Source organism: Arthrobacter sp. NPDC058192 (assembly GCF_042883665.1).
Taxonomy (GTDB): domain Bacteria; phylum Actinomycetota; class Actinomycetes; order Actinomycetales; family Micrococcaceae; genus Arthrobacter.
On the sequence record NZ_JBHVVJ010000002.1, the window covers coordinates 283,097 to 337,835 of the forward strand.

At 63.0% G+C, this 54,739-nt stretch carries 43 protein-coding genes and 4 pseudogenes (1 of these 47 only partly in view); 20 read left to right on the plus strand and 27 right to left on the minus strand.

Features of this window, described 5'->3' with window-relative positions:
- From ACFVVK_RS03435 to ACFVVK_RS03445, 3 genes are all read right to left on the minus strand, one after another.
- A protein-coding gene (locus ACFVVK_RS03435; protein WP_390263471.1) for a hypothetical protein crosses the window boundary here: on the minus strand, positions 1-301 show its 5' portion. Its footprint begins 98 nt before the window's first position; 301 of the gene's 399 nt are visible here — the first part of the coding sequence; its start codon is at positions 299-301; the stop codon falls past the left edge of the window.
- 116 nt (positions 302-417) lie between these two features.
- Positions 418-810 carry a hypothetical protein gene (locus ACFVVK_RS03440; protein ID WP_390263474.1) on the minus strand — a complete coding sequence of 131 codons (393 nt, stop codon included), beginning with the start codon at positions 808-810 and terminating at the stop codon, positions 418-420.
- An 837-nt stretch (positions 811-1,647) separates the two neighbouring features.
- On the minus strand, positions 1,648-1,938 hold the full coding sequence (locus ACFVVK_RS03445) for a hypothetical protein (protein ID WP_390263477.1): 291 nt from the start codon (positions 1,936-1,938) through the stop codon (positions 1,648-1,650).
- A 36-nt stretch (positions 1,939-1,974) separates the two neighbouring features.
- Here ACFVVK_RS03445 and ACFVVK_RS03450 point away from each other — a divergent pair, with 36 nt between their 5' ends.
- Together ACFVVK_RS03450 and ACFVVK_RS03455 are read left to right on the plus strand one after the other, a co-directional pair.
- Positions 1,975-2,097 (plus strand): hypothetical protein, encoded by a 123-nt coding sequence (locus tag ACFVVK_RS03450; RefSeq protein ID WP_390263480.1) that lies wholly within the window; start codon positions 1,975-1,977, stop codon positions 2,095-2,097.
- A gap of 293 nt (positions 2,098-2,390) precedes the next feature.
- The gene (locus ACFVVK_RS03455; RefSeq protein ID WP_390263483.1) at positions 2,391-2,540 is read left to right on the plus strand and encodes a hypothetical protein; all 150 of its coding nucleotides are present in this window, start codon (positions 2,391-2,393) and stop codon (positions 2,538-2,540) included.
- A gap of 60 nt (positions 2,541-2,600) precedes the next feature.
- Here the strand turns inward: ACFVVK_RS03455 and ACFVVK_RS03460 are convergent, their stop codons facing one another.
- Entirely contained in the window at positions 2,601-2,780 is a 180-nt protein-coding gene (locus ACFVVK_RS03460) for a hypothetical protein (RefSeq protein WP_390263486.1), read from the minus strand.
- Positions 2,781-3,005: 225 nt separating this feature from the next.
- Here ACFVVK_RS03460 and ACFVVK_RS03465 point away from each other — a divergent pair.
- A pseudogene (locus ACFVVK_RS03465) lies at positions 3,006-3,487 on the plus strand (helix-turn-helix domain-containing protein); the annotation flags it as partial.
- A gap of 229 nt (positions 3,488-3,716) precedes the next feature.
- Here ACFVVK_RS03465 and ACFVVK_RS03470 read toward each other — a convergent pair.
- The 3 genes from ACFVVK_RS03470 to ACFVVK_RS03480 form a co-directional block, all read right to left on the minus strand.
- Complete coding sequence (locus tag ACFVVK_RS03470; protein WP_390263489.1) at positions 3,717-3,872, minus strand: hypothetical protein; 156 nt, start codon at positions 3,870-3,872, stop codon at positions 3,717-3,719.
- Between the two features lie 379 nt (positions 3,873-4,251).
- A complete protein-coding gene (locus tag ACFVVK_RS03475) occupies positions 4,252-5,616 on the minus strand; it encodes a hypothetical protein (protein ID WP_390263491.1) in 1,365 nt (454 codons plus the stop codon).
- Positions 5,613-6,365 (minus strand): hypothetical protein, encoded by a 753-nt coding sequence (locus tag ACFVVK_RS03480; protein WP_390263494.1) that lies wholly within the window; start codon positions 6,363-6,365, stop codon positions 5,613-5,615. Before ACFVVK_RS03480 ends, ACFVVK_RS03475 begins: the two co-directional genes overlap by 4 nt.
- A gap of 1,004 nt (positions 6,366-7,369) precedes the next feature.
- Here ACFVVK_RS03480 and ACFVVK_RS03485 point away from each other — a divergent pair.
- Positions 7,370-7,627: a hypothetical protein gene (locus ACFVVK_RS03485; RefSeq protein ID WP_390263497.1), complete on the plus strand. Its 258-nt coding sequence runs from the start codon at positions 7,370-7,372 to the stop codon at positions 7,625-7,627.
- Between the two features lie 1,999 nt (positions 7,628-9,626).
- Here ACFVVK_RS03485 and ACFVVK_RS03490 read toward each other — a convergent pair.
- The 5 genes from ACFVVK_RS03490 to ACFVVK_RS03510 form a co-directional block, all read right to left on the minus strand.
- On the minus strand, positions 9,627-10,487 hold the full coding sequence (locus ACFVVK_RS03490) for an amino acid ABC transporter permease (protein ID WP_390263500.1): 861 nt from the start codon (positions 10,485-10,487) through the stop codon (positions 9,627-9,629).
- The gene (locus ACFVVK_RS03495; protein WP_390263503.1) at positions 10,484-11,128 is read right to left on the minus strand and encodes an amino acid ABC transporter permease; all 645 of its coding nucleotides are present in this window, start codon (positions 11,126-11,128) and stop codon (positions 10,484-10,486) included. Before ACFVVK_RS03495 ends, ACFVVK_RS03490 begins: the two co-directional genes overlap by 4 nt.
- A 9-nt stretch (positions 11,129-11,137) precedes the next feature.
- Entirely contained in the window at positions 11,138-12,004 is an 867-nt protein-coding gene (locus ACFVVK_RS03500; RefSeq protein WP_390263505.1) for a glutamate ABC transporter substrate-binding protein, read from the minus strand.
- Between the two features lie 59 nt (positions 12,005-12,063).
- Positions 12,064-12,828 (minus strand): amino acid ABC transporter ATP-binding protein, encoded by a 765-nt coding sequence (locus tag ACFVVK_RS03505; RefSeq protein WP_390263508.1) that lies wholly within the window; start codon positions 12,826-12,828, stop codon positions 12,064-12,066.
- A gap of 77 nt (positions 12,829-12,905) precedes the next feature.
- A complete protein-coding gene (locus tag ACFVVK_RS03510) occupies positions 12,906-13,883 on the minus strand; it encodes a Bug family tripartite tricarboxylate transporter substrate binding protein (protein WP_390263609.1) in 978 nt (325 codons plus the stop codon).
- Between the two features lie 104 nt (positions 13,884-13,987).
- Here ACFVVK_RS03510 and ACFVVK_RS03515 point away from each other — a divergent pair, with 104 nt between their 5' ends.
- Both ACFVVK_RS03515 and ACFVVK_RS03520 read left to right on the plus strand, forming a co-directional pair.
- The gene (locus tag ACFVVK_RS03515) at positions 13,988-15,601 is read left to right on the plus strand and encodes an ATP-binding protein (protein WP_390263511.1); all 1,614 of its coding nucleotides are present in this window, start codon (positions 13,988-13,990) and stop codon (positions 15,599-15,601) included.
- Positions 15,598-16,272 (plus strand): response regulator, encoded by a 675-nt coding sequence (locus ACFVVK_RS03520; RefSeq protein WP_390263513.1) that lies wholly within the window; start codon positions 15,598-15,600, stop codon positions 16,270-16,272. Before ACFVVK_RS03515 ends, ACFVVK_RS03520 begins: the two co-directional genes overlap by 4 nt.
- Positions 16,273-16,934: 662 nt before the next feature.
- Here ACFVVK_RS03520 and ACFVVK_RS03525 read toward each other — a convergent pair.
- Positions 16,935-18,197 carry an MFS transporter gene (locus tag ACFVVK_RS03525; RefSeq protein WP_390263516.1) on the minus strand — a complete coding sequence of 421 codons (1,263 nt, stop codon included), beginning with the start codon at positions 18,195-18,197 and terminating at the stop codon, positions 16,935-16,937.
- Complete coding sequence (locus ACFVVK_RS03530; RefSeq protein ID WP_390263519.1) at positions 18,194-18,652, minus strand: MarR family winged helix-turn-helix transcriptional regulator; 459 nt, start codon at positions 18,650-18,652, stop codon at positions 18,194-18,196. The genes ACFVVK_RS03525 and ACFVVK_RS03530 overlap by 4 nt, the downstream gene beginning before the upstream one ends.
- Before the next feature lie 1,374 nt (positions 18,653-20,026).
- Here ACFVVK_RS03530 and ACFVVK_RS03535 point away from each other — a divergent pair.
- Positions 20,027-20,161, plus strand: a complete 135-nt coding sequence (locus tag ACFVVK_RS03535) for a hypothetical protein (protein ID WP_390263521.1) — start codon at positions 20,027-20,029, stop codon at positions 20,159-20,161.
- Positions 20,162-20,167: 6 nt separating this feature from the next.
- Here ACFVVK_RS03535 and ACFVVK_RS03540 read toward each other — a convergent pair whose 3' ends face one another.
- Entirely contained in the window at positions 20,168-21,169 is a 1,002-nt protein-coding gene (locus ACFVVK_RS03540; protein WP_390263524.1) for a hypothetical protein, read from the minus strand.
- A gap of 3,030 nt (positions 21,170-24,199) precedes the next feature.
- Complete coding sequence (locus ACFVVK_RS03545; RefSeq protein ID WP_390263526.1) at positions 24,200-25,612, minus strand: MFS transporter; 1,413 nt, start codon at positions 25,610-25,612, stop codon at positions 24,200-24,202.
- Between the two features lie 510 nt (positions 25,613-26,122).
- Here ACFVVK_RS03545 and ACFVVK_RS03550 point away from each other — a divergent pair.
- A pseudogene (locus ACFVVK_RS03550) lies at positions 26,123-26,491 on the plus strand (LysR substrate-binding domain-containing protein); the annotation flags it as partial.
- 150 nt (positions 26,492-26,641) lie between these two features.
- Here the strand turns inward: ACFVVK_RS03550 and trxA are convergent.
- The 6 genes from trxA to dnaK are packed head-to-tail and all read right to left on the minus strand — an operon-like array spanning position 26,642 to position 33,397.
- A complete protein-coding gene (gene trxA, locus ACFVVK_RS03555; protein ID WP_390263529.1) occupies positions 26,642-27,070 on the minus strand; it encodes a thioredoxin in 429 nt (142 codons plus the stop codon).
- Positions 27,067-29,703, minus strand: a complete 2,637-nt coding sequence (gene clpB / locus ACFVVK_RS03560; protein WP_390263532.1) for an ATP-dependent chaperone ClpB — start codon at positions 29,701-29,703, stop codon at positions 27,067-27,069. The genes trxA and clpB overlap by 4 nt, the downstream gene beginning before the upstream one ends.
- On the minus strand, positions 29,700-30,014 hold the full coding sequence (locus ACFVVK_RS03565) for a chaperone modulator CbpM (RefSeq protein WP_390263535.1): 315 nt from the start codon (positions 30,012-30,014) through the stop codon (positions 29,700-29,702). Before ACFVVK_RS03565 ends, clpB begins: the two co-directional genes overlap by 4 nt.
- Positions 30,011-30,952 (minus strand): DnaJ C-terminal domain-containing protein, encoded by a 942-nt coding sequence (locus ACFVVK_RS03570; RefSeq protein WP_390263538.1) that lies wholly within the window; start codon positions 30,950-30,952, stop codon positions 30,011-30,013. Before ACFVVK_RS03570 ends, ACFVVK_RS03565 begins: the two co-directional genes overlap by 4 nt.
- The gene (locus tag ACFVVK_RS03575) at positions 30,945-31,490 is read right to left on the minus strand and encodes a nucleotide exchange factor GrpE (protein ID WP_390263540.1); all 546 of its coding nucleotides are present in this window, start codon (positions 31,488-31,490) and stop codon (positions 30,945-30,947) included. The genes ACFVVK_RS03570 and ACFVVK_RS03575 overlap by 8 nt, the downstream gene beginning before the upstream one ends.
- An 8-nt stretch (positions 31,491-31,498) precedes the next feature.
- Positions 31,499-33,397, minus strand: coding sequence for a molecular chaperone DnaK (gene dnaK, locus ACFVVK_RS03580; RefSeq protein WP_390263543.1), 1,899 nt, complete (start codon positions 33,395-33,397; stop codon positions 31,499-31,501).
- Positions 33,398-34,113: 716 nt separating this feature from the next.
- On the opposite strand from dnaK, the gene ACFVVK_RS03585 reads away from it, so the two are divergent.
- The 6 genes from ACFVVK_RS03585 to ACFVVK_RS03610 all read left to right on the plus strand — a co-directional run bounded on the left by ACFVVK_RS03585 (position 34,114) and on the right by ACFVVK_RS03610 (position 41,022).
- Positions 34,114-35,010: a S1C family serine protease gene (locus tag ACFVVK_RS03585; protein ID WP_390263546.1), complete on the plus strand. Its 897-nt coding sequence runs from the start codon at positions 34,114-34,116 to the stop codon at positions 35,008-35,010.
- A gap of 66 nt (positions 35,011-35,076) precedes the next feature.
- Entirely contained in the window at positions 35,077-35,649 is a 573-nt protein-coding gene (locus ACFVVK_RS03590) for an HdeD family acid-resistance protein (protein WP_390263549.1), read from the plus strand.
- A 181-nt stretch (positions 35,650-35,830) separates the two neighbouring features.
- Entirely contained in the window at positions 35,831-36,094 is a 264-nt protein-coding gene (locus ACFVVK_RS03595; protein WP_390263552.1) for a UBP-type zinc finger domain-containing protein, read from the plus strand.
- Positions 36,095-36,142: 48 nt separating this feature from the next.
- Entirely contained in the window at positions 36,143-37,846 is a 1,704-nt protein-coding gene (locus ACFVVK_RS03600) for an FAD-dependent oxidoreductase (RefSeq protein WP_390263555.1), read from the plus strand.
- Positions 37,847-38,571: 725 nt separating this feature from the next.
- Positions 38,572-39,822: a PucR family transcriptional regulator gene (locus tag ACFVVK_RS03605; protein WP_390263558.1), complete on the plus strand. Its 1,251-nt coding sequence runs from the start codon at positions 38,572-38,574 to the stop codon at positions 39,820-39,822.
- Between the two features lie 90 nt (positions 39,823-39,912).
- Positions 39,913-41,022 (plus strand): hypothetical protein, encoded by a 1,110-nt coding sequence (locus ACFVVK_RS03610; RefSeq protein ID WP_390263560.1) that lies wholly within the window; start codon positions 39,913-39,915, stop codon positions 41,020-41,022.
- Positions 41,023-41,081: 59 nt separating this feature from the next.
- Here the strand turns inward: ACFVVK_RS03610 and ACFVVK_RS03615 are convergent, their stop codons facing one another.
- Positions 41,082-42,254, minus strand: coding sequence for a low temperature requirement protein A (locus tag ACFVVK_RS03615; RefSeq protein WP_390263563.1), 1,173 nt, complete (start codon positions 42,252-42,254; stop codon positions 41,082-41,084).
- A 305-nt stretch (positions 42,255-42,559) separates the two neighbouring features.
- Between ACFVVK_RS03615 and ACFVVK_RS03620 the strand changes: the two genes are divergently transcribed.
- The 3 genes from ACFVVK_RS03620 (at position 42,560) to ACFVVK_RS03630 (ending at position 47,206) form a co-directional block, all read left to right on the plus strand.
- Positions 42,560-45,142 carry an ATP-dependent Clp protease ATP-binding subunit gene (locus ACFVVK_RS03620; protein WP_390263566.1) on the plus strand — a complete coding sequence of 861 codons (2,583 nt, stop codon included), beginning with the start codon at positions 42,560-42,562 and terminating at the stop codon, positions 45,140-45,142.
- 256 nt (positions 45,143-45,398) lie between these two features.
- Positions 45,399-46,421: an LLM class flavin-dependent oxidoreductase gene (locus tag ACFVVK_RS03625; protein WP_390263611.1), complete on the plus strand. Its 1,023-nt coding sequence runs from the start codon at positions 45,399-45,401 to the stop codon at positions 46,419-46,421.
- A gap of 92 nt (positions 46,422-46,513) precedes the next feature.
- On the plus strand, positions 46,514-47,206 hold the full coding sequence (locus tag ACFVVK_RS03630; RefSeq protein WP_390263569.1) for a hypothetical protein: 693 nt from the start codon (positions 46,514-46,516) through the stop codon (positions 47,204-47,206).
- A gap of 528 nt (positions 47,207-47,734) precedes the next feature.
- Here the strand turns inward: ACFVVK_RS03630 and ACFVVK_RS03635 are convergent.
- The 3 genes and pseudogenes from ACFVVK_RS03635 to ACFVVK_RS03645 form a co-directional block, all read right to left on the minus strand.
- Positions 47,735-47,953 carry a hypothetical protein gene (locus ACFVVK_RS03635; protein WP_390263572.1) on the minus strand — a complete coding sequence of 73 codons (219 nt, stop codon included), beginning with the start codon at positions 47,951-47,953 and terminating at the stop codon, positions 47,735-47,737.
- Positions 47,954-48,213: 260 nt separating this feature from the next.
- Positions 48,214-48,846 (minus strand): flavin reductase family protein, encoded by a 633-nt coding sequence (locus tag ACFVVK_RS03640; protein WP_390263574.1) that lies wholly within the window; start codon positions 48,844-48,846, stop codon positions 48,214-48,216.
- A gap of 107 nt (positions 48,847-48,953) precedes the next feature.
- Positions 48,954-49,442: pseudogene (locus tag ACFVVK_RS03645) on the minus strand (aldehyde dehydrogenase family protein); the annotation flags it as partial.
- A 496-nt stretch (positions 49,443-49,938) separates the two neighbouring features.
- On the opposite strand from ACFVVK_RS03645, the gene ACFVVK_RS03650 reads away from it, so the two are divergent.
- From ACFVVK_RS03650 to ACFVVK_RS03660, 3 genes are all read left to right on the plus strand, one after another.
- Positions 49,939-51,087, plus strand: coding sequence for a glutathione-independent formaldehyde dehydrogenase (locus ACFVVK_RS03650; protein ID WP_390263576.1), 1,149 nt, complete (start codon positions 49,939-49,941; stop codon positions 51,085-51,087).
- A gap of 61 nt (positions 51,088-51,148) precedes the next feature.
- Complete coding sequence (locus ACFVVK_RS03655; protein WP_390263579.1) at positions 51,149-52,297, plus strand: zinc-dependent alcohol dehydrogenase; 1,149 nt, start codon at positions 51,149-51,151, stop codon at positions 52,295-52,297.
- Between the two features lie 13 nt (positions 52,298-52,310).
- Positions 52,311-52,895: a hypothetical protein gene (locus tag ACFVVK_RS03660; protein ID WP_390263581.1), complete on the plus strand. Its 585-nt coding sequence runs from the start codon at positions 52,311-52,313 to the stop codon at positions 52,893-52,895.
- Between the two features lie 1,658 nt (positions 52,896-54,553).
- Here the strand turns inward: ACFVVK_RS03660 and ACFVVK_RS03665 are convergent.
- Positions 54,554-54,739 (minus strand): annotated as a pseudogene (locus tag ACFVVK_RS03665) (sugar phosphate isomerase/epimerase); the annotation flags it as partial.

Genomic DNA, 54,739 nt, shown 5'->3' on the forward strand with positions numbered 1-54,739 from the left:
CGACGTACTTGTTGCCAATGAATGTATGTACGATCAGGGACTTCGGGTGATCAGCGTCCACAATTCCGGTAAAAACGAAGTCATACATGGTAAGAACCCTGCCACAACCCTTACATTCCGCTCTTTCGAGATAGTACTCGTCCCCCGCCAGGGCACCCTCTTTAAGGTCTAGAAGACGTTCCATCTTCGAAATGTCCTCAGAATCCGACTTTGTAAACTCAGCCTTGAGTTCTGAAGTACTGGGACTCAGCTTCTCAAACTCGGCGGCGGTGAGTGATGTCACTTGGTTGTAGTCGAACATTTTGTGTTCACCTTCTCCTGGATTTCCGCATTGCGCAGCTTCGCCAAGTCAACAGGGCGGGCATTATCCCCGCGTTACTCCAGCCTGACGTTTGGCGCTGCGTTCCATCGCTACATTTATTGAGTACAGCCGTACCGCTCCATACGGTATGACAACTTGGGATTAATAGTCGCGCAGTTCGAACATCTAACTGGCCGCGGTTCATTCACGACGTACTTGTTGCCAATGAATGTATGTACGATCAGGGACTTCGGGTGATCAGCGTCCACAATCCCGGTAAAAACGAAGTCGTACATGGCAAGAATTCTGCCACAACCCTTACATTCCGCTCTTTCGAGATAGTATTCGGCACCCGCCAGGGCACCCTCTTTAAGGTCTAGAAGACGTTCCATCTTCGATATGTCGTCAGAATCCGACTTTGTAAACTCAGCCTTGAGTTCTGAAGTACTGGGACTCAGCTTCTCAAACTCGGCGGCGGTGAGTGAGGTCACTCGGTTGTAGTCGAACATTTGCGTTCACCTTCTCTGGACTTCCACGTTGAGCAGCTTCACCAAGTCAACAGGGCGGGCGTTATCCGCGCGTTACTCACAGTGTTATTCCGCCCTGAGATTGACCTGGCATTCGTTATGGCTGCCACGGCCGGCGGCGGTGAGTTTCGTCGTCGTACTGTCCCGTACATCGCAGGGAGGGACTTGGGGCCGGTTTCCGACAGTCCATATCCTTTCGACGGGCGTCGCCCCGGCCGCCCCAGTAGATTTTTGCCCGGGCAGAAGCCGGCATGCTGCGCAAGTACGTTGATGCACTTGACGCGCGAGTGTCCGCAGCAAGGGACGTAGAGTTGGTCTACGGCGGCCTGGCCTGGCTAACATGGGCCCGCGACTACATCGACGCCAAGGACCCCTGCTCCGCCCCGTCGAGGTTCCCGTCCTGGCAGACTACCGAGATGAAGACCTTGTGCCCTTTCTCGACGGCTAGAGCCCACATAGACCGCAAGGGATGAGGTAGATGCGTCATCGCTTTGAGTACGCGACGCTGCACAGAGACCATCGCGTCCATCGCGGAAGGCCTCAAGATGGTTGAGATGCTCCTCATCAAGGACCACAGCCGCATGAAGCTCGACGCAACGACGCTTTTCTGAGAGCACCAGGCAGCAGCCCGGGTTGCTGTCCATCTCCCCCGGCGAGAAGCGGAGCACCGTCTCGGAGGATTTCTGGTAGAGCGATGACCACGGCTTTGAGCGGTATGGCCACATCCCAAGACCTCGGTATTCGAAAAGAGCTGTGTGCAATGAAGAGAGCCGTTCCGGACCCGAATACCTCCAGAGCAAAAAGGGAAGTCCATACACTTCAGGCCGCAGAGTCCACCCACCGGGCATCACGCCGGAATGAACTCACCTGAGCCTTTTCGGCCTCGAAGGTTTCACTACCGCCCAAGGTGCCATCTCCTACCGCGACGCACAGGACCGGGCCGACAGCATCCACGTCAATGGCGAGGAGAAGGCCCTCACACTGCTCAAAAGGGCAGAACTGTCCGGAGACAGCATCCTCACGAAGGCGCTCATCAACCGGGCGCTGGAAGCCGGCTGGGTCAACGTCGCCAACAACTACATCGAAGCCAACCTCTACCAGGGCCAGCACCTCGAAGAACTCTGGGCCTTGCAGGAACCGGCACCAGTGAGTGCTGCCTCCCTCCAGGCCCAGATCGTTGAGGAAGCCACGTTCGAGGTCCCCAAACCTGACGAAATCAGCGCCTACGCATCAGATGCGCCCATTGAGGCCATCGCCGTCTCGGTCTAATTGATGGGCTACTGACTCGTCGGCAGCGCCTGCGGTACCGACGTAGCTGCGGCTTGGGTTAGCTCGGGTTCTTGGCTCGCGTGTCTGAAGGTCAAGTCGTACCTGCCCCCAGGAAGTTCTATCGGGAACTCAGATAATTCGCGAAGCTCAGACTTACTATTCTTGTCTCCACCTTGGTAGGTCACGTGCAGCCTCATAACCACAACGGTAGAACAACCGCTCAATATCTAAGAAAGGCCGAGCCCGCTCATGGCGGGCTTTTTTATACCTAGAAACAAGCAGAAGGAATCATTTTGGCTATTGAAACGACCCCGCTCGGCTTCCGGAAACCTGACGTGAACGAACCTGTCAGCGGCGGCTCGACGAGCCTGACCGCTCCGGCGGCCGGGTATCAGATGGAACCGTCCGCGTCGAAAACGTGGGCAGCCTCGCTGCATGACTGAGGAAGATGGAACGGTAAGGACGACCGCTATGTGATGGGTGCCCCATTTGCTCGACCATAATCAGTCGTGGCCCCGGTAGATAGGAGAATCGGGGTCGTTCGGATCGTTCCCGATGTTCTCCCTCATATCCTCCATCACCCACGCTTCGGATTCCGCTGAAGGCGGTACCCGCACGGGGTTCCGATTGCCATTCTCGTCATACTCCGGGTAGGCCGCAGGCTTGTTCTCGGGTTCGGTCATGGCCCCATCCTAGGTGCCTGTAAGACGCCCGCCCCTCCCCGCTTGCTTGCAGGGTGCCTTGGAGCGTTGTGCCCGTTGCTGCATATCGGCGGCCACGGGGATAGCCACCGGGCTAGGTGTACTGTCCCGGCAGGTTGATGACACGGTGATTCATTTGACGCAATAAGAGGACCTCCGGGTGTTGTGTGGTGCTTGTCGAGAGCGAACACAAACCAGGAGGTCCTCGTGTCCCACCGTAACGCGTTTTTGGCTCATTCGGGGCGGCTTCAGCTGGCCCGGTGCATTGTGGTTGATGGGTGGCCGTTGCGCCGGGCTGCCGAGAGATTCAATGTCTCTGTACCGACTGCCGCGCGTTGGTCCGGCCGTTACCGGGAGTTGGGCGAAGCCGGGCTGGAGGACCGCAGGAGCGGGCCGCTGACGTGCCTGCACCGGACCAGCGGGCGGACCGAGCGGCGTGTGCCGGGGTTGCGGGTGAACCGGCGCTGGGGTCCTGCCCGGATCGCCTACCACCTGCACCTCAACGTCTCCACGGTCCACCGCATCCTCACGCGCTACTTTTGCCCGCCGTTGCGGTTCACCGACCCGGCAACCGGGATCCGGGTCCGCGGCCGCGACCGTACCCATCGATACGAATATGCCTGGCCGGCGAAATGATCCACGTGGACATCAAGAAGCTCGGGCGGATCCCGGATGGGGGCGGGCACCGGGCTCAATCATTCCTTACTCGCCTGGTGAGGGACGAATAGTGTCGAAGATACCCAAACGAAACGGACCTCAGCATCTAGACCTGCCCAAGTTGCGCTCCAGGGCCACACGGGCCCCCTGCCCGCTTGCGACTTGCAGGGTGCTTACGAAGAAGCCCCCCGTCAGCTACCAGTGCTTCCGGGGATTCGTTTTCGTACCAGAGCCGGGCTTTATTTTTTGCAGGTGAGTCCGTTACTTGACCATCGCCGCTGCCGCGGTTGAGGTCTTCACCGTGGTGATGTAGCCGGTTTTGTCCGCTGTGACCCTCACCGTCATGGCCTTGGATTCGCCGAGCCCAACGGGAAATAATGAAAAGTCCCAGCCCAGACAGGTCGTTGAATTATCCATTTACCTATTCCCGCAATCCGCCAAGGACGAAGCTCAGATCCGCGCAGATGTTCAGGACGTCGCACTCATATGGTGCCAAGCCAAATAGACATCCAAGTCGCGTATATGGATAAGCTTAGGGATCTGCCCATTTCTGAGCCCCTGGACTTCCACGCGCCGGAGTTATCCCGGCAACTTAGCAATTTACTTGCGGGGAAGCGAGTCACCGGGACCAGTTCTTTGCCATCCCTCGACCGCAGAATGGCAAGGGCCGCCGACAGTCCTGTTCCGACCGGCGGGCTAGCTGTACTAACCCGGTTGGTTGGTGACGCGGCTAGCCTTTCGGGGGGCGCCGAAGGCCTGCTTTGTGGCCTGAATTTATCCACGCTGCACGACCTAGCTAAGGGTGAGCCCAGTGGAAGAAGTATGGGTCGATTGATGCCGCCACAGGGGTGACGTTGTCGGTGTTTAGCAGCGTATGAGTCGTCCAGTCGGCGAAGCGTTGAAAGGTGACACCACTTGGATAGTTTGCCGGGTTCGGCGTGTTGTTGCCGCAGAAGACGCCGTAGAAATCGCTTTCGATAGCAATAAGCCGCACGTAGTCGCCGATATATGGAAAGAACCTTCGCGCTGGGGCATGCGACGGAGCCGTGTGAAGCACGACTGTCTCCGCGGGGCTGGCCCAGGCGTTCGCGGTCAACTCCAGCTGTGTGACCCAACGGATACCGGTAAACTGCTGGAAAAGAAAGCCCACCGTCCCCTCTGCGTTGACGGCCAGCGCCGGATTCTTGGCATTGGTGATCGTGCGAAGGTCATTGGACCATGTTTGGCCCGAGTCGGTGGAGCGCCTGACATGGAGGGTCCAGTCCGTTCCGGCGGATCCGCCTATCCTGTCGCACCAAGCCAGGTAGACGGTGCTGGCGCTCGTGGGGTCAACCGCGATGGCGAGATCGCCACCGATTCGTTCTTGACCCATCGTGTCGTTGAACCTGATGAAGCGTCCTCTAACTGCGCGCTGACCGATTCTCCCATCGCCGCTGTCAACCAGGACGCTGAACGGTGAGGCGCTGGTCCCCCAGACGTCGTCGCGGATGACCACAATGTCCATCGTGATATTGGATCCGTTGGCCGTCTGCCATCTGTGCAGCGCACCGTACACGACGCCGCTCGGGTGGACGGCGACGCGGATGGGCGGACCGTCCTGCCCGGCCGTAGCGCGGCGCTCCACCACACGGGCCACGAATCCGGCCGGAGCCGGAGCTGTGGCCGCATCGGCCGACGTATCGATGGTGGCGGTCCGTCCGTTGGTCTGGTTGAAGTCGTTGTTCCCGACGAACACACGATCACGCGAGAGCCCACCAACCACGACGCTGCCCGCCACAACCCAGGGCTGATCCTCGCTCGCCCGATCCACCAGCACCGTCATCGGCGTGGTCGAGGTGAAGCCGCCGGTGCGAAGAATCTGCAGATGACCGGTCGATCCGTTGAGTGTGCCGGCGTACAGGACCCCGCCCGATGTGGCGAAGCCAACAGAGATGTCTCCAGTTCCGGCCGAACCGTTGCCCGGTACCACATTTCGCAGCGACCAGGTTGCCCCCCCGTTGGTCGAAACGTAGATAGGCGCAAACCCGCCGCCCATCGCCCGGGTAAATGCGGTGCCGACCATGTCAGTCGGGTTTTCAGGGTTGATGGCGATATTCGGCTCACTGTCCTGGCTTGACTCACCGCTCAACGAGGCGGGAATCATGTTGACGATGCGGATCATTGCGCCTGGTCCCCCTCCTGACGAAGACGTTCAATGTTCTGCGGCGGCTGCAAGTCCTCAGCGTGGATGATCTTGAACGGAGCAAGGGATTTGAGTTCCGGTTCGGTGGCGTGCAGAAGCCAAAGCCCATTTTGCGCCGCTTTGGGCTTCGGAGCATCGCGCCACTGGATGTCGAGGCTATTCGCGTACAGGATCCTGACCTCCTCGTCATCAGCCACCTCACCCCGCTCGGCGTGGGTCACGTGCATGGTCGCACGCCACCAATCGGGATCATGCTCACGCACGGGCGACGCTCCAGCTCGTTCGAGCCCAACCACGCGGGCCAGGATGACCGCGTCCGCGGTGCTGGCGTGGTCACGCACCAGAGTGGCGGCCAATTGACGCTGAAGTGCGTCGAGCGGATCCTCGCCGACTACGGCTGGCGCCATCGCCAACTGGGCCGACAGTTCCTCCTCTGGCAGACGCGCAACCTCTATTAGCGAAACGTCAACCCCGAAGGCGAGACCATTCGCGAAAAAGGTGAAAGTCTCACCGGGTGTGGGCACATCGGCATCCTCGGCGAGCCGCAAATACAGCCGGGTCCCGGCCAATTGCGTAAACGCATCAGGAACCTGCAGTATCCGGTCGACACGCACGACGGCCCATCGGTCCCCGTCGGACAGGTCCGGCATAGTGTCGGCAGCGGCAGATTCGACGGTCCCCACAAAGCTGAACGCAGCCTCCGCCATGAAGCTCATTGCACTGGACATGAAAACCCCCTCACCAATCGATCTTCTAGTGGGAGCCGATAGGGCCGACTCGGCGCCACTCGTGCCGGGCCATCAGTGAAAACGCGACTGCGGAAAGCGCAAGGAACCCCACAATTACCCACTCCAGCTCTCCGTTCCCCCCATCGGGCTCGACGCCAAAGAGGGCTTCTATCCAATCCGCACGAATCAGGGTGAGGAGCAGCAAAACAGCGCTCGTAGCCCCAAGGACTACCTCCATCCAGAAACGTTTCCTGATACGCATCCGACGTCACCTCGCTTAGGGGGCTGGAGTTAGGCAATGGTGAGGGCACGGATTCTTGGTTGCCGCCGCCCCGGATTCCCGGTTGCCGCTGCCACAGGCTGGATGTCCGGTGAGCACTGGGAGCCGCCCATCGGAGAGGGCGCTGTCAGTTCCGGGTGCCTAACAAGGAGGGTCAACCAAGCGGCAACCCCGAAGTCAGCGCGCACAATCTTACGCTCGCCACCTAGATCGTCGTCGTGCACGGCCTAAGTGCCCCCCGATGAATACTAAAATCGACGATCAAGGTCCCGTCATTTTTCGCTCGAGCGGTTAGCATGCTGGTCTCCTTGCCTACGCGCTAACGAGTTACCTTGCTCGGCAACTCCAGCCGCATTGATTCAGCCTAGCCCTAGGGCGTTACGGGCGCGTTACTGCCATGCAGCTCTTTGCCTGCAAGTTTGTTTATTGAAAAAATCTGCAGAGATGGGCCCCAGTCGGCGCCAGGACTGGCTTGGGCGGTACTAACCACTTGTGCCAGGCATGGATACGTTGGTACGACACTGCCCGTCTGATGAAGGATAGGAGACGGCTTGTCGGTATTACCCCTCCGGCATCACGAGCGGTTCAACGCCGCCGGCATCCGATCCACTCGCCTACAGGTCCGGCGAGTTGTGCCCTCTGAGGCAGGTGGCCCTCCTTGGCCAACTGAAGGGCCACCAACCGCGCCATCTGCCAACTCTAGAGCCTCGACTACAGCGTCGTCATGACCCAGACCACCCCCATCCTCATCGCAATGCTCGCCGCCGTGGTAGGCGTCATCATCGTCGGTGTAGACGGCGGCCTAATCGGGCAGATGTCCCGCCGCTGGGAAGGCTACCTGACCAATGCAGAAGCTGAGGCTCCCAAGATCAAGGCCGAAGCAGCTTCATCCCCTTCGGCGAAGGACCAGCTGGCCGCCAAGGCAAAGGAAGCAACGACCACCGGTCAAAAACGTCCTCTCGCACCTTTTGACCGCCCTTGATAACGCAGCCGAGTTCTGACCGTTTGGCGGCCGTTGTCTTCCGAGTGTGCGACTTGCTACGTGGCGGCGGTTTCTCACCGATATTCGGCCCATGGTGCAGTCCGGGCAAGATCCTGATCGTGCAGGTTCGAGGGAAACGTGGAACCGATGGTGCACGAAGCACCGTTCTCGAAGTCTAGAACGGGAACCACAACCAACTGAGGCTGGCACTACGCCGCACGTGAGCTGCCCTCAGAACTTCAGCTGGAATGTCAGCTCGACCTGGGGCTGCGTTGGCGTGAGATGTCGCGAGAGACCACCCGCCCGTTGGCGCCCTGGTCCGAACTGGGCTGACGAGGGCTGTTTCATTGACGATTTAGCGTGGTAGGTCCTAGATTTGACGCCTCGTCCAGGAAAGTAGGCCCGGAGGGCTCTCGACGTTGCGTCCGGCCGCGTCCGGCGCAGGTAAGTTTCATCGGATCGACCACGCTGGGCCAGCCAATTCTTAGCCACTGCCTGACCGATCGGATCGGCCCGGTTCCGCACCCCCTCGCCGGGCAGAACCCGCCCACAAGCCACACACAGTCATGCTAGAACCCGGGTACGTAGCCATGAACGGTCGGGACATCAATGAGTGCAGACCAGCCAAGGCAACCTCGCTCCCCCAGCCAGCGTCAAGTCATGCAGTTCACGACCTTCCCCACCGTGAACAGATAAGCAGGGACACCGCTACCCAACACGAAGGAGGCACTGGTCACCAACAAAAACGGGGCCCGTAGGGCCCATAAATTGGGAGCCCGCGAAAACATGCGGATTTCGAAAGCAGTCCGGCGGCCGTACGATCTAGTCCAACGAGAAAAGTGTGGACAGTCTGCACACCCTTCGAGTGCTTGTGGGTCTGGTCAGACGCTTGGCCGGCGGCCGGTGGATTCAGAGGAATCACAGCTTACTCGGCGGGCAGATCGGAGACGCTCGGTCGGTCGCTGGGACCGGACGTTGTCAGTTTCGTCCTTGTTGACGGGCGCGTTCGGCCGGGGCCTCGAAGCCTCGTGGGCGATTCGGTGCTGCTCATGCCCCATTCGAAACGTCAAGCTCACTTGACCGCGTGGTGATGGTGTCGGTGGAGCACGAATTTAGCAGCGGTGATGACCATGAGTTGCTCACTGTGGGGGGAAGGCTTCAATCGCGGTGAGACCTGCCGCCAGGTCTCCGCCACTGGTAACGGCCAAGCGCGGGCGGTGACAGTTCAGTTTCCTTGCGGAGGTAAGGGAAGTCGCTGCGCTGGAGGCGCTACACTCCCCGCAGACCGTCGAGCTGCCTACACCGGGCGCTGTTACGTCGTGAAATCCGCTCGTGAGGCCGGCTCGACTTGGGCCTAGATCGGTGAAGCACTCGGGATTACCAAACAAGCTGCCCTTGACTTCTACCGCAGTAAGATCGAGGAGCGGGAAAAGAACCTGCCTGACTTCCACGGCGAAGACTAGCCTCGCCTCCCATGCACAGGGTGGCCTGCCGGAGAGGGGTTCAGGCACTACTCCCCTAGGTTGTCGAAAGATGATGCGTTTAAACAACTGGAGTAAGTCCGGGGCTGCGTGCCGTGGCGTTCAGCAGGTGTGACCGCGGACCGCGCTCTCGCGCTATTTTGTTCGAGACTCGTGAATCGGGCGCCTGTATATCTGGGCGCCGTCCCGGTGTAGGAACAGCGCGCGGCCGCGGCCTTCGTTTTGGATAAGCCAAAGGATGCTGCCATCGATGGCGAGCATATCGACGCGGCCCGAGGCGACATGTTCGCCATTATGCCTAATGGTTACTTCCTCACCGTGGGATAGTTTTGCCCAGTTCGGGATTGGAGCCGGCCTCAGAGTCGTCTTCTGGGCGGGGTCTTGGTGGGCGGTCATGCTTTCGGTTCCTTCTGCGTGTCGAGGGTTCAGCGGGCTGCATCAGGCAGTCTTGTCCAGAATTTTGCTCGTGCGGTGGGGGGACCAGCGGGCAGGTGGTCCCCCCACCTTCTGTTCGTCGGCTATCTGATGCTGAGTTCTGCTGGCATCTGCAGCCTTTCGGGGGCGGGTTCTGCAGCATTTTGCCGGCGTTGACGGCGTACCAGCGCGGTTGCGAGCAGTCCCAGTGCGATGTTGACCAGCATGAAGCCGATGGCAGCCACGATTTGGGCCTGAAGCAGTGAGCGGCTGTAGTACGTGCCGATGACCGTGGCGCTTCGCAGAAGCTCGATGTAGCCGCCGAGCACGTAGGCAAGTGCTGTTCCTTTGAAAAGAATCACCATCTGGCTCACGAGGGCCGGGCTCATGGACCGCAGCGCCTGGGGCAGGAGTACGAGCTGCATTGTCCGGAACCCGGAGAAACCAAGGGCCTCGGCCGCTTCGGTCTGACCGTAGGGTATGGCCCGGACTCCTGACCTGAGGAGGTCTCCAATGACGGCGCTGCTGAACAGGGTAAGGGCGATGACGAGGAACCAGAAGTCCGAGAGCTTCAAGCCGTAAGTGGGCAGGACCAGGGAGGTGAAGTACAGGAGCAGGAGCAGCGGGACGCTCGCGAACACGTCGGTGAATATTCTGCAGGCGATCCGTATCGGCGCCCTGCGTGACAGCAACCCGAATGCCAGCAAGGCACCAAAGAGCATGGACAGAATCATGCCGACGGCTGCTGCCTGAAGGTTGTTCAGCAGGCCCTGCCCGAGGAGGACCCACAGGCCTGGTTGGGTGAAGGGCTTCCACGCTGCCTGGCTGAATTCGCCGTGAACCTCAAGCATCTCGTATGCCTCGTACAGGCCGAAAGCGATCAGGGCAATGCACAGGAGTTCGATGATTGTGTGACGTTGCCGGGCCCGCGGTCCCGGTGCGTCGAACAGTGGTTTTGTATTCATCGGCTGAACGCCGCCTTTCGGTCAAGAATGCCCACCAGTCGGCCGACGACGAGGCCGATCAGCAGGTAGCTGATCGCGGCTCCGCCGAAGATCAGGAAGGGCTGGGCTTCGTCCACGGCTGCCTTGTTGGTGGCGAATGTCAGGTCTGCGACGCCGACCAGCGCGGCGACCGAGGTGTTTTTGATCATGGTGATCAGGACATTGCCCAATGGCTGGATGACGGTTCCGAACGCCTGGGGCAGGATGACGTGCTGCATGGCCGGACGTGGTCCGAAGCCGAGGGCACGCAGGGCTTCGAGTTCGCCGGTGGAAACCGTGTTGAGCCCAGACCTGAGTGTTTCACTGACGAAGGGTGCCGTGTAGATGACCAGGACGACGGCGGCCGAGGCGAACAGCGAGTACTGGATGCCCAGAAGCGGCAGGCCAAAGACGAACAGGATCATCTGAACCGGCAACGGAATGTTCCGAAAGATGGTCACGTACGTCGATGCTGCGGCGTTGAGGGTCCGGATGGGGCTGACCCGCATGGCCGTCAGGATGGTTCCGAGGACCAGCGCGCCGGCCCAGCCCAGCACGGTGAGCTCGAGGGTGATCATGACTCCACTGGTGAAGTCCGCGATGTAGCTGGAGATGAACGACATGATCAGTCCTTAGAGGGTGATGTGAGGCGGGGTAACGTCAGAAGGTTTGACGGCCCCGAGGGTGTTGTCGTAAGCCTTCTTCCACTCACCGTTGTCCTCGATCTTCTTCAGGAAGCCGTCAAGGTAGTCATGCCATGCGGTGTCGTCCTTGGCCGATCCGATCGCGTATTCCTCGCTCGCCAGGTAGTCACCGGCGAGCTTGAAGTCGCCCTTGTTCTGCTCCATCAGGCCCAGGAGCAGCGACTCGTTAGTCACGACGGCGTCCACACGCTTCTGCTTCAGCGCCTGGGCGCATTCGCTGTAGGTGCCGAACAGGGTAAGTTTTGCCTGAGGCGCCAGTTTGGGCAGAAGCTGCGCTGCCCGGGCGCCGGTGGTGGTGCAGACCGGCTTGCCGTTGAGGTCGTCCTTCTTTGAGATTGCCGACTCATCGTTCCGGACCATCGTGGAGACACCGCTTTCGAGGTACGGGCCTTCGAAGGCGACGGCCTTTTTGCGCTCATCGGTGACGGCATAGGAGGCAAGGATCGCGTCGACCTTGCCCTGCTGGAGGAACGCTTCGCGGTTGGCTGTCACGGCCTCGACGTACTCGACGTTGTCCTCGCTGCCGGTGAGGTCCTTGGCCAGGAGCTTGGTCAGTTCGATGTCGAGGCCCTCCATGTCGCCCGTCACGGGGTTCTTGACCCCGAACATGGGCTGGTCGAATTTCACACCGACGATGATTTTCCCGCGCTGCTGGATCTTGGCCATGGTGGTGCCGGCAGGGAAGCTCTGCGCAGGGCTGCTGGCCGCGGGAGCCGTGGAACTTCCGCAGCCGGTGGCACCCAGGGCGAGGGTGGCTGCGATGGCGAGGGGGGCGATGATCTGGAGCTTTTTCATCATTGTCCTTTAGGTTTGGGCGTCGGCGTCTATGCCGTCGCGCTTGGTTTGGGCGTGGGTTAGTGAACCGAGGAGAGGAAGCTGCGCGCCCGTTCGCTGCTTGGGGCGGAAAAGAACGTTTCGGGGTCAGCTGACTCGATGATCGCCCCGTCGGCCATGAAGATGATGCGGTCGGCGCAGGACCTGGCGAAGGACATTTCGTGGGTCACGACGACCATGGTGGTGCCGCCTCCGGCCAGTTGGCGCATGGTGGCCAGCACGTCCTGGGTGGATTCGGGGTCAAGAGCGGACGTGGGCTCGTCGAAGAGGATGACCTTCGGGTCCATGGCCAGGGCCCTTGCGATGGCTGCTCGCTGGGACTGGCCACCGGAGAGCTGTGCCGGGTAGGAGCTGGCCTTGGAGCCGATGCCCACCATGTCGAGCAGTTCGCGGGCCCGGCGTTCGGCGTCGGCTTTGCTTTGACCCAGGATCTTTCTCGGCGCGAGCGTGACGTTGTCCAGGATGGTGCGGTTGGAGAACAGGTTGAACGACTGGAAGACCATGCCGACCTCAGTGCGGAACTTGAATAATGCCTTGCCTTCGGCGGGCTGGGGTGCGCCGTCGACGAGGATCTCCCCGCTGTCGATGGTTTCAAGGCGGTTGATGGTGCGGCACATGGTCGACTTGCCGGAGCCAGAGGGGCCAAGTACGACGACGACCTCTCCCCGTTTGACCCGCAGGTTGATGTTCCGCAGGGCATGCAAGCTGCCAAAGTGCTTATCCACGGCGCGGAGTTCAACAACGATGTCGCTGTCCGCGTGCTGGATGGCGGTGTATTCGGGCATGGGGTATTTCCTGTCGTGGTTGCGGTGGAGGTGTGCTGAGCGGAAAACCGCTCAATGAAGGAGCCGTGCTTCAGTGGTTAGTGGACACCGAGCTCGGCGAGGGTGGTGGCCACTGTGTTTTCCTGTTGTTTGAGGAAAGTTTCGAAGCCCGCCCCTGGGGAAAAGGAGTCTTTCCAACCGTTGTCCGAGAGTGCTTGCTTCCACGCCGGTGATTCGTGCAACCGGGTGAGCGCCTCAATGAGCCTGTTCCGGTCCGTTTCGGAGAGTCCCGGCGGGGCCATCAGTCCACGCCAGTTTGTGAAGACCAGGTCAATTCCGGATTCGCGTAGGGTCGGCGCGGGGATGCCGGCCCGCCGGTCCTGACTTGATACGGCAAGGACCCGCAGCTGCCCGGAGGCAATTTGTTCCTCGTACTCGGCTATGCCGGATGTTCCAAAGGTGATCTTGTGGCCCAGCAGTGCCGGCAGCAGCTCCCCGCCGCCGGAATAGGGCTGATACTTCACGTCGGTGATCCTGATGCCCGCCGCACGGGCGAGTTCCATGGGAAACAGGTGGTCCGGGCCACCGATGGCTGACCCACCCCCCACCGTGACGGAATGCGGGGAGGCCTTCCATGCCGCAACGAGTTCCCCCACCGTCCGGTACGGGGAGTCCGCGGGGACAAGGACCCCTTCGGGTTCCTCGAGGAGTTTGGCCACGGGGGTGGCATCGGAGACCTTGATCCTGGACCCGTTGGCGTAGCTTGAGCCGACCACTCCAAGGCCCATCATCATCACGAGGCCGCGGTTTCCGGTTTCGTTCATCAACCGGGCCAGGGCAACACTGCCGCCATCGCCTGGGACGTTGAAAATCTCCATGTGACCGGCAATCCCTGCGTCCTCCATGACACGGGCCGCGACCCGTGCGGTGATGTCGTAGCCCCCGCCCGGGGTGTTGGGGACCATCATCCGGGTTGGGTTCACCAATGTCGCCTCTGGAGATGGGGTTCCACAGGCACCCAGCGTCATCAGGAGCATGGCGAGGGCGATGACGCGGACAGCGTTGTGCAGTGTCATCATGGTCCTCACCTCCTTGTGGCGTGTGCGCCGTCCCGCTTTGGGACGTGGCTACTATCAAAGCGTGACGCATGTCATGAGGGTCTGTCACTGTTAGCGAATCAATGAAGGTTGTGGTCTTTGTGGTCACGTTCACACCCGGGCGCCGGCTGAGCCTCTCCCGGCAGTTCCTGCTTCTGCAGCTAGGCGTGATCACTATCGTTCTGCTGGCGGTAACGATGGTTTCGGTGACCCAGTCGCGGGCGGATTTCGTCGAGGTCCACGGCCAGAGGATGCTTGCCATCGCCGAGAACCTGGCCTCCACCCCGGTGGTCCGGGACGACATTTCCGCGGCGCAGGCATCGGTCATCCTCGCCCCTGACGTGGACAAGGCACGCGCCCTTTCCGGGGCCTCAATCGTCGCCGTAACCGACCCGCAAGGGACTGTCCTTGCCTCCTCTGAGCCGGAAACTGTCGGGAACTCCGTGGACGTGGCGGCGGAGCAGGCCCCCCTGGGACGCTCCTGGACCGGTGACCTGACCCTGGGCGGCCGGCAGACCATCGCTGCCCGCGTCCCGGTACTGCAAGCTGACGGGAAAGTCACCGGGCTGGCCCTGGTGGCAGAAGACTATCCCGCGTTCGGAAGCGCCTTGGCAGCTGCGGTGCCGGATCTAATGTTCTTCCTGGGGATGGGTGCTGCGCTGGGGGTCGCTGGCTCATGGTTGCTGTCCCGCCTCATCCGGCGCCGCACCAGGGGGCTCGAACCGGATGAGATTGCCGAACTGGCTGACAACCGTGAGGCGCTGCTCTACAGCATCCGCGAAGGGGTAATCGGCGTAGGGCTTGATGGAAGGATTACCCTACTGAACCAACCGGCCACCGAACTACTGGGCCTGCAGGCCGATGCGGTCGGCAAACGCGCCCAGGAATTACCGCTCGCGGACAACGTCCGGGAACTGCTCTTAGGCACCACCGACGCAGAGGAAACAATGGCCGTCAGCGGATCCCGGCTGCTGGTGCTCAACCGGAGGACCGTCGGCAGCCGGGGCCGGCCAATCGGAACGGTCACGACGCTCCGCGACCGAACAGAGCTGGCCGAACTGCAAAGCCAGCTGGCAGCCAACCAGAGCATCACCGAAACCCTCCGGGCCCAGACGCACGAGTTCTACAACCAGCTGCACACCGTATCAGGCATGCTTCAGCTCGGAGACTTCACCGAAGTGAAAGCCTTTATCCGGGCCCTGACCCGGCGCCGCGCAGAAATTAACGGGGAAATAGCCCGACATATCAGGGATTCATCGGTTGCTGCGCTCCTCGTGGCTAAAATAAGCCTCGCCGAAGAATCAGGCATCGAACTTCGACTCGACAATGAATCGCATCTCGGCCCCCTCGAACCAACACTGGCCGCTGACGCCATTACCGTGCTGGGAAACTTCATCGACAACGCGGTCGACGCCATTGCGGGGCTGGAAGACGCCATCGTACGCGTGCACATCAGCGACAGGAATTCCGTGATCACTATCAGAGTCAGCGACCCCGGCCCCGGAGTGCCGGAGGACCTCGAACAGCGGATCTTCACCCGCGGCTTCAGCACCAAACCAGCACTCGCTGCCGGGCGCGGAGTCGGGCTCGCATTGGTCCGTCTCGTCTGCGCGAAACGAAAAGGAGCAGTGACGGTACGCAACGAGGCCGGGGCCGTCTTTGAAGCAACCCTCCCCTATGCGGCGGTCCTCCCATGATCAATGTCCTCATCGTCGAAGATGATTTCAGAGTGGCCGGCATCCATTCCCGGTTTGTCGACCAGACGGCCGGATTCCATGTGGTGGGAACGGCGCACAATGGCAAGACGGCACGAGAAGCCGTCCTTAAACTGCGCCCGGACCTGATCCTCCTGGATGTTCACCTTCCAGACGCCAACGGACTGGAACTCCTCCGGGAATGGCGCGCCTCCCGCATTCCGGTAGGCGTCATCGTCATCACGGCAGCGACCGAAGCGAACAGCGTCCGCGACGCCCTGGAAGGAGGCGCAGTCCACTACCTCGTCAAGCCCTTCGAATACGAAGACCTGACCGCCCAACTCCAACGCTTCCGGGACCAGGCAGAAACTCTGAACCAGACGACGGCAGCCGGGCAAGAAGACATCAACAAGATCTTTGGCTACACCGCCGGGCCACTCACGGAATCTGTGCAGACCCTTCCCAAGGGACTAAGCGCCGAAACTGCAGCACTCGTGGCCGAACTGCTCGAATCCGGCAGGGAAACGTCTGCCTCGGACTGCGCCGACACGCTGGGGATCTCCCGCGTCAGCGTCAGACGCTACCTCGAATACTTCGTCGAGGCGGGCCGCGCCAAAGTGCGTCTCGAATATGGCAGGGCAGGACGCCCCGAACGGAAATACCGGCGCAGATGAAAACCTGGCTCCGGCACGGCGGCCGGCATTCCGTCCTGCCACCCAGTCCGGCTCCCGTACTTCTTATCGCCATCGTGTCCGAGCGAAGGCTGTGAGGCAGCGGATGAGCTCGGAGCATAATGCGTCGAAGGTGTCGACGTCGGAGTTTCCCATCATTGGCGCGCCGGCCTATTCCCCGAGCGTCCCGGTACTACGGCTTCTAACTACGAATCAGGCCGATCTGCCATGCCCCTAGAGTTAATTATGGATTTGCCCAGTTCAGGAGCCAGAGCTAAGCGGTGGAAGTTCAGGGGGCGGCACCAGACGGCGAACTCTTGAGATCCCCGAATCTACGGCTTTCGCCTTCAAAAGCCCAAGCGACGAACTGCTTGGGACTTCGCGTGTAAGTGCCCGCCACCGTTTTGGGTATCTCCATAATGTAGGAGCGTTGGAGGTCCGACTTAAGTGAGGAGTGGGACCCCAGGAACGGCGCTACATCCTTAGCAGCGGAGGTTGAGCCTCCACCGGGTGGGCCCCGCCGAGAAATGGCAACGGGACGAGCTGTCAGGACACCTCGATGATGATGCGCCTGCTGTTCGGGGTCAAACGGGCATTACGGTGGGCCCGAAGACCTCTTATTCGTTGGCTGTCTGTAGCTGCGTGAGCTCTCGGCGGTAGCGCTCTTAGGAGGTGCGGGCTGCACTCTTTCCCGGGAGTGCGCTCCTGAGTTGCGCCCGGAGTGTCAGCGGGCTGCTCCGACTGATGGCGACTACGGAGAAGAGGCCCGTCAGCAACACGATGGTGCCGCCGGCGGCTACCGCCCAGCGGGCGCCGAATTCCGTTCCGACCCACCCCATCAGCGGAGCCCCGAGGGCAGTCCCACCCTGGAGGACGGCGAGGTAGAGGGCAAGCACCCGTCCGCGGAACTGCGGGTCGACGGAGAGTTGGATGCTGGTGTTGCAGCTGTTGAGGAAGGTGATGGATGCCAGGCCCACCGGGATGAGGACGGCTGCGTAAAACCAGAACGACGGCGAGATGCTGGCTATCAGGGTGAAGAAACCGAGTGCCAAGGCTCCGCCGAGGAGGTAACGCAGCCGTGGGCCGGACCTGCGGGCGGCGAGAAGGGCGCCGGCCAGCGTCCCTACAGCCATTATGGAGCCCAGGAGGCCGAATTCTCCGGGGCCCATCCGGAATTCGGCCGTGGCCATGAGCGCGTTGGTGATCGGAAAGTTCATGCCGAATGCGCCGAGGATCCCCACCATGACAAGAATGAGGACCAGATCTGGGCGCCGCCGCACGTAGCCGAGGCCCTCGGCCACCTGGTGCTTGCGTCGGGTTACCGGGACGGACGGGGCCAGCTCCGAGGTGCGGATCCGCCACAAGGAGACCAGGACCGCCGCAAAGCTCGCTGCATTGAGGAGGAAGACGGGTCCGGTGCCGATCCAGGCAATCAGGACGCCGGCGATGGCGGGGCCGGTGAGCCGGGCGGTGTTGAACGATGCGGAGTTCAGGGACACCGCATTAGCAAGATGGTCCCGGCCCACCAATTCCGAGACGAAGGCCTGCCGGACCGGCCCGTCAATGGCACTGGCCAGGCCCAGACAGAGCGCGGCGGCATAGACCTGCCACAGTTGCGCCGATCCGGTCACCACCAGCAACCCCACTGCCAGCCCGCAGAGGCCCATCGCTGTCTGTGTCCACAGCAGGATCACGCGTTTCCGGAAACGGTCTGCGAGGACTCCCGCGTAGGGTCCGAGGAGCAGCATTGGCAGGAACTGCAGTCCGGTGGTGATGCCGACGGCGGTGCCGGAGTGGTCGGTAAGGACTGTCAGTACGAGCCAGTCCTGCGCCACTCGCTGCATCCAGGTGCCGGTGTTGGAGACGAGTGCCCCTCCTGCCCACAACCGGTAGTTGCGGTTCTCGAGCGACCGAAACATGGCGCTCATTTGGCGCTCAATTGCTGCATGATGTGCGCAGCGCGGCTGAGGATCAGGCGGTCTTCTTCGCTTAGTCCGGCCACCCGCTGGGCCAGCCAGGGGGTGCGCTGTTCGCGGGCTTCAGCGAGAACATCCTCACCGGCCGGAGTGATGCCCACCTGTATCTGGCGCCCGTCCTCGGGGTGGGCTGTCCGTATGGCAAAGCCCTGATCGGTGAGGGCGTTGACGATCCGGGTCATCGAGGGGGCCTGCACGTGTTCGCGCTCCGCCAGTTCGCGAAGGGTCTGCGGGCCGTTACGCAGCTGGGCCAGGACCGTGTATTGCCCGGGCGTGATGACATCGCCTGTCGCCTCGACACGGAGCCTGCGGGATGTGCGCATCACCGCCGTGCGCAGGTCAATGGCCAGAACATCCGGTCTGATGCTGTCCCCCGGTCCGTTATCCGTCGCTGTCGTTGGAATCATTGAGTCCGCCGCCTCCCCGATTTACTTAGCAATGCTAATTAGCTCTGCTAACCATTATTGCGCACTAACGTCTCTGCGGCAATCCATGCCGTGCATGACGGTCCTCCGTCCTCGCAAGCGGGTATCGGGCCGAATGGGCCATCAAAGGCACCGCGGCCGACGGCAGCGACGTGGGCCTCCAAAGCAGAACTGCCGACGTCCTGCGCAAGGGAAGCCAGGGATGGAAGTTGGCCATCGACAATCCCTTTGGCACAACCTGAATCGCGCTGCTCCAAACCCCAACGTGTCGAAAAGCTGCGGACAACGCCCGCTAAGGGCAGTCGCGCGGGTGGCTACCAGTTGGCGTCCTCTGCCCGGTCAGGTTCTGCTGGCACCGTGCGTCAATCTTGGTTGCCTGCATCTCCCACGGTTCCCTGCTCCAGCGCAGCAGCCCGTAGGCAGCGTTGTGGATGTCAAAAACGCGGAGACGTCAAGAAAGTCAAGCTCTGTCAACAGTAAAAAGGCAAAAAGCCGCTGACCTGCGGAAACACTGTGCCCGAGCTGGGACTCGAACCGGGTTCCCTCCCCCGCAAACACTGGACTCTCCCGGAAACATGCGGGATCCGAAGCAGTCCGCGGGCTGTTCCACACAGCCAGAGGCGAAGGGTGTTGACATTGTCAACGGGTGGTTTGGCCCCGCCCGAAAGGTCTTCTCCCGACGGCCTAAAATCCGCCTCTCCCCCGAAAACCTCGCCAATCCGGCCCGGTCCAACGCCGGTCAAAACCGATTCCGAAGCCCCGGATGTGGACACTGTCCACATCCTCTCTTGGACGGTGCGGGCTGCCCTAGCGTGGGAATAAATGCCCCGAAATCAGGTCTGCGGATTCCTAGTTCAATGTTGTCGGCAGCGACGCCGACCACGAGGTCAAAGCCCTCATCAGTGGTGAAGTCATGGCGATATCCGTTGATCCACAGCAGCAACACCGTGAGCGTCCAGGCAGTGCGCTTGTTGCCATCGGAAGGGCAGGATAAGCTGCGGCCCCCATGACAGTGGTGGCCGGACGGGCCGAGGCGGACGCAAGCAGTCCGACATCACGAATGTGGAAGCCGTAGCGATCAATAACCTGAAGTGCGTCCTCGATGGCCAGGCACGCGGTCACGCGTCCTCAAAGCGGGTCAGCAGTTCAGCGTCATGACTCATGACGAAATCCAACCCCTCACTAATCTCTGATCGTCCCGGCGTTCCTGCCACAGCATGTCGCTGCCGAAGGTTCGCCCTTCATCCCATCCAGGGCACGCCTCCTCGAGAAAAACTGCGGCGCCCCGGTCGAATCATCCTTGGCGGATCCTCGCATCGGGAACAGGCGCGGGCCGGCGCAAAGTGGGGAAACGCTGTGACCGGACGGGCGAGGATGATCGGACCGCACTGGCGGCGAGTGCTGGCAACTCTCAACAACAACGACGCGCTGACCGCCTACTCTGACCTGACCCTCGGAACGCCCCCGTTCACCGCGGAACCCTTGAGCTGACGGAAGCTATGCCTCAGTGGACTGATAATGCTTTGCCCGTTCGTCGAGAACGGCGGTGGCCGTGGCCAGGCGCCCTGGGCGCGGAACCAATGCTGCACGGAGCCAGAGAGTGTCCGTGTAGGCGTAGAACCGGTCCGGATTGACATGCAGTTCCTCGGCTGCGACCAACACCTGACTGTGAGCCCTTTGGTAGCGTGCCGACGACATGCGGTTCCGTCGCCGGTCCAGATCCAAGCTCAAGTCCAAAGTGGCCAGATCGAGGGCCGCCTCTGCTTGGGCTCCTTCGTCAAAATCCAGCAATCCGAGCGGAGACCGGTCGTCGACGGCGATGATCTGCTTGCCGTGCAGGTCTCCGTGGGACCAAGCAAGCGGATCCGGAGCCGTCCGAAGCAAATTCTTCGTCACAGCGTCTGCCACAGCCCGCAAGGCGCTGCATTCAACCGACATTTCCGGCACGCCCTCAAAGTGACGCAGCCAGAGGTTCACGCATCGCCACAGATCCGCTGTTTCCACCTCTGCAGAGCGGAGCGGCAGGCTGTTCAGAACACTGCGTGCGGCGCTGCCGTGCGGGGCGTTCAGCTGAGCGACCCACGAGCGCGACCATTTCTCCCATGCCCCCGCGAATGATTCATCGCTGGTCGTGGAGTCATCCTCACCCAACTCGGTCAGGGTCGGTCCCGGGACGGTGCTGAACACGATGACATCCTCCGAGCTGCGAAGGATCCTGGGGGCTATGAAGGTACCTGCGGCGTCCAGCAATGTGTCCACCCGTGCGCAGCGTTCGGCGGATGCGATGGCCCGCCCTGGCCGGAATATCTTAATGTGACGGCCCTCCGCCCGGACCACCGCCCGCCTGTGGGGCCGATACGCAATAAGTTCGCCTTGCTGCGCTTCTGCCCTCAATGAGGGCAGTTTAGGATCGTCCAGCGGCACGAGTTCAAAGCACCCGTGGCGCAGATGGGCACCACGGACGGCGCGGGTCCGGCCCTGGCTCAGGACCTCCAGCACGTAGTCTCCTGGTGACTTGTCGAACCAGGCGCGGCGGACGCGCCAAGTTATGCCCGTAGCCTCGTCGGCGTATTGCGGGTCGGGCAGGTACCAACTCATTGGATCAGCTCCGAGGTGCGGTGAAAGTGCCACTTCAGATTGTGTGACCCAGCATGAACGAAAACCATGAGGTCAAGATGAAGGGCGCATTAAAGAAACCCTCCTGGGACCGCCGTCGGATCGCCCTGGCCGTGTGGACCAGTTCACACCACGAAGCAAAACGGTGGTGTTCCTTGGTGGCCGGCCCGTACCATCGCTGAGCGACCGGACCCGGAAAGCCCGGCAGTCGGAGCAAGCCGCAACGGCCCGGCCGTGACCGCCGCCCTGATCCGCCACATACCGAGGGGACGCCCAGTCTGCACCACGTGGCTGGGCGTTCCACTGCTAACGAGACCCGACTGCTACCTGAGCGGAAGGACGCACCATAACTACCGCCGTCGGCGCCGGAGCCGCGGTGACCGGCTGCGCCGCGCCGGTGTGAGGACCCGAGTGCCACTGGGCAACGTGATCCTCACTTTGCGGAGCCCTGTTTCGCTCGTCTTCAGCTCCACAGCTGCGACGTCTGGACTCGGCAACGGCACGGGCGTAGTCTGTTGCTCCGTCGCCTCGGGGGGATAATCGGATGGAAAGCAGCCTGCGGGATCGTTGCGGTTCGGCCGCTCGCCCACTCATGCTTGCCGTATTGCTTGCCTTGATTTGGCTCGCCTGGTGTGCCGGAACCGCCGACGCCGCGCCGTCCGGGCCCGAGTCGGGGCCCACGGCCGTGGTTCTACACGATCTTGGCTTGCCCCAACACGATCCCGCATCTCCCCGGGACAAAGCCCCGGCCGCAGCCCCACCGGTGACGTATCGGCTTCAGACCGTCTCCCCACGGGCGGTGACTACGGTCAGCGGACTGCCGGCCAGGTCCAGCACCGCCCCGATCAAGGATGCTCCGCTACCTGTCGCCCCTCCGGCCGGGGTGACAGCGGCACCCGCAGTCTCTGCAGATCCGGTTGTGAACCTGGCACCAACTGCTGTTGGAACCGGCGCCGCCAGCGTCGCCCCCGTCGTTCGCCAGGTTGCGCCGGTCCTCGCACGTGCTGCGCCGGTCATCCATCAGGCCGCAGTGGTCATCCACTCGGCCCCCGGGGCCATTCCGGCCCAGCTCCCCCTTCCCGCAGCGGCACCGGTTGCGGCCCGGCTCCCCCTTCCCGCAGCGGCACCGGTTCCGGCCCAGCTCCCCCTTCCCGCAGCGGCACCGGTTCCGGCCCAGCTCCCCCTTCCCGCAGCGGCACCGGTTCCGGCCCTGCTCCCGGAAACAAGCGGCAACGTCGTTGGCTCGAGCACTCGGCCGGACGCTGCCCCGGCCGCTCACCCCCGCGCTGCAAGGCCGCAGCCAGCCTCCGCGGACCCTGTCCCAAAGGCTGCGGTCTCGAGTCCCGGCCTCGCGCAGCTCGGGGTTAACGCCCCTGCGCTTGCGGCGTTGTCGGCCGTTGCTGGCTATTTCGCCCCTTCCTCTGACCCGGAGGCCAGGCTGGACGCAGATGCCCTGCTCTGGCTGACCGCCGCGCAAGGCTCCTCGGGCTCCTCGACGTCCGGACCGGGCGGGGGCGGTGACCAAGCGCCCGGAGACGCCGCCGGATTGTGGAATCCCTGGGAGGCAAGCAGTAGCACCCGGGCGCCGGACTTGGCGCAGGCGCCGGCGACAAGCCCGTACTTCGACCCTGGATCATCCCCTGACTGAATAGGCCCTCTCTGCCCTCCTTGGGCAGACAACGGCCACCGACGCCCCTCGGCGTTCGAATTTAGAATTCAGTCAGGAGAATAGCCATGTCCATCCACGCACCCTTCTTTCATGCAGCTTGCACTGTCGGCCACCGCGGCTCCGTCTCAGGCCACGCACCCGCTCGAGTCGGCAACTGGCCGGACCCGATGCGCAGCCGGTCCAGCGTCGGCAACTGGCCCGACCCGATGGGCCCTTGGAGCCCTCCTTCGGGCAGCTGACCACGCGGCCGATCACCGCCACTCCCGGCGCCACCGTCCCGGTGGTGCCGGTAGTGGTGGTACGGTCCCGGCCTCCCTACCAACCCGAGGTCTTAGTAGGGTGGATGTTCGGATTGAGTCTCTAAACACTGGAGGTGCCCGACCGGATGCTGGGAACCTGGAGAGTCCCTCCGCACTTTACGGAACGCTAAGCATCAGGGGCGGAACGTCCGCCCCTTGTGTCCCCTTTGAGACCGGCCTTCCGGCTCTGTGTGGCAAGGGAAATCGTGAACTAGGCCTTAGGTCTTGCTGCGCTCCGATCTCGTTGATGGTTCTCATGTGTCGGAGTGGGGGGGGCGAGTTTCCATAGTTCCCCTAGGGCATGCGAGTTTGGCGAGGAGTTGCTGGTGCATCATGCCGTGGTCGTTCGGGGCTGACTGCAGAAAGGGGCGCCCGGGAATGGCAGGCAGGCATTCGAACGCAAAGTTGTGGGCCGCGAGGAGTGCGAGCCGGTGGTCCCAGGCCCAGGCCCAGGCGACGAATTCCTGTGCCCATGCCGAATCCGAAGCAGTCCGCGGGCTGTTCCACACAGCCAGAGGCGAAGGGTGTTGACATTGTCAACGGGTGGTTTGGCCCCGCCCGAAAGGTCTTCTCCCGACGGCCTAAAATCCGCCTCTCCCCCGAAAACCTCGCCGATCCGGCCCGGTCCAACGCCGGTCAAAACCGATTCCGAAGCCCCGGATGTGGACACTGTCCACATCCTCTCTTGGACGGTGCGGGCTGCCCTAGCGTGGGACTGAATGCCCCGAAATCAGGTCTGCGGATTCCTGCAGTTCAATGTTGTCGGCAGCGACGCCGACCACGAGGTCAAAGCCCTCATCAGTGGTGAAGTCATGGCGATATCAGTTGATCCACGGCAGCAACACCGTGAGGGTCCAGGCAGTGCCCAAAGCGCGAATTTGCCAACTGACAATGATCCGACCGGGGGCCTTAGCTCTGACTCGAAGTCACCGTGCAGTCCCGGTGTCAGTGGGAGAAGTTTGATGAGATCTCGGCGAGGGTGCGCCCCTTCGTCTCGGGCGCGAGCCATTGCGAGAGGACTGCGCCGAGTAATGCGACGGCGGCGGCTACGACCATGCTTGGGCCCATTCCGATGTTGCTGATCGCCCATGGCAGGGCGAAGGTGCCGAGTGCGGCTCCGATGCGGCTGAAGGCCGCGGCGAAGCCCGTGCCGATGCCGCGCAGGTGGCCGGGGAATACCTCGGCCGGATAGACCTGGGTCATCGTGGTGTAGCCGGCATTAAAGAAGGAGAAGGCGAGAAACAGGACGAGCACGAGGACCGCTGGTGCGTTCGCCCAGACTCCGATGATCAGCAGGATGCCCGCGCAGAGCCACTGTCCGGGCACGGTGAGGATTCGGCGGCCGAGCTTGTCAATCAGAAGCACTGTGGTGACGACGCCCACGGTCGCAAGTGCGGACAGGCCGACTCCACCGGCCCAGCCGCCGCCGAAGCCGAATTGGTTGAGCACGTCGTCGGCGAAGGTCGCGATCGCGAAGTACGGAGTGACCGCGCAGAACCAAAAACCTGAGGTGAAGAGGGTGGTGCGCCAGTACTGCCTCGAGAACAGCATTCCAAAGGAGGCGCCCTTGATTTTGGTCCTATTCTGCGCGGCTTGCGCCTCCTGGATCATCCTCAGATCGATCTCTTCGGTGATGCTGTTGTGCATCTGGGGCGATTCGACGTATCTGCGAGCGATCGCGAGTGCTTCCTCACGCCGTCCTTTCGTAATGAGCCAGCTCGGAGACTCGGGGAGGCCCAGGCGGGCGAGGAACAGGACGAATGCGAGTATCGTGCTAGTGCCGATTACGAGGCGCCATGGGGTGCCTGCGTCGTGCAGGAGCGTGCCGATGATGAATGCCATCATGAAACCGACGTACCAGGCGATCAGAGTCAGCCCGAGCAATCGCCCGCGGAGCTTTGGAGGGGAGAACTCTGATAGCAATGGCCCACCGATTGAGTACTCGCCGCCGATCGCGACGCCCATGAAGAACCGGATGGTGGCCAGCTGGATCACGGCCCCGTCTCCGGAGGTTACGAAGAACTGGGCCGCTGAGGCGGCCAGGAACAGGCCCATGTCCACGAGGAACATGGGCTTGCGTCCGAACTTGTCAGCAGCCCAGCCGGCCAGCGGGGAGCCGACGAAGATACCAACCAGCGGGCCGGCAGCGATCATGCCCAGAGATAGCGCGTCGAGCTGGAGATCTGACCGCATGAGTCCGGCGACGGGACCGATGATTCCGAGGATGTAACCGTCGAGGAACATTCCGCCGATGAAGACAGCGACAAGTCGCACCATGAAGCGGCGTTTGAACTTGGAGCTGGTCTCTTTTGATATGGAGGTGTCGACGGAGGCCGTCGTCCTGGTCGGATGGGTCATTGAGATTTGTTCCCTTCTGGCTTCAGCGCAAACCGCTGACGGCACCAGAGTGCCGTTTCATAGACGAACGGACAGCCGCAGCCCTTAGCGACCGGTGGACGAGGCCGGCTGGCTCGATGCCAGCCGATATGGCCGCACAGGACTCGCACGATGATGTCGGCGTCGTCATGTATCACTGCTCTTCGAGATGGCTACGGCAAGGCCTTGGTTCCGGCGCCCTCGCGCCGATCCGTCGAGATCAAATCCTCGAGTCGGGCTCGGCAACATGTGACATATGACTCATATATCAGAACCCTACGGGTGCGATTCGCCCCGGTCAAGAGCTTGACAGGTAAGGCCGACACCGACTACGTTGGGCGGCTTTACCGCTTTCCGGCGTTAGCCGAAGTTCTATGCGTTTCGGGTAACCCTGCACGACGCAGGCGCTAGGTTTAGTCCAATAGCCTGCTAATCCACCTCGGAGCGGCAACTGACGGGGACTTGTGCTTGCCGTCTTAGCAGCCCTTCGTCGCCCGCAAGGCTCCGGATAAATGGCGGGATTTCTGGCTCGCAACCCAGGCCCGCGGCGGGCAGCCGGTCCGTCTGGGCACTCAGGTAGCAACCGTCGACGAGTGTTTCGAAGCCATCATGGGTGAGCGGGGCATTGCGTTCACTCAAGCCTCCACCCAGCGTTTCTATGACCGTCCCGGGCTGTCTTTCATCCCGGTCAGAGACGTCCCACCCTCTCCGCTGTCGATTGCATGGCGCACTGACGTCAATGACGAGCTGGCACGCGAGTTCGTGGAGACCGCCCGGACCCTGGCCTCCTTCGGAGGCGTACCAAACCTCGTCGACTCCCGTCTGCCTGCCGCGCTCTCCTCTTCACTCCAGTCCAATTAGCGCCACTGACGATCGAAGTGCAGGCAAAAAATGCCGCCGATATTGCGCCTGGTGTACGGATTGGCCGCCAAGGCCACCTGAAACGGTGATACCCGCGGCCCATAAGGGACGATGGCGGGCAGCCGCCCGCCGTCGTCCGCTGTTCTTGTGTTACTTCGTGAGTGCCCCCTCCAGCCAGGACCGCAGCGCGGGGGCGGGAGCTGCGCCGGCCTGCTTCGCGACGATCTTGCCGTTGACGATGACCATCAGCGTTGGCACTGCCTGAATGGCGAATCTGGCGGAGAGTTGCGGCGAGTGGTCCACATCGACCTTCACAAGTTTGATCTGCCCCGCGCGTTCGTGTGCCAACTGGTCCAGCACGGGGCTCACCATCCGGCAGGGCCCGCACCACACCGCCCAAAAGTCCACCAGTACCGGAACGCCGGACCGTTCAGCGATCTCGCCGAAGTCGTCGTCGCCCGCTTCAACCACCCAGGGAAGCTCCCGGCGGCAACTCCCGCAGCGTGGCCGGCCGTCGGCGACAGCCGGAACGCGGTTGGATTTGCCGCAATGGGGACATTTGATGATGGCCTTGTTCATGCGGTTCCGGCCCCTTCCAGTTCCATCGTGCTGTAGTCAACCACTAGTTCCCCTCCGGTTGCCGTCACTGTGACCACTCCGCCTTCCGCGATGCTGCCACGCAGCAAGGCCCGGCCCACCTGCGTTTCCACCACATGGGAAATATAGCGGCGCAGGGGCCGGGCTCCGTAGACCGGATCGAAGCCGCGTTCGGCTATCAGAAGGCGCGCCTCCTCGGTCAGGTGCAGCTCTATTTGCTGCTCGGCCAGCCGCTGCCGCAGCTGTTGGAACTGCAGATCAACGATGCGTTCGATTTGCGGCAGTCCCAGGGGTGCGAACAGGACCGTATCGTCCACGCGGTTGAGGAACTCGGGGCGGAAATGTGCCCGGAGCTCGCCCATCACCATGCCGCGCGCCTCCTCGGTGATCGCCCCGCCTTCGGCCGAACCCTCCAGAAGATACTGGGAGCCGATATTCGAGGTCATGATGATGACTGTGTTGCGGAAATCAACGGTCCGGCCCTGGGAGTCCGTAATCCGTCCGTCGTCGAGCACCTGCAGCAGGGTGTTGAAAATGTCCGGATGGGCCTTTTCTACCTCATCGAACAGCACCACCGAGTACGGCTTCCGGCGTACCGCTTCCGTGAGCTGACCGCCTTCGTCGTAACCGATGTAGCCAGGAGGCGCCCCCAGCAGGCGGCTCACGGTGTGGCGCTCCTGGTACTCACTCATGTCCAGCCGGATCATTGCGTTCTCGCTGTCGAAGAGCGCCGCAGCCAAGGCCTTTGCAAGCTCGGTCTTCCCGACGCCGGTCGGACCGAGGAAGATGAAGGAGCCGATGGGCCGGCGGGGATCCCGGATACCGGAGCGGGCGCGGATGATGGCGTCCGACACCGCGCTAATCGCTTCTTCCTGCCCCACAACGCGGACGCGAAGAATTTCGTCCAGGTGCAGGACTTTTTCACGTTCGCCCTGCTTCAGCCTTGCAACTGGTATGCCTGTCCAAGCTGCGACGATGTCGGCGATCTCGTCCTCCGTCACAACCTCGCGGAGTAAGCGTTTTTCACCCTGTTTCGCGGTCAGCCGTTCCTCCTCGGAGGCCAGCCGCCGTTCGAGGTCGGCCAAACTGCCGTAGCGAAGCTCCGCCGCCCGGTTGAGGTCGTAGTTTCGCTCGGCTTCCTCGGCCTCCTGGCGCACCCGCTCCAGTTCACTGCGGATTTCCTGCAGCTTGTGGATCGCCCGGCGCTCGGCTTCCCATTGGGCCCTCTTCGCGTCGGCCTCGGCGCGCAGGTCCGCCAATTCACGCCTCAGCTCCTCGAGCCGGGTCTTGCTGGCCGGATCGGTCTCCTTGGAGAGTGCCGCCTCTTCTATTTCGAGTCGCGTGACCTTTCGGGTGAGCTCATCCAGTTCCGCTGGCATCGAATCAATTTCCGTCCGCAGCCGGGCGCACGCCTCATCCACGAGGTCAATGGCCTTGTCCGGGAGGAAGCGGTCAGTGATGTACCGGTGGGACAGGGTGGCCGCGGCCACCAAAGCGCTATCCTGGATCCGCACGCCGTGGAACACCTCCAGCCGTTCCCGCAGCCCGCGGAGGATGGATATGGCATCCTCCACGTCGGGTTCCTCAACCGTGACCGGCTGGAAGCGGCGCTCCAACGCCGCATCCGACTCAATGTGCTTGCGGTATTCGTCGAGGGTGGTGGCTCCGATCATGTGCAGTTCCCCGCGGGCCAGCATTGGCTTCAACATGTTCCCAGCGTCCATCGATCCCTCGGTCGCTCCGGCGCCGACGACGGTGTGCAGCTCGTCGACGAAGAGCAGAATCCTGCCTTCTGCCGCCAGAACCTCGGCCAGCACCGCCTTCAGCCGCTCCTCGAACTCGCCGCGGTACTTGGCACCTGCCACGAGGGCGCTCAGGTCGAGGGAGAAGATGGTCTTGTCCTTCAGCCCTTCCGGCACATCCTGCCGGACGATCCGCTGGGCCAGTCCCTCCACGATGGCGGTCTTGCCGACTCCAGGCTCGCCGATCAGCACCGGATTGTTTTTGGTTTTGCGCGAAAGTATCTGCACGACCCGCCGGATTTCCGCGTCGCGGCCGATGACCGGATCCAGCTTTCCGGTGCGGGCGTCCGCCACCAAATCGCGGCCGTACTTCTCCAGCGCCTCGTAGGTCTGCTCCGGCGTTGCCGAGGTCACGCGCTGGTTTCCCCTGACCTGGGTCAGGACCGAGAGGAACGCCTCACGGGTGATGCCGTGATCGGCCAGCACCCTCCCGGCCGCAGTTGACCGTCCTTCCTCCGCCAAGGCAACCAGCAGGTGCTCCACCGAGACATACTCGTCTTTGAGTCGCTTGGCTTCACGTTCGGCGGTGTCCAGGAGTGCGCCGAGCCTGCGGCTCACATACACCTGGCCCGGCGCCGCTCCCGGGCCCGTGACCTTCGGCTTGCGCCTCAGCTCGGCTTCGACAGCAACCCTCAGCTCATCCACATCCACCTGCATGCCCACGAGCAGGCGCGGGACAAGGCCATTTTCCTGCTCCAGCAGGGCCAGCAGCAGGTGTTCGCCGTCGGTCTCAGTGTGCCCATTGCGTTGGGCTATCCGTTGAGCCTCTGCCAAGGCCTCCTGCGACTTTTGCGTCAAACTCTCCATGTTCATCGTGAAGCTGTCCCTTCCACCTGCGTGATTTCAACCAGTCGTCGTTCAAGCGAGTCGACCCGCACCAACAGATCGAGTACCAGCGGGATTGCGGCGTAGTTCAGCGACAGCTCCGAATGAAGTCTCATGACGCGGGCTATGAGCTCCGGGGCCTTGGGGCTGAACCAGGGTCCCCCCGAAGCATCGCCCAGCGGCCGGATCAGATCCAGGTCGACGAACCGCATGACGACGTCGGGGTGGACGCCGCTGCTGTGGGCCACCGCCTCGAGATTCAGGCGCCAGGGATAGGCGAGTGGATATTCCCGGCTCATAGAAGTCCCTCCCTCGGGTGAAAGTCGGACATAGCGGCAAGCCGCTCGTATAGTTTGCGCACCTCACTGCTCAGCCGCGGGGGCACCATGACGCGGATCTCCGCGTAGAGGTTCCCCGGCTGGCCCTTCGGGTCGGGCATGCCCTGGCCGCGAAGTCGAAGTCTGCGCCCGCTGGAAGACCCTTCGGGAACGGTGATGGTGACCGGTCCCGCAGGCGCGTTGACCTTGATCTTGGCCCCAAGAGCGGCTTCCGAGGGCGTAACGGGAAGGTCGAAGTGAATGTCCCGGCCCTTGAGCCGGTATCTGGGGTCCGGCTGGATGCGCACGGTCAGGAAGAGATCCCCCGGCGGACCGCCGTCACGGCCTGCGGCGCCCTCCCGCGCCAGGCGGATGCGCTGGCCGTCCAGAACACCGGGGGGCACGTCGACGTCATAGTTCCGGGTTTCGCCGCCCGACTGCGCCAGGCGGACGGTGCGCCTTCCGCCACGGATCGCCTCTTCGAGGGTCAGCCGAAGCTCAGCTTCGTGGTCTGCCCCCTGAGCCGGGCCTGCCCCCTGCTGACGGAACCAGCCTCCGAGCAGATCCTCCCAGTCGACGTCGCCTCCCATCTCGACGTCGACGTTGCCGTACCCGCCGCGTCCAGGGCGCGGGCCGGGCCGCGGGCCGCCGGAACCCCAACGCCCGCCGCTGCCCCCCGTGCCGGCAGCGCTGCCGGCGTACTGCCGGTAATCGGCGCCAAAACGGTCATAGCGCGCCCTGGTGTCGGGATCCGACAAGGTGTCGTAGGCCTCACCGATCTCCTTGAACTTGTCTGCGGCATCCGGCTCGCGGTTGACATCCGGATGGTATTTTCTTGCCAGTTTGCGGTAGGCGCGCTGGATTTCGTCGGGCTTCGCTGTGCGAGGGACGCCGAGAACCGAATAGTGATCCTTAGCCACGGTCGGGGGTCACCGCCCGGCTCACCACGACGGCGGCTGGCCGGAGAGTGTTGTCCGGGCCACCGTAGCCAGGACGCAGCACGCTCACCAGGGTCCCGGGGGGAACGTCGTCAGTTTCCACCACACTGACGACCTCATGGAGGCGCGGATCGAAGGGAACGTTCTCGGCGTCGATCCGGGGGTAGCCCAGACGGGCCAAGGTATCGATGGCCTGTTTCCGGATTGAGGCTATGCCCTCCACGAGCGGGTCCTCCGCACCCGCCGGTGCGTGGGCCAGCGCCAGTTCCAGGTTGTCCAGGATCGGCAACCATGCCAAGGAAACCGCGGCGCGCTCCTGGGCCCGTTGCTGCGTGCCGTCCCGAACGGCGCGCTTGCGCAGGTTGTCGTTGTCGGCCAACGCGCGACGCCACTGGTCCTCCATTTTGGCCAGCGCTTCCGCATGTGCCGCCGCTTCGGTTTCCTTTTCATCAGGTGCGGCCGCGGCTGCCTCGTCACTTCCTCGATGGGCCTGTTCAGCCGGCCCGGCCTGGTCGCTCATGGCCATTCCTAGCCACGATCGAATTCTGCATCGACTATGTCATCGTCATCTACAGCGTTTGACGCTCCGGGTTGAGATGCGGCTCCCTGGGCCGCTCCTGCAGTGGCCGCGGAGGTAGCCGAGGCACTCAGCGCCGCCTGCAGTTGCTGAAGCTCGGAGATGAGTTCCCTCGCCGTGGACACCTCCGCCTGGTTACTGACCGCATCGCGTGCCTGTCCGATCAGCAGTTCCGCCCGGGCTTTATCGTGCGTTTGGACCGCGTCACCGAGTTCGTTCACCATCCGCTCAACGCGGTAGGCCACCGCATCGAGCTCGTTGAGGGTATCGATCCGCTCTCGGTTCTGCACGTCCTCGTTCCTGTGGGACTCGGCCTCGGCAATCATGCGCTCGACTTCCTTGGCGTCGAGGTTGGAGCCCTCACTGATGGTGATGCCCTGCTCCTTGCCCGTGTCCTTGTCACGCGCGGTGACGTTCAGGATGCCGTTGGCATCGACGTCGAATGTGACCTCCACCTGCGGTTCCCCGCGAGGCGCTGGCCGGATATCGCTCAGCTGGAACCGTCCCAGCACCCGATTATCCGCCGCCAGCTCACGCTCGCCCTGAAGGACCACCACGTCAACGGCGGGCTGGTTGTCCTCCGCTGTGGAGAAGACTTCACTGCGCCGGGCGGGGATGGTCGTGTTGCGTTCGATGATCTTGGTCATGACGCCGCCGCGGGTCTCAACACCCAGGGAAAGCGGTACAACATCCAGCAGCAGGACATCGGACACCTCGCCCTTGAGCACGCCGGCCTGGATCGCAGCACCGATGGCCACCACTTCGTCCGGATTGACGCTCATATTCGGCTCTTTGCCGCCCGTCAGCCGCCGCACGAGGTTCTGTACCGCAGGAATGCGGGTGGAGCCGCCCACCAGAATAACTTCGTCGATGTCATTGGCCGTGACTTTGGCGTCCGTCATCGCCTGCTGCACCGGCCCCATCGTGCGCTCGACGAGGTCGTGGGTAAGGTCCTCGAACACGGACCGCCGGATGGTGGTAGTCAGGTGCTTTGGGCCCGTCGCGTCGGCCGTAACAAAGGGAAGATTGACCTGCGTCTGGGCGACCGAACTGAGTTCAACCTTGGCCTTCTCGGCCGCTTCGAACAGGCGCTGCAATGCCTGGGCGTCCGACCGGAGGTCGATGCCAGACTCCTTCTGGAAGTCATCGGCCAGGTAATCGACAAGACGGCGGTCAAAATCGTCTCCACCGAGGTGTGAGTCGCCCGCGGTCGAGCGGACCTCCACTACCCCGTCGCCGACGTCCAAGAGGCTCACATCGAAGGTTCCGCCGCCCAGATCGAACACCAGCACCGTCTCATGCTCACGCTTGTCAATGCCGTAGGCCAGGGCCGCTGCAGTCGGTTCGTTGATGATGCGCAGGACTTCCAGCCCGGCAATCTTCCCCGCGTCCTTGGTCGCGGTGCGCTGTGCGTCGTTAAAGTACGCGGGAACCGTAATAACGGCCTCCGTTACCTTTTCGCCCAACTGCTTCGCGGCGTCGTCCACTAGCTTGCGGAGGACGAGCGCGCTCACCTCTTCGGGTGCGACCTTCTTGCCCTGTACCTGAAAACGCGCCACGCCGTTGTCGTCCGCTACGACGTCGAAACTCACAGCCTTGGCCTCATCCGAGATCTCATCATAGTGCCGGCCGATAAACCGCTTGGCCGACGTGATGGTTCCCTTGGGGTTCAGAATCGCCTGCCGACGTGCCAGTTGCCCCACAAGCCGTTCACCGCTGTCCGTGTACGCCACAACTGACGGAGTGGTCCGGGCGCCTTCCGCGTTGGGGATGACGCGGGCCTCCCCGCCTTCCCAGACGGCGATCACCGAGTTGGTTGTTCCGAGATCAATTCCTACTGCTTTGGCCATGACTCACTCCGGTCTTAGAGGGCGACCGGTCCTGTGGCGACGTCCGCCCGGGGTTGCACCGCATGACTCCACGCCCAGTCCTGCTGGGCCAGGAGGCCCAAAGAGCTTGTCATGGGGCCTTACAGGGTCGAGTCTGCCCTTGGACGCGAGCGACGGCATGGCCCCGTAGGGTCCAACATGCTTGAGCGAATTGACCTACCAGGACCAGGTCCCCGGGCGGAGCCTAAGAAGCTGCATCTATTCGGGGATCGGCCGCCACACATATGTCGCCCGCGAACGAGTCCCTCAGCTGAGAGACTGCAGATCATCGCCCGCCACGCGCTGCTGGCGCAGGGATTTGCAGACGCCGGCCACGCCGGAGAGCACAGCGCGAACGAGCTAGCTGGGGTTGACCTGGTGGATTCAAATGCGGGCGGCTTTTAGGCGTCCCGGGGCCATGCGGAGGTCACTGCGGTAGAGGAGACTCAATCGGTCACCTATTTCCGTATACAGCCAGGGAAAGCAACCGGAATCCAATGAATATGAGCAGCGCAACGACCGCCGAGGGAACGGGCTCGCTCCCTGCGCCGGGACGCAGGAGGGCCTGGTCCGCCGCCCTCGGCGCGGGGTTACTCATATTCGGGTCGGCGTGCACAGGGTCGCCTCCGGCTCCGGCATCACAATCGGCCAGCGCTGAGGGTTCAAGTTCCACAGGGGACCTTTCAGCCGTTCCTAGGATGGTAAGGGAAGTCGAGCCCTCTGTAGTCACCATCCAAACATCAGGCGGAATCGGCAGCGGAGTGGTCTACCGCAGCGACGGTACCATCGTCACGGACGCCCACGTGGTGGAGGACCAGCAAAAGAAGCCGTTCCAGAGCGTCCAGATCCACTTCGCGGACGGATCCCAGGCGTCGGCCACCGTTGTCGGTGTTGACGATCCCACCGATGTGGCAGTGGTGAAGGCTGACCGGGGCAACCTTCCGGCCGCCAAGTTCTCGACGGCGCTTCCCGCAGTTGGGCAGCTGGCGGTTGTTATCGGCAGTCCGCTCGGGCTGGAGCAGACCGTCACGGCGGGCATTGTTTCCGCCCTTCACCGCAATATGCCACCGTCCGAAGGATCGCCCCAGGGGCTTATCGACCTTATCCAAACGGACGCGCCCATCTCCCCGGGCAACTCCGGTGGGGCCGTGGTAAACAGCAGCTCGGAGATCATCGGTCTCTCAGAAGCGTATCTGCCACCCAGTTCGGGCGCCGTGTCGATCGGGTTCGTGACTCCAGCGGCCACCGTGACCGACGTAGCGGACCAGATACTCAAGAGTGGAGTTGCCACACACCCGGTCCTTGGAATCATTCCGACCGACATCACCCCGGAGGTCGCAAGCCGCTTTAACCTCCCCGCAACCTCGGGCGCGCTGGTCATCGCACTTACCCCAGGGGGACCGGCAGCCAAAGCAGGGTTAAAGCCAGGCGACATCATCACCCAGTTCGACGGGCAGAAGATCGCCAGTGTGACCGACCTTCTTGCCGCTGTCCGCAAGAAAGAGCCGGGCCAGCAGTCCGACGTCGAGTTCCAGCGCGGGCAGGACACCAAATCCGTGAAAGTCACACTGGGCAGCACTGCACCGGCAGGATAAACCCGTTCGTATGGCCCCGGCCAGCAAGATTACGATTACATCAATTCCAGGAAAAGAGGTGTGGCCATGGCCGACCCATTGGCACAACAACCCTTTAAGGGATCAGGCACTGCGTTGATTATCCGAGGCATAGCGGCCATCCTATTCGGCATTCTGGTTGTCCTCTGGCCCAGTGTCTCTGTACTCGCACTGGTGATCCTCTTCGGTAGCTACGCTGTCGTGGACGGCGTAACCAACATCGTGCACTATGTCACGCGCAAGAGGCGCCGGTCCGTATGGCAACTAGTGGGCGGCATCATCTCTGTGCTTGCGGGTCTCGTCGCGTTCATTTGGCCGGACATCACCGCCCTCTCGCTGACAATCGTCATTGGCCTGTGGGCGGTTATGCTCGGTGCCTCTCAAATAGCTCTCGCTTTTGAAGTCAAAAGGGCTGCCGGGTCATGGTGGCTCTGGCTGATCACAGGTATCGTCACCACCCTATTCGGACTCTTCCTGGTGCTTCTTCCCGGCGCAGGCATTCTTAGTCTCCTAGGGCTGCTCTCGTTCTTCGCAATTCTCCTCGGAGTACTCCTGATCGCCTCCGGTGTCGGACTGCGCAGGTTGGGCGAAAGCCCTGATCCAAGGCTCTCGATGGGCTGAGAGGCCCCCTAACGCCACTTGACAGGCCAATGGGCTGGGTCTAGTACTGAGCCTTGAGGGGTGCACCCATCCGCCTCGTTCCATCCCGCCGCCCCACTCTGCCGGTCAGTGCCGACGCAACGCTTATTGCCAGCTGTCCCGGCGATGCCGGATCCATGGCCGGACCGGATTAGGAGGCAACATGATTTCTGGACTATTTGACCCACACATTGCACAGATTCGTCCGGTGCGGCCCCGCACACCCCAAGGCTGCGAGGAATGTCTGTCCTTGGGTACTCCGTGGGTTCACTTGCGTTTGTGTCTCTCCTGCGGCCACGTCGGGTGTTGTGATGCTTCACCTATGCGGCACGCCCGGGCCCACGCCAACGAGTTGCATCCAATCGTTCGTTCCTTCGAGCCCGGCGAGGACTGGCGTTGGTGCTATCCCCATGAAGCATTCGTCTAGGAAACCGGCGGGCGCAACCAGCTGATGGAACCTTTCACAGGCTCGACCATGACCGAGACGCCGGACGTCTCCGGCGCCTACCCCCGGCTCAGCCAAGCCCAGATTGAATTGTTGGGCCGCGCCGGAACCACCCGGGCTACCTCGGCCGGAGAAGTCCTCATACAGGAGGGAGACTCCAGCAGCGATTTCTTCGTCATACTGCAGGGCACCGTCGTGGTCGTGGAGGGGTTGCATGCCGCCGGGAACAGACAGCCTGCTGAAGTGGACCCGGGCGCGCGGATACTCGAAGTTCACCGTGCAGGACGGTTCCTCGGGGAACTGGCCTTAGCCGAGGGGCAGCCGGCCTTTGTAAGTGCTGTATCCGCCGAGGCAGGAGAAGTACTCCAGATCAACGGGGACGACTTGCGCCGTGTGGTGCTGACGGACGCCGCGGTGGGCGAGACCATCCTGCGGGCCTCTCTTCAGCGCCGGATTCTGCTGATTAGTTCGGGTGCGGGCATCCGCATCGTTGGATCCCGTTTCAGCCGCGACACCGTTCGCCTCTTGGAATTTGCGGCAGCCAACCGCGTGCCCCACCGGTTGGTCGACCTGGAAAATGACGAACAGGCAAAGGCCATCCTGGACCGGGCTGGGATCCTCGCGAATGACCTGCCCGCCGTGGTTCTTGGCGCCTCGCGGGTCCTCAGAAACCCCTCGAATACGGAACTTGCCGTTGCCATGGGCCTACGGGCTGTAAAAGAGCATTCAGCCTCCTACGATCTCATGGTGATCGGTGCCGGGCCGGCCGGCTTGGCGGCTGCCGTTTACGCGGCATCCGACGGGTTGTCGGTCCTCCTCAAGGAAGGCCACGCGATAGGTGGGCAGGCCGGCACATCGCCGCGGATCGAGAACTTCCTCGGCTTTCCCGCCGGGATCTCCGGCGGGGAACTCACTGAAAGAGCGATGATTCAGGCCCGCAAGTTCAGGGTCCAGCTCAACGTTGCCTGCCAGGCACGCACCATCGAGTTGAGGGACGGCGAGTTCCGAGCCGAGTTCTACGAGAGCGGCCCCGCCTCATCACGGGCGGCGCTACTCGCAACCGGAGTCCGTTACCGCCGACTGCCAGTCCCCGGGCTGGAGGAATTCGAGGGGATTTGTGTCTTCTACGCCGCCACGGTCCACGAGGCCAGGCTGTGCGGGTTGCAGCCAGTGACCGTCGTCGGAGGCGGAAACTCCGCGGGACAGGCCGCGCTTTTCCTGGCTGGCACGGCAGCACCAGTGCGGCTGGTGGTGCGCGGGACAGACCTCCGTGCGGACATGTCGGGGTACCTCGCGCAGCGGATCGAAGAGCATCCGGGCATAGAGGTGCTGCTGGGGGCCAACATCGTGGGTGTAGAGGGTTCGGGGGCCCTTGAACGGATCGTGGTCGACCTGGGAGCCACCGGCGAGCAGCGCATCGTCGACTCCCGGTACCTCTTCATCTTTATCGGCGCCAAACCGCACACAGAATGGCTGCAGGACACCCTCGCCCTGGATGACCACGGCTTTGTGCTCACCGGGGCTGATCTCGAGGACCTTCCTCCCGAGTTCAGCCATTTGGGCCGCAGACGGCTGCCCTTGGAAACCAGTGTCCCCGGGATGTTCGCCGCCGGCGATGTTCGGCATGGATCGGTGAAACGCGTAACGGCTGCCGCCGGTGAAGGCTCAAGTGCCGTGGCAATGATCCACGAGCACCTGCGCTCCCTCAAGGATGGACCGGCCGTTGGGCGTTGATGAAGGGCGGCGAAAGTGGCAGGACAAGCGCTTAACAACGGCGACATACGGGCGTAGGTTGGTGTCATATTAGAGAGCCGATTCCGGTCTTGCCGCATGGGCCGTGGGTTGGCCGCGCCCGCAAGAGACAACTCGTCGGTATCCCGGCCAAGTACGGCGTTGGATAACCTGCGTCGAGGTACATGTTCAGAACGGCTTACGGTGGGCTCTCAAATGGTCGATTCTAAACTCCGTGATGGGGACAAGCGGCCTGGGCCTAGTCTCGATCCCAGAGGGGAGCGAACTACGGTGTGCCCAGGCATGTATCCCATGCAAGGTCCCCTTCGCCGTGGACAGAGACGAGGATCTAGATGTTCGACCGGCGTGTGGCAGAGGAAGTCCTCAACTCGGCCGCGAAGGCGGTATCGGACATGTCGTTCTGCCAGGTCAAGGACCGTTACCTCGCGGTGAATGGCCAGCTGGACCCCGTCCCTGAACGCGCGGCATTACCTCAGGATGAAGACCTCCGGCGCCTCAATGGCAGGGATTCCGTTCTTCCGTGCGCAAGCGCGGGCTGGCGATATGCGCTGTTCACCGTTGCCGACGGTGGCGAGCTGAACGGGTGTCTGGTGCTGTCCGCCGCCGCCCCTCCAGATCTCCCGCAACTGATGCAGCTCCGGACAGTCGCGGGGACGACGGGAAAGACTCCCGCTAGGGGTTCCCCGGGGCAACTCCCGAATGACTCAATGAGTCAGCTGCTCCGCCGTGACGACGTGGATCGGCGTATCCTGTCCCTCTCAGCGACCGTACTTGAGCTTGAAGAACGCGCCATGATCCGGGATGCCTTGGACGAGGGCACGACATCCGACCTCGGGGACAATGACTCCAAGGACGGTCTCTTGGCCGAGGTCCTGTCACGGCTGACGGGCCGGCCCATCTGTATTGAGGACGCCTTCGGGCATATTAGCGCCGCGGCTGGGATCGGGTCCAGGCGCCCCTACCCCAGGCTTGGCGCGGCCGCCAGGTCGCGGACTACGCAGCTCTGGCTTGCCTCCGGCTCGCCAGTGCGCGAACCGCGAAGGCTCGTTGCCCTTGCCCTGTCGCACGGCGAGGTGCTGGGGGCCATCTGCATGCTGGAAACCGACAAGCCGGTCACAGCCGGCAACGTCTTCGCTTTGAAGTATGCCACGCGGCTGTTGGAGGTCGAGTTGTCGCACCGCCGAAGCCTGGCCCGGCTGGAATTAAGGCTGAGCCGGGACCTCGTGGACGAACTCGTGTGTGGAATGGATGGCGCGATTGCAGGCATTCGTACCGAGGCATTGGGATATGACATCAGTGGTCCACAGCACGTCCTCGTGGCGGAGTGGCAGCCGCCAAGAACTGACGATACCGTGGTTGTGGCACTGCGCAGGACGTTCCTGGAGCTCCGCAGATCCGCGCTCGTTTCACGGCGCTCGGACATGGCTGTTGCCGTGGTCCGTGGGGATCCGTTGGGTGCCGAGGTCTTCACCGTTGCCGCCAGGATCCTGCGAAGTGCCACCGGCGCCATGGGCATCGGTGGTCCCAGCCTGGATGCCGCCCAGATTCCGCGCTCTTTCTCGGAAGCCCTGCACGCCCTGCACATTAGGGCCGGCTCGAGCGACCGCTACGGCGTCACCCGCTTTAATCAACTGGGGATCTACCGCATCCTGGACACCGCGGGGGGCGAGGATCTGGCCGGCTATGTCGACGAGTGGCTCGGTACCCTTCAACACGCCGACCACAGCCGGGGGTCCGACCTGGTGCAGACCCTGGCCCAGTACCTGGACCACGGCGGCAACTATGACAGTACGGCCGAGAGCCTGACCATCCATCGAAGCACCCTGCGTTACCGCTTGAAGTCCATCCGGCAGATCACCGGCTTCGACCTTGCCGATCCCGAGACCCGACTAAACCTGCACGTCGCAACGCGCGCCTGGCGCATTCGTCCGCATGACGCTCCTTTCCACGCCCCATAGCCAGGCCTTAGCCGGGTGAGAAGACCACGGCGACGGCGACATCCAGATTGCTGGTCGTAGACCATTGACATGAACTCTAGGAGGCCGGGCGTGCCAGAAAGTTCGGGCGACGTGTACCCTTCCAGTGCCCGCACGTTGGGCGTGCTCGCAGAGCCGGAGGTCACCGCCGAGTTTGCCGAGCGTAACGGCCGCGAAGTGGGCCATCTGCTCAACCACGCCGATGAGCGCCACAACTGGTCCGTGGTGATCGAGTACCAGGACTTTACGGCTGGCAATGGGTTGGCGCCGATGTTGGACTCCCTGGCGAAACACCGGATCCGCAGAGCATGGGATGTCATGGTCTGCCTGACCGATCTTCCGATTCGTCTCGAGGGCCGGACTGTGGTCGCGGAAGTTGCGCTCGGGGAGCCGATCTCCCTGGTTTCTTTGCCCGCGCTCGGCGCCGTCAACATCGACCGCCGGGTCCGCACTGCCGTCACCGACCTCGGCTGGGCGATGCACCGCCATTTCGATCCGGAGGATGAGTCCGGGGAATTCGGTCCGCCCTCGCTGCACCAGTCGCGGCATATTGAGACCGCTGTTCTTGACGAAGGGCCGATTGGGTTCCGCTACGTCTCAGCAACCCGCCTCGGGCGGGGACGGTTGCTGGCGGGCATGCTGCGGGCGAACCGTCCTTGGCGGCTGGTCTTCGGATTGAGAAGCGCTATGGCTGCCGCCATTGCCACAGGCGCCTTCGCGCTTGTCACAAACACGATCTGGCAACTCGCAGACCTGCTGGGGGCGCCGAGGTTGATTTTGCTGATGGTCCTTTCGATCAGTTCGATGGTGTTCTGGATCATCACGCAACACGATCTGTGGGAAAGCCCCCGGCGCAACGATCCCCTCGAACGATACAAGGCTTCCTTGTACAACACCTCTACTGTGTGGTCATTGATGATCGGCGTCGTGATCAGCTACTTCCTGCTATTCGTGGCCGTGCTGCTGGCCGCCGCGTTCACCATCGACGGTGTCTTATTGGCGCAGACTCTGCAACATCCAGTGACCGTTTGGGACTTTGCGGAAGTCGCTTGGATGACGACATCGGCGGCGCTCATCGGCGGCGCGTTGGGCTCGGGATTCGAATCAAAGGACGACATTCTTCGGGCGGCGTACGGCCAACGGGAACGTCATCGCCGCCAGTCGGTCAACGAAGGCGAATAATCAGGCCTGTGCCGGAGGCGGCCCGGCCGCTGCTGGTGACAGACACCTTCCCTGGCAGCCTAAAAACCACCAGCGGGACCCTGTTTCGCGCGCCTGCGGCGGTGCGCGGCGTCGGAAACTGCTACGCCTATGAGGGGAAGAACGGCCCCCATGGCGGCCACGAAGGCCGGTAGGAGAGAGCTCATGCCTGCCAGAACCGCCAGGGCTCCGATGCCGGCGAGATCGGGTGGTCGGCGGCGGCCCAGCACGCGTCGAATAAACACGCCCCGGGCGGCAAGGAAAAGAGCTGGTCCACCATACAGAAACAGAACGGTGGCCAGGCCAGGGCGGGCGCCCGGCTCGCTGATCACGAGCTGATCACCGATCGCCACCAAGATCAGGCCCGCCAGTAACACGAGCAAGGTATTGCCCGCCAAAATACCGGGCCGGAACTGATCATCTAGTGAAGCTAGCTTTGCCAAAGTCTCACGCTCAAGGCCGTGGAAGTAGCACCACCAGATCGCGACGCTTCCAGCTAAACTTACGGTCCCGGTCAAAAGTATCAAGGGGTCCTCCAGGTTGCCCGCTATGGCCAGGCCGGTTGAAATGATCGTTTCGCCGAGTGCGATCAGGTAGAACAATGCGAACCGCTCAAAGATCCTCTCTCCCGGGAGAGGGACCTGGCTGCCTTCGGTTTTCCGGCCGGGCAACCGGTGCGCCAACATATGGCCACCCAGATCGATCGCGGCAGCGACACCCCAGAACACCAACCGGGGCCCGGGGTCGAAGAAGACGCCGGCAACCCAAAATGGCCCACTCATACACCCCCAGATCAGCGTGCGCACGAAATGGCTGTGGGTGGTCCGGTCGAGTCCGACAGTAAGCATCCACGCACCTCGGCCAAGCTGGACCAACAGATAGCTCGCAGCAAAGAGCCAGCCGAAGGCGCCGAACGCTGAGCCGATTGAGGCGTTCATGAACAGGGAAACAAGCATGACGATCAGCAGCATCCACTGGACCTCAAGCCGCGAAGTGTCCAGCAGCGTCGCCGACCAGGTCGTGTACACCCACACCTTATAGACAGCAAGGAGCAGCACAAATGTCTCACCGGCCGCCACCCACGAAGGATGCTCCAACAAATGATGGGAGAGTTGCGATAGGGCGAAAACAAAGACCAGATCGAAGAACAGCTCGAGGCGCGAAACCTCGCGTCCGGAAGCCGCGGAACGCATCAGCGACCTGGCACGGATCATCTGTATCCTCCACTGGGCTTCATGAGCGGACGGAGGCCCCCTGTTGTGGAAAGGCTGACAACGGTCAGCAGAGAAGTCAAGGGCGGGCGTCGGCTCTGATGGGCCGTGGCCGGCCAGGCGCCTGGCTGGCGGCCAGTCCTGCACGGCATCTGCTCCCGGAACACAGTTGCACGCTGAGCATGGGCGGTCTCCAGGCGCCCCGGCGCCTGGCTCCCCCCGGATCCGGACCCTGGCCGCTGGACCCGGGAATAAATCCGTTTTTCCAACGTTGAGTCAAGTACACTCAACTCTCTTAGGAAGGTTTCATGGCTGCATTTATTGGGCCGGCCGAGTCCGGCCACGGCTCGTTCGACGAATTTCTTGCCCGTTACCTGCAGGGCCAGCAAGCGGCCCGCTTCGGGCACCCGATGGACATCACCCGGCTGCTGAGCCGGCGCACCCATGATGTGCTCGCGCGTGCGGCGCAGTTCGCCGCAGAGCACGGTCACATCCATGTGGACGCGCTGCACATCCTGCGTGTCTTGGTCGAGCAGGAACCGGCCACCGACTATATCCGCCGCGCAGGCGCGGAGCCTGCTGCCATCGCCACGGCGGCCGAGGAGCGTCTCCCCGAGCAGGCAAACGCCCGGGCGGAAACGACGCTGGCCCTAACGCCGTCAGCGCAGCGCGCCCTACTCGACGCCTACCAGGTTGCCCGGGCGTTCGGCTCAACCTACATCGATCCTGAACACGTGTTCTTCGCGCTCGTCGTCAATCAGGAGGCCCCGGCCGGGCAGGTGCTCGCAGCGGCCGGTGTGACGCCGGAATCCCTGCAGTCCGGTCCGCGCGCGCAGTCGGCATCGCCGGGGCCCACGCCGACCGGCGCGGAGCCCGGACGGCCGCAGGCAGTTGCCGCCGGGTCTGACACCCCGACCTTGGACACCTACGGCAGCGACCTCACGGCACGTGCCCGCGAAGGCGGCCTGGACCCGGTAATCGGCCGTAGTGCCGAGATCGAGCAGGCCATCGAGATCCTGGCCCGGCGCACCAAGAACAACCCCGTCCTAGTTGGGGAAGCCGGCGTGGGCAAGACCGCGATCATCGAAGGGCTGGCGCAGGCGATCATCGCAGGCGCCGTGCCCGAACAGCTGCGCGACAAGCGCGTCATTGCCCTGGATCTGCCGGCTATGTTGGCCGGAACACGGTACCGCGGTGACTTCGAGGAGCGTCTGACCAAGGCGATGGACGAGGTCGGTTCACACGCCGGGGAAATCATCCTGTTCATCGACGAACTTCACACGGTCGTCGGAGCCGGCGGCGCGGGGGAAGGCGGCATGGACGCAGGAAACATCCTGAAGCCGCGTCTGGCCCGTGGTGAACTTCACCTCGTCGGCGCCACCACCCTGAACGAATACCGCAAGGTGGAGAAGGACGCGGCACTGGAACGCCGCTTCCAGCCCGTACAGGTCGGTGAACCGAGCATAGAGGACGCCGTACAGATCCTCGACGGCCTGCGCGGACGGTACGAGGAACACCACGGCATCCGCTACACCGACGAGGCGATCCGCGCCGCCGTCGAACTCTCCGCACGCTACGTGACGGACCGTTTCCTGCCCGACAAGGCCATCGACCTCATCGACCAGGCGGGTGCGCGGCTGAGCCTCAAACTTGGCTCACAGACCGACGTGGCTGTCCTTCGCGAGCAGCTCGCAACCCTGGAAAAGTCCAAGAACGGTGCCGTGGCCGCTGAGCGCTATGAAGAGGCCTCGCGGCTGCGGGATGAGATCGACGCAGTGAACGGGAAGCTCTCCGCTGCGATTTCCAGTGCACCTGCGGCGTCCGACGGCGCCGAGGCCGTTGTCGGTGAAGCGGAGATCGCCGGGATTATCTCCCGGTCCACGGGCATCCCGGCCAGCCGGCTCACCGAAGACGACCGGGAACGCCTGGCCAGGCTCGAGGAGGAACTGCATCAGCGGATCGTCGGGCAGGATGACGCTGTGACGCTGATCGCAAAGGCCGTCCGCCGTAGCCGCACCGGCATGGGGGATGCGGGCAGGCCTGTTGGCAGCTTCCTGTTCCTCGGCCCCACAGGGGTGGGCAAGACAGAACTCGCCAAGGCGCTGGCCGGGTCGTTGTTCGGGGACGAGAATGCAATGGTGCGCTACGACATGAGCGAGTTCGGCGAACGGCACACCGTAAGCCGGCTGGTCGGAGCCCCTCCCGGCTACGTCGGCTACGGCGAAGCCGGGCAGTTGACCGAACGCGTCCGGCGTAACCCGTACTCCGTGGTATTGCTCGATGAAGTGGAGAAGGCCCACCCGGATGTGTTCAACCTGCTGCTCCAGGTGCTCGACGACGGGCGGTTGACCGACGGACAGGGCCGGACAGTGGACTTCCGCAACACTGTGATCATCATGACGTCCAACCTCGGCTCGGAGTTCCTGGCCAGCAAGGGCGGCGCGGTGGGCTTTATATCCAAGGCCGACGAGGGCAACGGCTTCGGCTCAGAGAAGGCGCTGCGGGACCGGGTGCTGGGCCGGCTGCGCGAGACGATGCGGCCGGAGTTCCTCAACCGCATCGACGAGATCGTCCTGTTCCGCAAGCTTGACCAGGCGCAGCTGCGCCGCATCGTTCGGCTGATGCTGAACCAGACGGAAGCCCGCCTACAGTCCCAGGGCATCGCCCTCGAGGTCAGCGAAGCGGCCGTCGACTGGATCGCCGAACGCGGCTACGAGCCCGAATACGGCGCCCGGCCGATGCGCCGCGTGATCCAGCGCGAGCTGGACGACCGGATCGCGGATCTGTTCGTGGCGTCGGACCTCCGGTCCGGCGGCCAGGTGGCCGTCTCGGTCGACGCGCAGTCGCTCGTCGTCGAGGCCCGTCATGAGGCGACGCCGCTGGCGGCGTAAGCGACCTCCGGATCCGCCCGCGGGTGGACCGGACCACGGCCGGGTACACAGGGGCGCCCTGTGTACCCGGCCGAAGCTGTCTGGCGAGCCCCTCCCGGTTCGCTGTGCCACGTCGCCAGCCTTTTCCAGGACGCGCCGTGGCGCGGGCTGTTCTGTCCTGTGCAACGAAACCCGGACGCGGCCTGTGCCGCGGGCGGGGTGCGAGGCCGCGGTCCGGCGGGGAATAGGAACCGCCGCCACCATGTTGGCTCCCGTTATGAAGAACATCGGATTCCTGTCCTTCGGCCATTGGACCGACCACCCAGAGTCCGGCACGCGCAACGCGGCGGACGCGCTGTTGCAGGCAATCGACCTCGCGGTCGCGGCCGAGGAGCTGGGGGCGGATGGGGCCTACTTCCGCGTCCACCACTTCGCGCGGCAATACGCCTCCCCGTTTCCCTTGCTCGCAGCGATCGGGGCACGGACCAGCCGCATCGAGATCGGTACCGGCGTGATCGACATGCGCTACGAGAACCCGCTCTATACGGCGGAGGACGCCGGCGCGGCCGACCTGATCTCGGGCGGCCGACTGCAGCTGGGCATCAGCAGGGGCTCACCCGAGCAGGTCATCGACGGGTGGCGCCACTTCGGCTTCGCCCCCGCCGAAGGAGAGTCGGACTCCGACATGGGCCGCCGGCACACCGAGCGCCTGCTCGAAGTGCTCACGGGCCAGGGCTTCGCAGCGCCGAACCCGCGCCCAATGTTCCCAAACCCTCCGGGCATGCTGCGCGTGGAGCCGTATTCGGAGGGCCTGCGGGAGCGCATCTGGTGGGGTTCCGGCTCGAACGCGACGGCGATCTGGGCGGCGAAGCTCGGCATGAACCTACAGAGCTCCACGCTCAAGGACGACGAGAGCGGCAAGCCGTTCCACATCCAGCAGGCGGAGCAGATCGAGCTCTACCGGCAGGCATGGAAGGAGGCGGGGCACGAGCGGAAGCCGCGCGTTTCGGTCAGTCGCAGCATCTTCGCGCTGACAGACGAGCGCGACTGGCAATACTTCGGCCGCGACCGCCGCAGTTCCGACCAGGTGGGCAACATCGACGAGAAAACGCGCGCCATCTTTGGCCGGTCCTACGCTGGTGCCCCGGACGAGCTGGCCGTGAAGCTGGCCGAGGACGAGGCCATAGCCGCGGCAGACACCCTGCTGCTCACGGTCCCGAACCAGCTCGGTGTCGACTACAACGCCCACGTCATCGACTCGATCCTGACGCACGTGGCGCCGCAACTCGGCTGGCGCTGACCCCTCGAGGCAGTCCAGTCCCCCGGCAGGACAGATGTGTCCATTTTCGGTGGCGGCAAACAAGGGACCAGCACCGGCAGTATCCTTAGTCCATGCCACAAGCTGACAGCCTAGAAGTCGCCGCTGAGCACCGGTGGCCGGCCGTCATCGGGCTGTTGATCGCGCTGGGCTTGTACGCCGCGCTGCCGAGTGCCTTCCTGCCGGGGCTGCGGTACACGGTCGTCGCCATTGGCGTTGTGATGCTGATCCCTTTGTTGGTCCTGAATCCTCGGCGGCTCCAAAAGGAAACCCGGTGGTCAAAGAAACTGGCTGTGGCCCAGGCGCTGCTCTTGGTAGTGGCGAACACGGTGGCCCTGGTACAGCTGATCATCCTGCTCACCACCTCGGGCAACATGGACGGCCGCACCATTCTGTTGGCTTCCCTGCAAATCTGGGTCACGAACATCATCGCGTTCGGTTTGCTCTTCTGGGAACTGGACCGCGGAGGTCCGGTCACGCGCTGGCATGCACAACGTAAAGACATGCCGGCTGCCGACTTCCGGTTCCCGCAGGATGAGGACGATGATGCGATCGACGAGGTAGCGGCAAGGTCCTCTCGGCAGACCGGGTGGGTGGCATCGTTCATCGACTACGCGTTCTTCTCATTGTCCAATTCCATGGCCTTCAGCCCCACGGACACCATGCCACTCTCAGCCCGGGCAAAAGCCCTGATGGGCCTGGAGGCCGCCGGAGGCTTCATCCTCCTTGCCCTGGTCATCGCCCGGGCCGTATCCCTCCTCAGCTGAGTCCCAGACGTTGAACTGATCGCTCGTCGGCAATCTGCGACAATCCTGACGAGCTGGCCGGTGGACCGGGCTGCTCAGGTGGTAAGGCCGACCAGTTCGTTGTAGTCCGCGGACAGCTGGGATGTGAACTCTTCCCACTCACTGGGCGTCAGCGCCTCGCGTAACGTCATCATCACCTGCCCATTGACGTAACGAACTACTTATTAGTTGGTGCCAGATTTGCTTTGACTGGAACCGCTGAAAATCCGCCTAGGTCGTCATTTACGAAGACGGGACTGCCCCGGCTTTTGTTTGACTCGGGGTCTTAGGCCGCTGCGAGCGCGGTCCCGTCCTTATTGCCACTAAAGCCGATCCTCGTGCACGCCCGCCATCCCACCCACCCGGTTCTGCGCAGACGGGGTCACGGCGTCGATCCCCCAACGCCTAGTGCTGAAAGGCGGTATAACTGGTACTAAATCAAGGCGCGTTGACAGATGAGGACCCCCAAAAGCCGGGAATCAGCGGATGTCACTCCAATGCCCGCGTGTATCAGGCTTCTTGTTGCGAAATACGGCGGATGGGCAGGGCTTCGAAGTCAACGAGCTTTCGGACTCCGCTGCCAGCGTCAAGGATCCAGAACATTCCCATGGACGGTACTGTCTGCAGCACCTTGCCATAGTTGTACCGTCGACCGTCGTGCCAGGCTTCAATTACATCGCCCGAGGCCAGCTCCCCCAGATCCCGCACGATGCCTTGTTCTTCCGTCATGGCCCCTCCTTCGTTACTTCGCAGTGGGACCGAACCCCCACCTCTTCAGACTAGGGGCCGGAGTTTGCGCCTGCGTTTCCGCAGGATGACGTCTTCCGAACAAACGGGGCGCCCGTAGGGCTGGCCCTGTTGCTCTGGGCGGTCGCAATGATCGGCATCGTGCCGCTCCTCGCCTGGCTCATCTTCGTCCGACTAGGCCTCGGCTGACCCACAAGCCCCGTTGCAGGGTGCCCGGGACCATACAGGCACCCCGCAACGGCTCAGTCCTCCGAGTGGTCCTTCCGACGGAAATCCCCAGGCCAATCAGCCCTGCGGATCCGCTTTAGTTCGCGCACCGACCCCGTAGTGCCCCACTCATCAAGCCCTAAACGTGCCAGCGGTTCCAGCAGATCGACGCGCGGGTGGCTGCCATCCAGAACGTCCGAATCAACCACGGCATGGGTGACCTCCCCGAAGACCAGAACGCAGTCCCCGATCGGCAACGTACCGTGCAACCGGCACTCCAGGGCCACCGGCGACTCTCCTACCCGGGGCACCCCCACGGTGCGACTTGTTTCCCGCGTCAAGCCGGCCGCATCGAACTCACTCACGTCCGGGGGAAAGTTCGTGCCCGTCGCGTTCACCTCGGCCATCAGCCCGGCAGGCGCCAGGTTCACCACAAACTCTCCCCGCGAGCGAATATTGCGTAGCGAATCCTTCTCTCCCACAGAGGTGAACTGGATGATCGGCGGATCCACTGATGCAACGGTAAAGAACGAATGCGGAGCAAGATTGTCCACGCCCTCCGCCGACCTGCTCGAGACCCAGGCAATCGGACGGGGAACAACAACGGCCGTCAACAGCCGGTAAAAATCCCGCGATGACAGTTCGCCGGGATCAAAATCTTTTCGCATGACTCCAGCCTACGCAGGCAACATGGCGGCGAAGGCGCTCAGAGAGGGCCTTCGGTTCCGAGAGCATTCGCTATCCATCACCGGCCAGCCAGCCCAGCCCGTGGTCTTTAGGGCTTGCCGGGGCTGCGCCTGCCATAGCCGGCGTAGGGGTCGGCGATGCCGATGTACTGGGTGTAGAGGTATTCCTCGATGCCCTCGAGCCCGCCTTCGCGGCCGAGGCCGGACTGCTTGACCCCGCCGAAGGGTGCGGCCGCGTTGGAGACCACACCGGCGTTCAGGCCCAGCATGCCGGTCTCGAGCCGTTCGCCCATCCGGATGCCCCGGTTGAGGTCCTTCGTGAAGACGTAGGCCACCAGCCCGTACTCGGTATTGTTCGCCAGCCGCACGGCCTCGTCCTCGGTGCCGAAGGTGATGATCGGGGCGACCGGGCCGAAGATTTCCTCAGACAGGATCCGGGTGCCCTCGGCGACGCCCTTGAGGATGGTCGGCTGGTAGAAGTAGCCGGGCCCGTCCACCGGGGCGCCACCGGCCACGGCCACGGCACCGGCGGAGACGGCGTCGCTGACGAGCTCGTGGACCTTGTCCCTCTTCTGTGCTCGATTCGGTATTAGTACAGCTGAGGTCAGCATCGGCGGATGTCCCAGGCACGCCGTGACGCGGGCAGGGAATGTCCAGGATCGGGCTGGCTGGACACCGTTCTTGCCGACACTGTCTCGGTTTTAGGCGAGATCGCGTTCCTGCGTGACGCCGTAGGGAACCTCTGCGCTCAGAGTTACGGTGAACGAGGTCGGTCCGGCCTGCCCGTCCCCGCCGTTTTTTTGGCAGCATTCACACAAACCCTCGACATCCTCAGTAAGGGTGCTTAGCATTAAGGCTCGGTAGCTACCTATTTCGCGAAGGAGCTGGCCAGCCGGGTTTTCCGGGGCAGCCAGCCGCCTTAAATCCTCGGGCCTCCCGCCCATTTCGGGTGGACTCAGCGGTCCTGTACATTTCCCACTCCCTCGAGAGCTCACGCACGCGTATATGGGTGACGTGCGCCCTGTACGACACACGTGCGCGGCCTGAGGGTGGACACAGGAAGAGAGCGGAACAATGAAGGCAGTAGTTTACAAAGGACCCAACGAAGTCAGTGTCGAGGAGATCCCCGACGCCAAAATTGAACATCCCGCCGACGTGCTGGTGCGGATCACTACGACTAACATCTGCGGCTCGGACCTGCACATGTACGAAGGCCGCACCAGCTTCGAACCCGGCCGCTCCTTCGGGCACGAAAACCTTGGTGAGGTGGTGGAGGTCGGCCCGGCGGTGAGCAAGGTAAAAGTGGGCGAGCGTGTCGTGCTGCCGTTCAACATCGCCTGCGGATTCTGTAAGAACTGCGAACGCGGCTTCACGAACTACTGCCTGACCATGCAGCCCGAGCCCAAGCTCGCCGGCGCCGCCTACGGGTTCGCGGACATGGGCCCGTACCAGGGCGGGCAGGCCGAGTACCTGCGCGTGCCCTACGGGGACTTCAACTGCCTGCGCCTGGGCGAGGACGCGGTGGAGAAAGAACTCGACTACGTCATGGTCGCCGACATCTTCCCGACGGGCTGGCATGCCACCGAGATGGCCGGGGTCTACCCGGGCGACTCCGTCGTCATCTACGGTGCAGGACCCGTCGGGCTCATGGCCGCCTACTCGGCCATCATCAAAGGCGCCGGCAAGGTCATGGTGGTGGACCGCCAAACTGACCGCCTGAAGCTGGCAGAACAGATCGGTGCCATTCCCGTGAATGATTCGGAAGTGGATCCTGTCGAATTCGTCAAGGACCAGACCATGGGATTCGGCGCGGACCGGGGCTGCGAATGCGTGGGCTACCAGGCGCACGATCCCGGCGGAAACGAACATCCCAACATGACCCTGAACCGGCTCGTGGACTCCGTGCGGTTCGTCGGCGGCCTGGGCGTGGTCGGTGTCTTCCTGCCCCAGGACCCCGGAGGCCCCGACAAACTCGCCCAGCAGGGCCAAGTGGCCTTCGACTACGGAAACTACTGGTTCAAAGGACAGACGATGGGCTCGGGCCAGTGCCCGGTCAAGAAATACAACCGGGCCCTGCGCGACCTCATTGCCGGCGGAAAGGCCAGCCCCTCCTTCATCGTCAGCCACGAGCTGCCGCTGGATCAGGCCCCCGAGGGCTACAGGAACTTCGACAGCCGCGAAGACGGCTGGACAAAAGTCGTCCTCCACCCGGCCGGGGCATGAGAGAGCCCGGAGAGGAGAAATTTTCGATGTCGAAACGAGCCAATTCCAGGATGTGGCGCTGATGCGAGCAATGGTTTACCGCGGCCCGTACAAAGTACGGGTCGAAGAAAAGGACATTCCGAAGATCGAGCACCCGAACGATGCCATCGTACGGGTCAGCAAGGGTGCGATCTGCGGGTCCGACTTGCACCTTTATCACGGCATGATGCCGGATACGCGGGTGGGGATGACGTTCGGGCACGAGTTCGTGGGCACCGTCCACGAGGTGGGTTCGTCGGTACAGAACCTCGCGGCCGGCGACCGGGTGATGGTGCCGTTCAACGTCTACTGCGGCTCCTGCTACTTCTGCGCCCGTGGCCTGTACTCCAATTGTCACAACGTCAACCCCAATGCGACGGCGGTGGGCGGCATTTACGGCTACTCCCACACGTGCGGGGGTTACGACGGCGGGCAGGCGGAATTCGTGCGCGTTCCCTTTGCGGACGTCGGGCCGTCGAAGATTCCGGACTGGATGGACGAGGAGGACGCGGTGCTGCTTACCGACGCCTGCCCCACCGGCTACTTCGGCGCCCAGCTCGGAGACATTGCGGAAGGCGACACTGTGGTGGTGTTCGGCGCAGGGCCGGTGGGACTCTTCGCCGCCAAGTCCGCCTGGCTGATGGGGGCAGGGCGCGTGATCGTGGTCGACCACCTGGAGTACCGGCTGGAGAAGGCCCGCACCTTTGCGCATGCCGAGACGTTCAATTTTACGGAGTACCAGGACATCGTGGTGCACCTGAAGAAGGAAACCGACTACCTGGGTGCCGACGTCGTCATTGACGCCGTCGGGGCCGAAGCGGACGGCAACTTCCTCCAGCACGTCACAAGCAGCAAGTTCAAACTGCAGGGTGGCTCCCCCATCGCTCTCAACTGGGCAATCGACTCCGTCCGCAAGGGCGGCACCGTGTCCGTGGTGGGCGCCTACGGCCCAATCTTCAGCGCCGTGAAGTTTGGTGACGCCATGAACAAGGGCCTGACCCTGCGGATGAACCAGTGCCCGGTCAAACGGCAGTGGCCGCGGCTGTTCGAGCACATCCGCAACGGCTACCTCAAGCCCAGCGACATCGTTACCCACCGGATTCCGCTGGAACACATCGCCGAGGGCTACCACATCTTCTCCGCCAAACTGGACAACATCATTAAGCCGCTCGTTGTCGCAGGTCAGTCCTGAAGGGAAGCGCACCATGTCTGAGACAGCCACCCCTTACATCGCCGGCAAACGCACCCTGAAGAAGTCCGCGGAAGACCTGCGGGCACAGATCCCGGGATGGGGCGCTGACCTCAACCCGGCCGACCGACCCTCCTACCCCCGCGAGCAACCCGGGATCGAGACCGGCGCGCACTGGGACTTCCCGGAACGCCAGCCGGAGAAATGGCCCCGGGAACGGTCCGTGGAGCACGCCTTCCTCACCCCCGTTTTCGGCACTTCCACCCCTCCTGCCGGGGTGTCGGGCGCTATCCGGAAGTACGCCTACAAGTACAGCGAGGGCCGGGCCGCGCACTGGCTGCTGCTCATCGGCGCCGACCGTGTCGACGCCTGGGAACACCATCTGAAGTCCTTTGCCACCCTCCGGCCCGACAACCCCATCACCCAAACCGGGGTGCTCAGTGAATTCCGCCGGGGCGGTCTCCGCTCACGGTTCGGGCAAAAGCGCGCCGACGTCAACCACCAGTGGATGGACCCGATCATCGTCGGTGCCCCCTGGGCACTGGCGGGACTGGGGGCTGTCGCCGCATTCAGGGCCCTCCGGAAGCACCGCACAGCCTGACAACAGTTCCGCCAGGGTGGCGGACTAATGGTGTCACCAGCAGCGCGCAATGCTGGTGACACCCGCACGCCATCCTGGGCGGAGCTCCGCGACAAGGATGATGGAGACCTCGACCAGGACTGGGTTTAGAAAAAACGGCAGGGAAGTCTGCAGACCTACGTTGCGCTGAATCCCGAGGAGAAAAAGGGTGCCATAAAAGTTCACCTCTGCCCTTTGCGGTATGGGTTCCGAGGACGTCGACACTGCCTTGGCACGGCTTCGGGACCACGCTGGTCAGCACTTATAGGAGATTGTAATCGGGCTGACCGAACTTCCGTTTCCTGACGGGGAGGACGGCCGCTACGTGCTGGCCGAGACTGACCCGCGACAACGCACAGCTGTGCTGTCGCGGCCGGCGCTGGGCGGGTTCGGTATGCGGGCGCCTGCGGCATGGAGTGCGCGCACTGATCAGCGGCGTGGCAAGGGACACGGAGGCCACGCACTGCGAGCCACTGCCGCACTTCACCAGTCGTTGGCGCCTGCTCGTAGGAATGGTGCTTGTGAACCATCCGTGGCTCTTGGTGCCCGGGCTCAAGTCCGCGCTCGTGGCGGCGCTGACAACAGGAGCGGTGGCCACCATCAATTCCACGGTTTGGCTGCTCGCCGGCTCCCTGTCGCCGTGGCGCCTAACAGTGGTGACGATCGCCTCTATTGCACTCGTTGTTGCATGGCTTGTGATCGACGGCGAACTGTGGGACCGCCCCGACGACGGTTCTGTGGGCGCCAAGGAAAGGTCCCGCCTACAACACCTCAACACTGATAACTCTGACCATCGGGATAGTCATTTGCTACCTGGCGCTCCACGTAGTCAACCTGGCCTGGGCGCTGTTCGCCCTCGACCCGGCCGTTATGGGTCGCTACCTCCACGTATCGCTCGGCTATGGCGACCTGTTCGTCCTGGCCTGGTTTGTCGCGTCGGCGGCGACCGTCGGCGGTGCCCTTGGCACCGGTCTGGAGTCGGAGGAAGCAACCCGCGCAGCCGCGTACTCTAAAGGGAGGAGGAGCGCCGCAACCGCCTCGCACACCAGTGAACCCAGACTGGATGCGAGGTTGGCAACCGGACCCATCACCGCCGTGGTCCCTGCGCGTCACACGTCCTTTGGCGGCTGGCCCTTCGGAGGAGCGGCGCGAGTGGAGCTGTTGCGTACAACGAGTGTCCCCTGGACGATCCGATGTAGAGCTCAAAGTGCCTGCTAGCTAGCTATGACCTGTTACCACCGGCGTCGTTTGTGACTTGAACTCGTTGAGCGTCTCCGCCCGATGTTCCCGGAATACACCAAGCCCGGTTTGGCCAATTCTAGGACGGGTCCTAGTGGGCTCCGACCGCGTTGACACGCTCAGACTTCCCTCATGGAACCGACGACGCTTTGCCCCAAGTGCTTCCATGCGCAACCTCGTACGGGATCTTGCTCGCAGCCTGATCAGCCGACTTCGATCCGGCGAGGGCGAAACGCTCCCCGATGAAAGCGTCGGCGGCCGAGGAATCCACCTCCGGCGCGCCCGCCCTGTGGGCGCGCCCACTCTTTTCGCACCCATAAATCCCCTAAACGCCGCAGACGCCAGAGCGCCCCCGCACTGTCGAGCGAGCGACTGGTGCGGGGGCGTTTCAGTAACCGTTCCTACTCCTTGCTGCTGAAGGCGGCGTCGAAGCTGGTCTGGGAGGCCGGGAAGTCGTACTTTTTGAGGTTGGCGAGGGCTTCGGGGGCGCCATGGAGCCGGTCCATGCCGGCGTCTTCCCATTCGATGCTGATGGGGCCGTCGTAGCCGATCGCGGCGAGGGCGCGGAAGGAGGATTCCCAGGGAAC

What these genes read in the sequence shown, in the direction of transcription:
- ACFVVK_RS03495 (WP_390263503.1), bottom strand. Translation starts at nt 11,128, where the DNA reads ATGTCGTTCATCTCCAGCTACATCGCGGACTTCACCAGTGGAGTCATG.
- trxA (WP_390263529.1), bottom strand. Translation starts at nt 27,070, where the DNA reads ATGAACAAGGCCATCATCAAATGTCCCCATTGCGGCAAATCCAACCGC.
- ACFVVK_RS03605 (WP_390263558.1), top strand. Translation starts at nt 38,572, where the DNA reads ATGAGTCAGCTGCTCCGCCGTGACGACGTGGATCGGCGTATCCTGTCC.
- ACFVVK_RS03650 (WP_390263576.1), top strand. Translation starts at nt 49,939, where the DNA reads ATGAAGGCAGTAGTTTACAAAGGACCCAACGAAGTCAGTGTCGAGGAG.
- ACFVVK_RS03545 (WP_390263526.1), bottom strand. Translation starts at nt 25,612, where the DNA reads ATGACCCATCCGACCAGGACGACGGCCTCCGTCGACACCTCCATATCA.
- ACFVVK_RS03620 (WP_390263566.1), top strand. Translation starts at nt 42,560, where the DNA reads ATGGCTGCATTTATTGGGCCGGCCGAGTCCGGCCACGGCTCGTTCGAC.
- ACFVVK_RS03655 (WP_390263579.1), top strand. Translation starts at nt 51,149, where the DNA reads ATGCGAGCAATGGTTTACCGCGGCCCGTACAAAGTACGGGTCGAAGAA.
- clpB (WP_390263532.1), bottom strand. Translation starts at nt 29,703, where the DNA reads ATGAACATGGAGAGTTTGACGCAAAAGTCGCAGGAGGCCTTGGCAGAG.
- ACFVVK_RS03565 (WP_390263535.1), bottom strand. Translation starts at nt 30,014, where the DNA reads ATGAGCCGGGAATATCCACTCGCCTATCCCTGGCGCCTGAATCTCGAG.
- ACFVVK_RS03490 (WP_390263500.1), bottom strand. Translation starts at nt 10,487, where the DNA reads ATGAATACAAAACCACTGTTCGACGCACCGGGACCGCGGGCCCGGCAA.
- ACFVVK_RS03520 (WP_390263513.1), top strand. Translation starts at nt 15,598, where the DNA reads ATGATCAATGTCCTCATCGTCGAAGATGATTTCAGAGTGGCCGGCATC.
- ACFVVK_RS03615 (WP_390263563.1), bottom strand. Translation starts at nt 42,254, where the DNA reads ATGATCCGTGCCAGGTCGCTGATGCGTTCCGCGGCTTCCGGACGCGAG.
- ACFVVK_RS03530 (WP_390263519.1), bottom strand. Translation starts at nt 18,652, where the DNA reads ATGATTCCAACGACAGCGACGGATAACGGACCGGGGGACAGCATCAGA.
- ACFVVK_RS03480 (WP_390263494.1), bottom strand. Translation starts at nt 6,365, where the DNA reads ATGTCCAGTGCAATGAGCTTCATGGCGGAGGCTGCGTTCAGCTTTGTG.
- ACFVVK_RS03630 (WP_390263569.1), top strand. Translation starts at nt 46,514, where the DNA reads ATGCCACAAGCTGACAGCCTAGAAGTCGCCGCTGAGCACCGGTGGCCG.
- ACFVVK_RS03505 (WP_390263508.1), bottom strand. Translation starts at nt 12,828, where the DNA reads ATGCCCGAATACACCGCCATCCAGCACGCGGACAGCGACATCGTTGTT.
- ACFVVK_RS03640 (WP_390263574.1), bottom strand. Translation starts at nt 48,846, where the DNA reads ATGCGAAAAGATTTTGATCCCGGCGAACTGTCATCGCGGGATTTTTAC.
- ACFVVK_RS03475 (WP_390263491.1), bottom strand. Translation starts at nt 5,616, where the DNA reads ATGATCCGCATCGTCAACATGATTCCCGCCTCGTTGAGCGGTGAGTCA.
- ACFVVK_RS03585 (WP_390263546.1), top strand. Translation starts at nt 34,114, where the DNA reads ATGGTAAGGGAAGTCGAGCCCTCTGTAGTCACCATCCAAACATCAGGC.
- ACFVVK_RS03575 (WP_390263540.1), bottom strand. Translation starts at nt 31,490, where the DNA reads ATGAGCGACCAGGCCGGGCCGGCTGAACAGGCCCATCGAGGAAGTGAC.
- ACFVVK_RS03515 (WP_390263511.1), top strand. Translation starts at nt 13,988, where the DNA reads ATGAAGGTTGTGGTCTTTGTGGTCACGTTCACACCCGGGCGCCGGCTG.
- ACFVVK_RS03460 (WP_390263486.1), bottom strand. Translation starts at nt 2,780, where the DNA reads ATGACCGAACCCGAGAACAAGCCTGCGGCCTACCCGGAGTATGACGAG.
- ACFVVK_RS03440 (WP_390263474.1), bottom strand. Translation starts at nt 810, where the DNA reads ATGTTCGACTACAACCGAGTGACCTCACTCACCGCCGCCGAGTTTGAG.
- ACFVVK_RS03600 (WP_390263555.1), top strand. Translation starts at nt 36,143, where the DNA reads ATGACCGAGACGCCGGACGTCTCCGGCGCCTACCCCCGGCTCAGCCAA.
- ACFVVK_RS03590 (WP_390263549.1), top strand. Translation starts at nt 35,077, where the DNA reads ATGGCCGACCCATTGGCACAACAACCCTTTAAGGGATCAGGCACTGCG.
- ACFVVK_RS03595 (WP_390263552.1), top strand. Translation starts at nt 35,831, where the DNA reads ATGATTTCTGGACTATTTGACCCACACATTGCACAGATTCGTCCGGTG.
- ACFVVK_RS03525 (WP_390263516.1), bottom strand. Translation starts at nt 18,197, where the DNA reads ATGAGCGCCATGTTTCGGTCGCTCGAGAACCGCAACTACCGGTTGTGG.
- ACFVVK_RS03485 (WP_390263497.1), top strand. Translation starts at nt 7,370, where the DNA reads ATGACCCAGACCACCCCCATCCTCATCGCAATGCTCGCCGCCGTGGTA.
- ACFVVK_RS03500 (WP_390263505.1), bottom strand. Translation starts at nt 12,004, where the DNA reads ATGAAAAAGCTCCAGATCATCGCCCCCCTCGCCATCGCAGCCACCCTC.
- ACFVVK_RS03470 (WP_390263489.1), bottom strand. Translation starts at nt 3,872, where the DNA reads ATGGATAATTCAACGACCTGTCTGGGCTGGGACTTTTCATTATTTCCC.
- ACFVVK_RS03635 (WP_390263572.1), bottom strand. Translation starts at nt 47,953, where the DNA reads ATGACGGAAGAACAAGGCATCGTGCGGGATCTGGGGGAGCTGGCCTCG.
- ACFVVK_RS03660 (WP_390263581.1), top strand. Translation starts at nt 52,311, where the DNA reads ATGTCTGAGACAGCCACCCCTTACATCGCCGGCAAACGCACCCTGAAG.
- ACFVVK_RS03510 (WP_390263609.1), bottom strand. Translation starts at nt 13,883, where the DNA reads ATGACACTGCACAACGCTGTCCGCGTCATCGCCCTCGCCATGCTCCTG.
- ACFVVK_RS03625 (WP_390263611.1), top strand. Translation starts at nt 45,399, where the DNA reads ATGAAGAACATCGGATTCCTGTCCTTCGGCCATTGGACCGACCACCCA.
- dnaK (WP_390263543.1), bottom strand. Translation starts at nt 33,397, where the DNA reads ATGGCCAAAGCAGTAGGAATTGATCTCGGAACAACCAACTCGGTGATC.